The sequence below is a fragment of the Youngimonas ophiurae (nom. illeg.) genome (genome assembly GCF_049803795.1).
GTDB lineage: Bacteria > Pseudomonadota > Alphaproteobacteria > Rhodobacterales > Rhodobacteraceae > Thalassobius.
Window position 1 is genome coordinate 603,147 of the sequence record NZ_JBNAGJ010000001.1, and the last position, 57,188, is coordinate 660,334.

The following is a 57,188-nucleotide window of genomic DNA, read 5'->3' on the forward strand; positions in this document are numbered from 1 at the left end:
CCAGTAGGGCGCGTTCGGCGGCGACGGTGGACAGGCGTTCATCCCAGAACCCGATGGGCAGCTCTGTCAGCCCGGCCAGATTGCGGGCAAAGGCGCGGGTGGACTGGCAGCGCGGCCCCTCAGAGCCGTCCATGTTGCGCGGCAGGCCCAGCAGGATCCCCGTCACCTGACGCGCCTGTGCGATCTCCAGCAGGCGGGCGGCGTCCAGGCCGAATTTTTTGCGTTTGACGGTTTCCATCGGGGTGGCGACCCCGCGCAGCACGTCTGAAATCGCCACGCCGATGGTTTTCGTGCCCAGATCCAGCCCCATCAGCGCGCCATCGCGGGGCAGGGCGGCGGCATAGGCGTCAAACTCGTCCAGCACCATTACAGCAGCCCTGCGCGCTGTGCGCCGGCGCGGATCGTGGCCAGATCCTCGGGGCGATCGGCAAAGACCTCTTTGGCCTCGTTCCAGATGGCGCGGGCGCGGTCGGTTTCGCCCAGCACCCCATAGGCCGAGATCAGCCGGGACCATTCGGCGGGGGTGCCGCCCTCGGTGGCCAGCCGGTCCGAGAGTTGCGAGACCATGCCGCGGATCATGTCCTGCTGCTCTTCCGGGGTCATGTCCTGCGCGGCCTCAATGTCCTCTTTCGAAGGACCAGAGAGCCCACCGGCCATCGGGCCTGCGGGGGCCAGCGGCGGCAGGGTATATTCCACGCCCGCGCGCGCGGCGACCTCCATGATCTGGGCGCGGATCGGGGCGATCCAGGGCGCATCGGCGGGGCCCTCGCGCAGAAGGGCGCTCCAGGTGCGGAAGGCCTGATCGGGGCGGCCCGTCTGAATCAGCATCATCCCCATGTAATAGCGCGCCGGAGCGTTGCGTGGCTCTTGTTCCAGGGCGGACAGCAGGGCGTTTTCGGCCTGGGGCGAGACATAGCCATTGGTGGCCAGAATCAGCATGTCGGCGTAATCCAGATAGTCCTGCGCTTGCGCGTTTTCGCCCTTTAGTTCCAGCACTTTGGCCTTGGCTTCGTAGGCGGCCTTGAAATTGCCCAGGGCGGCCTCGTTGCGGGCCAGCAGCATGTAGCCTTGCAATTCCTCGGGGCGTTGGGCCACGGCCGCGCGCAGCTTTTCGACCAGCGCCACATATTCCGGGCTGGGATCGCCCATCAGATTACCCGGAGGCATCCGCGCCTCCATCTCGGCCTGGCTGGGGCGGTTGGCGTGGCGTTGCTTGGCGGCCTCGATGCGGGTTTTCAGGCCCAGATCGCCGTAACCCGGCACCCCAAGGTTCAGATACAGCCCGACCGAGCCAGCCACCAGCGCCATCCCCAGCACCACGGCCAGAAGCCGCCCGGCCCCCTGCGGCTGCCCGCCGGTATCGCCACCCGCCTGTACCTGCGCGTCGGCGGCCAGGATACGGCGGCTGATCTCGGCCTTGGTGCGCTCGGCATCCTCGGCGTTGATCACGCCGCGGGCCAGATCCTTCTCGACCTCTTTGAGCTGATCGCGGTAGACGCGCAAATCATAGGCGGCGGGCGGTTCGTCCCCCGCGCGGCTCATGACAAGAGCGCGCGCCAGCAAAACGGCCACGATGAATGCGATAACGCCGGTGATGATCCAAAACAGCATGAGGCCTCCAATCGGTTCGGCCAAACATGTATATCCCATGCCCGATTGGAAAAAGGGCAAACTGACGCAATGCCCCACCATGTCGCAATTGTGACCTATTGCGACGTTTCAAAACGGGGATGCATCGGCCGATGGGTCCAGTTAGGATTCTGTAGACTGCAATTCGGATTCGAGGCCCAAATCCCACGATGAGACGCTATTCCGCCTTTGCCATCGCCCGCGAAGCTGCCCGTTACCACACCGGATGGGGCCGCGCCTGGGCCGCGCCCGAACCAAAACAGAAATACGACGCGATCATCGTTGGCGCCGGGGGGCATGGGCTGGCAACGGCCTATTACCTGGGCAAAAACTTCGGCATCACCAATGTGGCCGTTCTGGAAAAGGGCTGGCTGGGGGGGGGCAACACCGGGCGCAATACCACGATCATCCGCTCGAACTATCTGCAAGATCCCTCGGCCGCGATCTATGAAAAGGCCCGGTCGCTCTATGAAACCATGAGCCAGGATCTGAACTATAACGTCATGTTCAGCCCGCGCGGGGTGATCATGCTGGCCCAGACCCATCACGAGGTCCGCGGCTACCAACGCACCGCCCATGCCAATGCCTTGCAGGGGGTCGAGACGCAATTCATCGGCCCGCAAGAGGTCAAGGACCTGGTGCCGATCATCAATATCGACGGGCCGCGTTACCCGGTGCTGGGCGGGTTGTGGCAGCCTCGGGGCGGGACTGCGCGCCATGATGCGGTGGCCTGGGGCTATGCGCGGGCGTGCTCGGATATGGGGATGGACATCATCCAGCAATGCGAGGTCACCGGCGTGCGCCGCGATGGGGCCCGCGTTGTCGGGGTGGACACCACCAAGGGCGCGATTGACTGCGATAAGCTGGGCATCGTCGTGGCCGGGCATTCGGGCGTGATGGCCGATCTGGCGGGTTTCCGTCTGCCGATTGAATCGCTGGCCTTGCAGGCGCTGGTCTCCGAACCGATCAAGCCGTGCATGGATGTGGTGGTGATGGCCAACACGGTACATGGCTATATGTCGCAATCGGACAAGGGTGAGATGGTCATCGGCGGCGGCACCGACGGGTATAACAACTACACTCAGCGCGGCAGTTTCCACCATATCGAGGAAACGGTCCGGGCGCTGGTGGAAACCTTCCCGATGATCAGCCGTCTGAAGATGCTGCGCCAGTGGGGCGGGATCGTGGATATGACGGGGGATCGCTCGCCGATTATTTCAAAAACGCCGGTGGACGGGATTTTCGTCAATTGCGGCTGGGGCACGGGCGGGTTCAAGGCCATTCCGGGCTCGGGCTGGGCGATGGCCGAGCTGATGGCCAAGGGGCATTCGCCGCTGGCCGGCGAGTTCGGGCTGGACCGTTTCGCCGAGGGCCGTTTCATCGACGAATCCGTCGCAGCAGGGGTGGCGCATTGATGAAGAGCTTGATGACAGTATTGATGCTGCTGGCCGCGCCCGCCGCCGCGCAGCAGGTTGCGCGTATCGTGCCGGCCGATTTCAAGATCCACGCTGAACCGGCCTTGGGCGTTTGCGTGGCCAGCGATCATGTGATCTCGGCGCGCAAGGCGGGGATGGATGTGGCTTTGGTGCTGGGGCGCGATGGCGCGGCCGAGATGATCATTCAGCCCGACCGTTTCGACCGCAAGGCGCTGTTGCCGCAGATCCTGGAGTTCACCTTCGAAGACAGCATGACCCTGCGCGCCGCTGCCCGGCTGAAAAACGGCCGTTTCCTGTTAGAACTGCACGATGGCCAGAAGGCCGAGCCGCTGTTCGTGGCGCTGCGCCAGCACAGCCATTCGGTGATCACCCTGCCGCTGCGCCCCGAAGACCGGATCGGGCTGGATCTGACCACCATGCCCGCCGTATTCGCCCAGCTGGAAACCTGCCTGGCGGAGCAGACACAATGACATTTTCCCCCATTCGGACCGCACGGAGGCACCTATGCTGACCCTGAAATGTCCCTATTGCGGCGTCCAGGCCGAAGAGACCGAACTGCATGCCGGCGGCGAGGCGCATCTGACGCGTTTCGGGCCTGGCTCGACGGATGCCGAGTTTGAAACCTATATGTTCCAGCGCGAAAATCCCAAGGGCGTGCATTTCGAACGCTGGCGGCATGTCTATGGCTGCGGCAAGTGGTTCCACGCCGCGCGCTGCACCACCACGCTGGAAGTGTTCGGAACCTACAGCGCGCAGGTCAGCGCGCCTCCGCAGGACATCAAGGACGCCATCACCGCCAAACGGCCCGGCTGGCGCTGGAGGGAACACGCATGAGCACTCGTCTGGCCCGGGGCGGCCGTCTGCTGAACAAGGGCAAACCGCTGCGCTTTACCTTTAATGGCAAGCATTTCAAAGGCTACGAGGGCGACACGCTGGCCTCGGCCCTGCTGGCGAATGATCAGATGCTGGTGGGGCGTTCGTTCAAATACCACCGTCCGCGCGGCATTGTGGCCTCGGGCGCCGAAGAGCCAAACGCCCTGGTGGGCCTGGGCCGGGGCGCGCGGTTCGAACCCAACCAGCGCGTCACCACCACCGAGCTGTTCGACGGGCTGGAGAGCGAAAGCCAGAACCACTGGCCCTCATTGGAATTCGATGTGGGGGTGGTCAACAATTACGCTGCGCGGTTCCTGCCGGCGGGGTTCTATTACAAGACGTTCATGGCGCCTCGGGCTGCGTGGAAACATCTGTTCGAACCCATCGTGCGCCAATCGGCCGGTCTGGGCAAAGTCCCCAAGGACCGCGACGCCGACACGTATGAGCATTTCTACGCGCATGTGGATGTGCTGATCCTGGGCGGCGGGGTGGCCGGGTTGCAGGCGGCTTTGGCTGCGGGGCAGGCCGGGGCCAAGGTGCTACTGCTGGAGCAAACCGCCCATCTGGGCGGACGCGCGCTGGTGGATGGCGGGCTGATCGACGGGATCGCTTCCGCCGATTGGGTGGCGCAGACCGGCGCGGCCCTGCACGCGATGCCGAACGTGGAAATCCGCCTGCGGGCGATGGGCGCAGGGGTTTACGATCACGGCTATGCGCTGGGCTATGAGCGGCTGACAGATCACGCCCCGCTGGCGCAGGGGCCGCGTCACCGGATGTGGCGCATCCGCGCGCAGCAGATCGTCACGGCCACCGGCGCGATCGAGCGCCCGCTCAGCTTTGCCGGGAATGATATTCCGGGGGTGATGCTGGCCTCGGCTGTGCGCGATTATCTGGTCAATTACGGTGTCTCCATCGGGGATCGCACCGTTGTGGTCACCAATAACGACGATGCCTATCGCACGGCGATTGCGCTGCACCGGGCCGGGCTGATCGTGCCCGCCATTCTGGATGCGCGCCCCACGGGCGGCGGCGCGCTGGCCGCAGAGGCTCGCGCCCTGGGGATCCGTGTGGAAACCGGCAAGGGGATCGCCAGGGTGCATGGGGGCAAGCGGGTGAAATCGGTCTCGGTCTGCCTGCAAGCGGGCGAGGGCGCCGCGCTGGAAGAGATCAAATGCGACGCGGTGGCCATGTCGGGCGGCTGGTCGCCCGTGGTGCACCTGTGGTCGCATTGCGGGGGCAAGCTGATCTGGGACGCGGCGCAGGCGCATTTCCGGCCCGATGCCGCGCGGCCTCCGACCGGGGCGGACGGGGCAGGGTTCGTTCTTGCGGCGGGCAGCGCGGATGGGCAGATGGACCTGTGCGATGCGCTGGCGAATGCCCATCGGGCCGGCCAAGAAGCGGCTGAGCGCTGCGGGTTCCAGGCAGGGCCAGCAGGCGCAGCTCAGGCCCCAGCACAGCCACAGGCCCCGCTAGAGCCGGTGTGGATCATGCCGCAGGGCGCGAATGCCAAGCTGCGGATGAAATCCTGGCTGGATTATCAGAATGACGTAAAGGTCAGCGATGTGCAGCTGGCCGCGCGTGAAGGCTATGAAAGCGTCGAACACACCAAGCGCTACACCACTTTGGGCATGGCGACGGATCAGGGTAAGTTGAGCAATATCAACGGACTGGCGGTCCTTTCTGATGCATTGGATCAACAGATTCCGCGCACCGGCACCACCACGTTCCGCCCGCCCTATACCCCCATCAGCATGGGCGCGATTGCCGGCGAGGCACGGGGTGAGATTTTCCAGCCGCTGCGCCGCACGCCGATGCATGGCTGGCACGAACAGAACGGTGCCCATTGGGAACCCGTCGGCCATTGGCGTCGGCCCTATTGCTACTTGCGGCCGGGCGAAACCGTGGAAACCGCAGTGAACCGCGAGATCCTGCAAACGCGCAATTCGGTGGGGATGCTGGATGCCTCGACCCTGGGGAAAATCATCGTCAAGGGCTCGGATGCGGGCAAGTTCCTGAACCTGATGTATACCAACGCGATGGCCGGGCTGGCGCCTGGCAAATGCCGCTATGGGCTGATGTGCAGCGAAAACGGGTTCCTGATGGATGACGGCGTGGTGGCGCGCATCGACGCGGATACGTTCCTGTGCCACACCACCACCGGCGGCGCGGATCGCATCCACGCCCATATGGAGGAATGGCTGCAAACCGAATGGTGGGACATGCAGGTCTACACCGCCAACGTGACCGAGCAATACGCCCAGATCGCCGTGGTGGGCCCCAACGCCCGTAAGGTGCTGGAGTCCTTGGGCGGCATGGATGTCTCGCGCGATGCGCTTGGGTTCATGGAATGGGCCGATGGCGAACTGTCTGGCATTCCGGTGCGGGTCTATCGCATCTCGTTCTCGGGCGAGCTGAGCTATGAGATCGCCGTGGATGCAGGCCGCGGGCAGGAACTGTGGGACAAGATCGCCGCAGCTGGCGCGGCCTTCGACATCATGCCCTACGGGACCGAGGCCCTGCACGTTCTGCGCGCCGAGAAGGGCTTTATCATGATCGGGGATGAAACCGACGGCACGGTCATTCCGCAGGATCTGGGGCTGAACTGGGCGATTTCGAAGAAGAAGGACGATTTCATCGGAAAACGCGCGCAGCAGCGCCGTCACATGACCGATCCGAACCGCTGGAAACTGGTGGGGCTGGAGACGCTGGATGGCTCGGTTCTGCCCGATGGGGCCTATGCGGTGGCCGAGGGCGTGAATGCCAACGGGCAGCGGAACATGCAGGGGCGCGTGACCTCGACCTACCATTCGCCGACGCTGGGCAAGGGCATCGCCATGGGGCTGGTGCTGCACGGGCCGGACCGGATGGGCGAGGTGATCGACTTCCCCAAGGTGGACGGGCATATCGTCAAGGCGCGGATTTGCGATCCGGTTTTCTATGACAAGGACGGGGAGAAGCAAAATGTCTGAGGCACTCAGCGCATTGCAGGGGGCCCGCGCAAAGGGCGATGTCAGCGTCGAGGAAACCGGCCCGCAGGGGATGATCACTCTGCGCGCGGATCTGGCGGGGCTGGAGGGGGCCTTGGGGCAGCTGGGGCTGACACTGCCCGGCCCGCGTCAGATTGTGCAGACCGGAGAGCGCTCGGCCGCGTGGATGTCCCCCGATGAGCTGCTGATCGTGCTGCCCTATGCACAGGTGCCTCAGGCGCTTGCGGCGCTGCACAGCGCGCTGGAGGGGCGGCATTTTCTGGCGGTGAACGTGTCGGATGCGCGGGCGCTGTTCACGCTGACCGGCGTCCCCGGCGCGGTGCGCGAGACGCTGGCGAAGCTGGCCCCCGTCGATCTGGCCCCCGGCCGGTTCGAGCCCGGCGAGCTGCGCCGCACCCGTCTGGCGCAAATCCCGGCGGCGCTGTGGCTGATGCCGGATGGCAGCGCGCGGGTGATCTGTTTCCGCTCGGTTGCGCAATATGCGTTTGACCTGTTGAAAACCGCCGCCGCAGCGGGGCCTGTCAAATACTTTTAAGGGTTGTATGTGCTGCTTTTGATAGCTACCCATGAATGAATTCTTGGGAGTATGTTATGAAAACAGGTCTTTTGGCATGTCTTGCGGCATTGGGTATGGCCGGGGCTGCAACCGCAGAGATATATGAATGTAAAATGAAATCCCGCGGTAACTACGGCGGTATTTCTGACGTCCTTTTCTATAGTTACGACAGCACCAAACCGAAGGAAATTTGGGTGCATGACGGCCTGACCGAGACCCTGGCGGGCGGTGCCGTCTGGGCAAAGCTGGTGCGTGACGATGAAAAATTCCTGAAACTCAAATGGAGCATCCCCCCGACCCGAACCAAGGAATATGGCTCTACCCCTCGCTACGATTACACCCTGAGCATTCATAAAAAGAAGGGTTTGACCGCCAAAAAGGGGTTGGCTGTCGTCTATGGACGTCCGATTGGTTATGACAACCACTTTGAAGGGCACGGGGCGTGCAAACCTTACAAAAAGAAATAGGTTTTCCTGGAAATCTCTGCTTAGGGCTTGACCTCATGCGTCGAAGTCTACCATCTACGGCAGGACAGTAACGCACGAACCGAAAAGGGTTTTGACCATGGCTTTTGAACTTCCCGATCTTCCTTACGCACACGACGCCCTGGCTGGCCTGGGCATGTCGGCGGAAACGATGGAATACCACCACGACCTGCACCACAACGCCTATGTGACCAACGGTAACGCCGCCATCGCGGGCACCGAGTGGGAAAACAAGTCGCTGGAAGAGATCATCGTGGGCACCTACGACAAGACCGCCGTGGCGCAAAACGGGATCTTCAACAACATCAGCCAGCTGTGGAACCACAATCAGTTCTGGGAAATGATGGGCCCGAACCAGACCGCCATGCCGGGCGAGCTGGAAAAAGCCATCGTTGAAAGCTTTGGCTCGGTGGATGAGTTCAAATCGCAATTCGCGGCTGCGGGCGCGGGGCAGTTCGGCTCGGGCTGGTGCTGGCTGGTCAAAGACACCGATGGCGGCCTGAAAGTCACCAAGACCGAAAACGGCGTGAACCCGCTGTGCTTTGGTCAGACGGCCCTGCTGGGCTGCGACGTGTGGGAGCACTCCTACTACATTGATTTCCGCAACAAGCGTCCGGTCTACCTGTCCAACTTCCTGGACAAGCTGGTGAACTGGGAAAACGTCGCCTCGCGCCTGTAATCTGCGTGACGCGTCGGGCCGAGCCGGCCCAGACAGAATACAGACCCCGCCGGTTTCGGCGGGGTTTTTCTTTTTGATCAAAAATCGCTTGTCGGGGCCGGATTTCCGCGCCACTGTTCCGCGAGCGAGGGAAAATCATGACCGAGTCCAAACGCGGCGTTCTGGCGTTGCTGGTGGCCTGCACCGTTTGGGGGCTGTCGCCGCTTTACTATAAATTGCTGGCCCATATCCCGCCGCTGGAGGTGCTGGCTCATCGCACCTTGTGGTCATGCGCGTTCTTTGCGCTGGTGCTGGCCGGGCAGGGGCGGCTGGGGCAGTTGCGCGGGGTGTTCAGATCCTGGCGCGTGGTGGGGGTGATCGTCTTTGCGGCGGTGATGATCTCGGTCAATTGGTTTGTCTTCATCCTGTCCATCCAGGTCGGCCACGCGGTCGAGGCCTCTCTGGGCTATTACATCTTTCCGCTGGTGGCGGTTCTGATCGGCGTGGTGGTGTTCAAGGAAAGCCTGTCGCCCCTGCAAATCCTGGCCGTCGCGCTGGCGCTGGGGGCGGTGTTGGTGCTGACTTTGGGGCTAGGGGTGGCGCCCTGGATTGCGTTAATCCTTTCAGTGACCTTTGGGCTCTATGGGCTTGTTAAAAAACGCCTTTCCGTGGGGCCCGTCGTGTCTGTCACCGCCGAGGTGCTGCTGCTGAGCCCCATTGCCCTGCTGGTTCTGCTGTGGGAATGGCAGCAGGGCGTGCCGGTCCTTGGCTATAGCCTGTCCGACAGTCTGCTGCTGATGTTTTCGGGGGTGCTGACGGGGGCGCCTCTGATCTTGTTTTCGGCGGCCACAAAGCGGGTCAGCATGGCCACCGTGGGCCTGATCCAATACTTGAATCCGACGCTGCAATTCCTGTGCGCGGTGCTGGTTTTCGCTGAACCCTTCGGGCAATGGCACGCCATCGCCTTTGCCATGATCTGGACGGCGCTGGCGATTTATTCCTTTGCCGCGCTGGTTCAGGACAGGGCGTCGCGCAGGGTCTCGATCACGGCCGAGGGCGTGTCCACCACGGTCAGGAATGCCAGCAGGGACGGTTCGGCAAAGCCCTGATCCACCACATGCTGCACCATATCCAGCAGAGGCTGCCAGTATCCGTCGGAATTGAGCAGCACGATGGGTTTGTCATGCAGTTTCAGCTGGCGCCAGGTCAGCACTTCGAACAGCTCGTCCAGCGATCCCGCACCGCCGGGCAGCACCACGATCGCGTCCGAGTTCATATACATGACCTTTTTGCGCTCGTGCATGTTTTCGGTGACAATGTATCGGGTCAGATCGGTCTTACCGACCTCCCATTTGACCAGGTGCATGGGGATCACGCCAAAGGTCTCGGCCCCTGCGGTCTGGGCCGCGCGCGCCACGGCCCCCATCAGCCCCACATCGCCCGCCCCATAGACCAGCCGCCAGCCCATGCCGGCCAATGCGGCGCCCAGCTCTTCGGCATGGGCTTGATAAATGGGCTTTTTCCCCGAACGTGAACCACAATAGACACAGACTGACACGGTTTTCATGGCAAATAACCCATAGGCAAAAGGTGGTTTTGACCCGTGATAGCGCTGTTGGTATGTTCGCTCAACCGCTGGGGATGAATAAGGCGGGGCTGGAAGGATAACGATGACGAAACAAGCTGGAGTTCTGGGCGGACAGGCCCTGACGATTGCCGGTGCCGTGGTGGTGGCCGCCGGTGTGGCCGGAGCCTATGTACTGGGTGTTTTTGACGGGGACACGCCGCAGCCGGTCGAGGTGGCGCAGCCTGCCGCCCCTGCTGTAACGCCCGAGGTAAAGCCCGAAGCAAGGCCCAAGGCCACCCCCGCGCCCTCAGAGCCCAGGGAACAGCCTGCGCCGGTGGTCTATGCCGCGCCCAGCTTTGATGTGGTGCGGGTCGAGCCGGACGGGTCTACCCTGATCGCGGGCAGCGCCGCCGCCGGGGCCGAGCTGGACGTTCTGCTGGACGGTGCCGTTCTGATCCGGCCCAAGCCCGGCGCGGACGGTAAATTCGCCGGTTTCGCGCAGATCGCGCCTTCGGATCAGCCGCGTGTGCTGAGCCTGCTGATGCGGATTGACGGGCAGGAACTGGCCTCGGATCAGACGGTGATCATCGCGCCGGTGGTGCCGGTTCCTGAGCAAAAGGTGGCCGAGGCTCCGGTGTCCGAAGCGCCCGCCGCAGACCCCGAACAAGAGCCGGCAGCAGAAACGCCCGCGCCCGCAGAGTCCACAGAGCCCAGGGATACGCCGCCCAGTTCGGTGGCTGTCAGCGAGGAAACGCCCGCTCAGCCTGAACCTGCCCAGCCCGACTCCGTTCAGCCCGAAGCGCCGGTTCAGGTGGCCGAAGCGCCCAAAGCCGCGTCCGAAGAGCCGGCCCAAGATCGGGCCCAAGAGGCGCCAGAGGATACCGCCCCCAAGGCAGAGTCCGAGCCTGAGCCCGCGGCCGCCCCTGACCCCACGCCCAAACCCAAAGCGCCAGCCGTCATTCTGGCCGATAAGGACGGGGTGAAGGTGGTACAGCCCGCGCAGACCGAGGCGGACCCCGAAGTGCGGGCCTCTGTGGCGATTGACGCGATCAGCTATACCGATACCGGCGAGGTGACGGTTGCGGGCCGCGGCAAGCCGGGCAAATTCGTGCAGATCTATCTGAATAATGCCGCCGCCGGGGGCACGGTGATTGGCCTTAAAGGCCAGTGGAGCACCGTTCTGGCCGCCGTTCAGCCCGGTCTCTATACCCTGCGCGCCGATGAGCTGGACGCAGGCGGCAAGGTGCTGTCGCGGATCGAGACGCCCTTTAAACGCGAGGCGCCCGAAAAGCTGGCCACCGCCCAGCCCGAAGCCCCCGAACAGCCCAAAGATCCCAACGCGCCGCCGGTAAAGGTGGTGACGGTGCAGCCTGGCTCGACCCTGTGGGCCATCGCGCGGGAAAAATACGGCGAAGGAACGCTGTATGTGCGCGTCTACGAGGCCAACAAAGACCGGATCCGCGATCCCGATCTGATCTATCCCGGCCAGGTTTTCGTGGTGCCTCAGTAGCGCGGCATCGCGACGTCATGCAGAAAAAACGGGGCGCAGGGGCGTCCCGTTTTTGCTTTGGGTGGTCTTTCGGGGCGGGGGGGCCTATGTCAGGACCATTGCAAAGGAAAGCCCCATGCGAAGCCGCCGATCCATACCCCTTTCACCTGATGATCCCACCCAGACCAGCGCCAGCGGCTGGTCCACGCTGCGCCGGGTCGCGCCCTATCTGTGGCCCGAAGGCCGGTTGGACATCAAACTGCGTGTGGTGGCGGCGATGGTGCTGCTGCTGATGGCCAAGCTGGTGACGGTGCTGACGCCGATGTTCTATAAGGGGGCGGTGGATGCTCTGGCGGGCGAGGGCGTGCCGATGCTGGCCCTGGGGGCCGTCGGGCTGACCGTGGCCTACGGGATGGCGCGTCTGATGGCGAACGGGTTCCAGCAGGCGCGCGACGCGGTGTTTGCGCTGGTCGGGCAGCGGGCCTTGCGGGCCCTGGCACTTGAGACCTTCACCCATATTCACCGCCTGTCCATGCGCTATCACATCACGCGGAAAACCGGCGGGTTGTCCCGCATCATCGAACGCGGCGTGAAGGGCGTGGAATTCCTGCTGCGTTTCATGCTGTTTTCCATCGGGCCGCTGATCCTGGAATTGCTGATGATCGCGGTGATTTTTTTCTGGCTGTTCGATGTGTGGTATCTGGTGGTCGTGGCGGTGACGATTGCGGCCTATGTGAAATTCACCTTTGCCGTCACCGAATGGCGGGTGAAACTGCGCCGCAAGATGAACGAGCAGGACACCGACGCCAACCAAAAGGCGATCGACAGCCTGCTGAACTTTGAAACCGTGAAATATTTCGGCGCCGAGGCGCGCGAGGCTGCCCGCTATGACAGCGCGATGGAGGGCTATCAGAAGGCCGCTCTGTCCACGGCCTATTCTCTGTCCCTGCTGAATTTCGGGCAGTCGCTGCTGATCACCTCGGGGTTGATTGCGGTGATGGTGATGGCCGCGATGGGCGTGCAGAATGGCAGCCTGACGGTGGGCGATTTCGTCATGGTGAACGCCTATATGATCCAGATCACCATGCCTCTGAACTTTCTGGGCACGGTCTATCGCGAGATCCGCCAATCCCTGGTGGACATGAGCGAGATGTTCGGCCTGCTGGAACAACCGGCCGAGGTGACAGACAAACCCGGTGCAGGTGATATTGCGGTCTCGGGCGGGCATGTGCGGCTGGAGGATGTGCGCTTCGGCTATGAGGACGCGCGTCCCATCCTGAAGGGGATCAGCCTGGATGTTCCGGCGGGGCAGACGGTGGCCATTGTCGGCTCGTCCGGGTCTGGCAAATCCACCATCGGGCGACTGCTGTTCCGGTTCTACGATGTGCAGGGCGGGGCGCTGACAATCGACGGGCAGGACGTGCGCGATGTGACCCAAGACAGCCTCCATGCCGCGATTGGGGTGGTGCCGCAGGACACGGTGCTGTTTAACGATTCCATCCGCTATAACATCGCCTATGGGCGCGATAATGCCTCGGATTCCGAGGTGATCGCCGCTGCCAAATCCGCGCAGATTCACGATTTCATCATGTCCCTGCCTCAGGGCTATGACACGCAGGTGGGCGAGCGCGGGCTGAAACTGTCAGGCGGGGAAAAACAGCGCGTGGGGATCGCGCGGACGCTGCTGAAGAACCCGCCGATCCTGCTGCTGGACGAGGCAACATCCGCGCTGGACACCGACACCGAGCGCGAGATTCAGGGCGCTCTGGCCCAGGCCGGGCGGGGCCGCACGGTGATCACCATCGCGCACCGTCTGTCCACGATCGCGGATGCGGACCGGATTGTCGTGCTGGAGCAGGGCACCGTGGTCGAGCAAGGCACCCACGCGCAGCTGCTGGCGTCTCAGGGGCGCTATTACAGCCTGTGGACGCGCCAGCAGAACGAAGAGGCCGCCTGACCGCAAGGGCCACACTTGGGTAACCGGCAGAACCGTACGATTCGAGGCGTTTAGCGTGCGGGGCATACGGGGCCTTTGGGCAGGAGCCTTCCCCGTTCTTCAAAGTGATATCGAACTGGCACATTGTCGTAGAGTGGGGCTTGCGAATTTCTAGGTACCTTGACATGATCAGAGAAACACATCTGTGCCTGATGCACAGTCAGTGTCCGAATTGCGCTTGCACCAGCCCGGCGGCGGTCAGGTGGCGTACCCGGCGGGATAACCGGGAGCAGGCGGAGATCAAGGCTTCTGTTGTGGCGCCTCTTTTTGTGTCAGGCCCGACGCAATGATGTGGCCAGATAGGTCAAACTTCTGACATTTAGATACCCCGCTTTCTGCCTGGTGCAGGAGGCGGGGTTTTTCGTGGCCCTGTGAGCTTTCTCGCAGGGCTTTTGGCGTTCGCGGTTGCGAACTAATAACCAAGGAGTCCGATAGTGGACGCATTGATTGCGCTTCTGCTGAAGGTTTTTTGGGATGTGGTCTGGTACTTCATCCGCAGAAAGCTGGAACGGAAGTCTGACAAACAGTCCTGATCCTTTCGGCCTAGCCCAATAGATCTGTGATACATTGGCTACGGATTTCGGAGCACGGGCGAGGTGTGCCTGCCGCTTGGAGGAGCTATGAAAAAGGCCGGGCGCTTGGCCCGGCCTTTGGGTTATTCAGCGGCTTTCAGCCCCGGTTTGCCTGGCGGCGCGGGCACGGTGGCCTCGGCCAGATCGGGGACATCGTCGTCCCAGATGATCTCGGGGGCTTTCAGCTTGCGGGCGGCGCGTTGCAGGGCGAAATCCTGCGCGGTGCGGCTGGCGCTGCCCAGGGCCATCGCGGCCAAGGCGCGCGCGACCCAGCGGATATAGGTGTTCACCCAGACCCGGATTGCCAGCATCGAAGGCGTAAAGATCAGCGTCAGAACCGTCGCGATCCCCAGCCCGAACACCACCGCCGTGGCCAGCTGTTTCCACCAAAGCGCGGTGGGGCTGTCGACGGAATAGCCGCCCTGGATAAAGTCCAGCGACAGGCCGAACATCATCGGTGCCAGACCGGCCATCGTGGTGATGGTGGTCAGCAGCACCGGGCGGATGCGTTCCTCGGCGGTGCGGACGATGGCCTCGATCCGGGGCATATAGGCGGAATATTCCTGATAGGTGTCGATCAGAACGATGTTGTTATTCACCACGATCCCGGCCAGCGCGACGATGCCCGTGCCGGTCATGATCACGGAAAACGCCTGATCCATCACCAACATCCCGATCAGCACGCCAGTGGTGGACAGAACCACCGCCAGCAGCACCAGAACCGAGTTGTAGACGCTGTTGAACTGCGCCAGCAGGATGATGAACATCAGCGCCAAAGCCGCCCCAAAGGCGCTGGACAGGAAGGCCTGGGATTCGGCCTGATCCTCTTGGTCGCCAGTCCATTCCCATTCGATTCCGTGGGGCAGGGGCTTGGTGTTCAGCCAGTCGGTCAGCGCGGCGATCCGCTCGTTGGCGGTGATCGGCACGTCATGCGTTGTGCCATCCGCATCGGTGACGGTTTTCGTCAGCCCTGCGGTGACGCCGGCCTTGATGTCGAAATAGCGTTCCTGATCGACGCGGTTGATCTCGGCCAGTTTGGGGACGGGTTCGCGGGTGATGAAATTGGCCAGGGGGACCAGCCCGTCAGCGGTGCGCACCTTCAGCGTGTCCAGGGTCGAGAGCACCCGGTATTCCTGCGGCAGGCGCACGCGGATCTCGATTTCCTCGTCCGAGCTGTCCACGCGCATCGTGTCCAGCAAGATGCCGCGCGTGACCAGCTGCACCATCGCGCCCACCGTGGCCACATTCGCGCCGTAGCGCCCGGCCTTTTCCACGTCCACGTTGATCTGCTGGTCGATGCCGGGCAGGGGCAGGGTGTCCTCGATCAGCTCCAGCCCTTCGGTGGTGTCAAACCGTTCGCGCGCCAGACGGGTGGCGGCCAGCAGATCTTCCCAGTTGTCGCCCTTGATGCGCAGATGTACGGGCTTGGCCGAGGCCGGCCCGCGCGCCTGGGCCAGAATCTCGATCATGATGCCGGGGATCTGTTCCAGTTGCTGGGTCAGTTCGGCGATCACCACATCGCCATCCAGATCGGGGCGGTCGGCGCGTTCTTCCCAGGGGATGGTTTCCAGCTGAACCTGGCCGATGGTATCCAAAGGCGGCTGCGCGCCGCCGGTGTTGTTGTTCAGCCCGCCCTCGCCCGAGAAGGCAAAGGCGTTCAGAACGCCGGGGTGGGCCAGCACGATTTCCTCGGCCTGGCGAACCAGCGCGTCCTTTTCCTGAACCGACAGGTTGCCGCGCGCGCGGACATAGACGATGGCCTGCTCGGGTTCGGATTCGACGAAGAATTCGACGCCGTTATTATTCTGGCCAAAGAACTGGAAGGTCGCGCCGACAAAGGCCACCACGGCCACAACCGTGACCAGAGGCATAACGGGATTGCCCGCGATGAACTTGATGAACAGGCCAAAGGGCGTGCGTTTGTGCCCGGCCTTGATTGGTTTGCGCCGCCGCCAGGTGATTTTCGAGGCCCCCAGCGCAACAGAAGCGCCAAAGGCGGACACAAAGAACAGCCCCGAGCCCACGGCCAGCGCCATCCCCGGCGATTGTGCCAGACCGGCCGACAGATAGGCCGGGTTCAGCACCTGCATCGCGCCGATGAACATGCCCATCCAGGTGACCGGCACCAGCGCCGCGCGCACCCACCAGGGGAAATGACGGATCAGGAAATCCGAGGCGAACTCGAACCGGCGGCTCAGCCGTCCGGACACGCCGCCCATCACCGGCAGGTAGATCAGCGCCACCACCAGGCTGGCGGACAGCACGAAAATCAGTGTGATCGGCAGCATCCCCATGAACTCGCCCGGCACCCCCGGCCAAAACAGCATCGGCAAAAACGCGCATAGCGTTGTCGCCGTCGAGGACACGATGGGCCAGAACATGCGCTTGGCCGCCTCAACATAGGCGTGCATGGGGCCGACGCCCTCTTTGATGCGTTTGTCAGCGTATTCCACCACCACGATCGCGCCATCCACCAGCATCCCCACGGCCAGGATCAGGCCGAACATGACGATGTTGGAAATGGTCACGCCCATCGCGGCCAGCAGCAGGAAACACAGCAGGAACGAGGTCGGAATGGCAAAGCCCACCAGCAGCGCGGCACGGCTGCCCAGGCTGGCCAGCACCACGATCATCACCAGCGCCACGGCGGTCAGCACCGAGCCCTCCAGCTGGCTGACCATCGAGGCCACCTGCCGGCTTTGATCGTTCGAGGCACCGACGCTGACGGCGGCCCGCAGGTCTTCGGGCCATTCGGCCTGGGCCTCTTGGATCAGCGCGCGTACCTCTTCGGAAGTGTCCAGCAGGTTGAACCCCTTGCGCTTGACCACCTGAAGCGCAACCGTCGGCGCGCCATTGAAACGCGCGATGCCTTCGCGGTCTTCAAAGGTCAGGCGAATCTCGGCCAGGTCGCCCAGGGTCACGACGCGCTGGCCGTTGATCTTCACCGGCAGAGAGTAGATGTCCTGCGGTTCGTTAAAGGACGACGGGATCTTGACCGAGAAATTCCCCTGCTCGGTCTGCACCTCGCCCGCGGCAACCAGCATGTTGTTATTCTGAACGACATTGATCAGCTCAGAGGCGGTGACATTGTAGGATTCCAGCCGCAGCGGATCAATCACCACCTCGACCATTTCATCGCGCGAACCGGCAATCCCGGCCTCCAGCACCGCGTCCAGGTTTTCCACCTTTTCCTGTAGATCCTTGGCCACGCGGTACATGGTGCGTTCGGGAACATCGCCGGTCAGGTTGACGATGACGATCGGAAATTCCGAGAAGTTGATCTCGTTCACCGAATATTTATCCGCGCCATCGGGGAAATTGCCCTCGGCGGTGGACATCGCATCGCGCACCTCGGCCAGCACCTTGGCCTTGTCCCAGCCGAATTCGAATTCCAGCGCGATCCCGGCATAGCCCTCGGCGGCGGTGGCGGACATGGATTTCAGACCGTCCAGATCGGCCAGCTCGGTTTCCATCGGCTTGACCAGCAGGGTTTCGGAATCCTCGGCGGAAATGCCGGGGAAGGGCACGGATACGAACAGCGCCGGGATGTCGATGTCTGGCTCGCCCTCTTTGGGCAGGCCGAAATAGGCATATCCCCCCGCCGCAAGCGACAGAAGGATAAAGGCCATCACCATTCGGGCGCGCGCGGCGGCCCAATCGACCATACCTGTCATTGGCTGGCCTCCTGATAGGTGGGCTCCACCCGGACGCCATCGGTCACGTATTCCTGGCCGACAACGATCACATCCGCGTTTTCATCCAGGCCGGACACCCACACGCCCTGCACCGTATCGCGCAGCAGTTTGACCGGGGCAAAGGTGACGATGTTTTCAGCGCCCACCAGACGCACGCCCAGAATGCCCGCATCGTTCAACGTCAGCGAGGATTGCGGCAACAGATGCGCCTTTGCCCCGTCCGAGGCGATCAGGATTTCCGCCGTCTGCCCGTCGCGGATCGTCAGATCGGGGTTGGGCACGTCAATGTCCACACGGAAGGTGCGGGTCTGCGGATCGGCCGAGCGCGACAGGAACGTCACCCGCCCTTGCAGCATCTCGCCCGTGGTCAGGCGCGCCCCGGCCAGCGCGCCGACGGCGACGCGGTTGACCTCGGTTTCGGGGACATAGCCGACCAGCTTGATCGGGTTCAGCTGGATCACCGTGGCGCACAGACCGCCCGCCTGCAACAGGCTGCCCAGCTCGGCGCTGTCGGATTCCAGCAGGCCGGTGAAGGGCGCGGTGATGGTCAGGCGCTGGATTTCCTTTTCCGCGGCGGCCACGGCGGCCTGCGCGCTTTCGATGCTGGCCTGGGTGGTTTCCAGCCCCGAGCGCGCCGATTCCACGCCCGCCTCGGCGCTGCTGCGCGCGGCCTCGGCCGAGGCCAGCCGGGTTTCAGCCGCATAGCCCGAAGTGTTCAGCTTCTTGGCGACGTTATAATTGATCTCGGCCTCTTTCAGGGCGGCCTCGGCTTTTTTCAGGTTGGCCTGGGCCTCGGGGACATGGGCCCTGGCGCTGGCCAGCGCGGCTTTGGCCTCGGCCAGACCGGCGGGGCGGGTGCCCGGATCCAGAATGCACAGTTCCTGGCCGGCCTCAACATAGGCGCCGCGCCGCAGCGGTTCGGAAACCACCTGCGAGGTGGTCTCGGCGCGGACCTCGACCTGGCGCAGGGCCTGGGTTTCGCCGCGCAGCACCACGGCGCTGTCGATCACCTGAGCGGCCGAGTGCCGGGCCACGACCTTGATCAGCTTGGCTGCGGGGGCCGGGGCGGGCGTTTCGGCCTGAACGGCCGCGGGATCGCTCTGGGGGTCGCCGGACAGCGCAAAGGCCGTCAGCGTGTCGCGTTCCATCACCAACACATATAGAAATGCCATAACAAGAATGGCCGTGAGTACCGGAATGGGTCTCATCTTATCAGGATCCTTTTCGCGCGCTTCAGGCAGGGGGTGCTGCATATGTAAAAAGCCAGCCCCCCAAAACAATAGGGCGGTTCACAAAAGGGTGAACCGTTTAGTTCAGTTTACGCGGCAACCCAGCTTCGCGCAAGCGTGCATTCGCGTGCGCGCCCCTGCGGGTCTTGCGGGGCCTTGGCAGGGGGCGGGGGCTGCGGTAATAGAGGGCAAATTTACCGAAAAAAGGGCCCGCCCGTGAGCGATACCGACAGTTTCATTGAAGAAGTCACCGAAGAAGTGCGCCGCGACCGTCTGTTCGCGCTGATGAAAAAATACGGCTGGATCGCGGCGGTGGCCGTGGTGGGCATCGTTGGCGGGGCGGCGTTCAATGAATGGCAGAAGGCACAAGATACGGCCGCCGCACAGCAACTGGGCGATGACATGATCGCCGCGCTGGAACCCGAGGGCGCGGCGGCGCGGGCTCAGGCTCTGGCCGGGGTGCAGGCAGACGGTGCCGCCGCAGCAGCGCTGGTGGATCTGATCCGCGCCGCCGAACTGGCCGAGGCAGGCGATGCCGCCGGGGCCGTGTCTGTTCTGGATGCCGTGGCCGCAAACGGAGAGATCCCGACGATCTATCGCCAGGTGGCCGCGTTCAAATCGCTGCTGGTGCAGGGCGACAGCCTGGATGAGGCCGAGCGCCGCGTCCGCCTTGAGGGGCTGACCCAGACCGCGCCCTCGTTGCGTCTGGCGGCCGAGGAACAGCTGGCGCTGCTGGACATCCAGCAGGCCAAGCCCGAGGCCGCGCTGGAGCGGCTTGAGCGGATCGTCGCGGATGCCGAGGTGACGCAGGACTTGCGTCGCCGGGCGTCTCAGTTGATTGTGGCGCTGGGTGGCGAGCTGGAACCGGCGAACCCGACGGGGCAATAAGTCTGAATACGTTAAAAACGCGCACAGAAGTGAGGGCAGGGGCCGTGAAATCAACAGCGATGATTCTGGGACTGGCTGGTTTGGCCATGTTGTCCGCCTGTTCGGAAAAAGAAGAAATTCTGGTTGGCGAGCGCGAGGATATTTACGCGGTGCTGGAAGGCGGCGGCGCGCAGGCCGATACGGTGCCGGAAAACCGGGCGCTGGCGATCCGCCTGCCGCGAATGCGCACGAATGCCGAATGGACGCACAGTATCTCGACCCCGGCCTACCGGACGGATCACCCCGCGCTGAATGTGGCGCCGCAGCCGATCTGGTCGGCCCCCATCGGGGCGGGCGATGGCAAGCGGAACCGGATCGTGGCCGATCCCGTCGTGGCCGCCGGTAAGGTGTTCACGCTGGATGCCAATGCCACCGTTGCCGCGACCTCGGTCAGCGGTGAAACGGTCTGGACACGCGATCTGACCCCGCCCAATGACAACCCGGACGAGGCCACGGGCGGCGGGCTGGCCTATGGCAAGGGCGTTCTGTACGTGACCTCGGGCTTTGGGACGCTGACGGCGATTGACCCGACCAGCGGCGCTATCAAATGGCAGCAGATGCTGAACGCCAGCGGCTCGGGTGCGCCGACTTATTACAAGGGGCTGGTCTATGTGACCTCGGGCGACGACACCGCCTGGGCGATCGAGGCCGATACCGGACGCATTCGCTGGCAGCTGACCTCGACCCCCGATAACGGCAATGTGCTGGGCGCGCCGGCCCCCGCGCTGACCGATAAATACGCGGTCTTCGGCTATGGCGACGGCGAGGTGCAGGCCGCGTTCCGTCAGGGCGGTATGCGGATGTGGATCTCGCAACTGGCCGGTCAGCAGCGCAGCCGCGCCCTGTCCAAGCTGAACGACATTACCGGCGATCCGGTGATTGACGGCAATACGGTTTATGTTGGCTCGAACGCGGGCCGGATGGCGGCGCTGGATCTGAACACGGGCGAGCGCAAATGGACCGCGCGCGAGGGCGCGCTGGGGCCGATGTGGCCTGCGGGGGGCTCGGTTTTTGCGGTCACCGTCCAGAACGAGCTGGTCCGGCTAGACGCCAGGGACGGCACCCGCATTTGGGGCGTGAAGCTGCCTCATTACGTGAAACACACCCAGAAAAAGGCCACCGAGACCTTCGCCAATATGGGCCCCGTGCTGGCGGGCGGTCAGATCATCGTGGCCTCGAATGACGGGAAAATCCGTTTCTTTAACCCGCAAAGCGGCGCGCTGGTGCGCAGCATCGACATCCCCGGCGGCGCCACCACCGCGCCGGTGATCGCGGGGGGCGTGATGTATGTGGTGTCAACGCAGGGGCAATTGTACGCTTTCCGTTGACGCGCGATTGCTGTAACAGGGCGGCTTGATCCGTTTTGGAGCCAGAGACATGAGTTTCACCCTTGCCATTGTGGGCCGCCCGAATGTGGGCAAGTCCACGCTGTTCAATCGCCTTGTCGGCAAACGGCTGGCGCTGGTCGATGATCAGCCCGGTGTCACGCGCGATCTGCGCGAAGGCGAGGCGCGCCTGGGCGATCTGCGCTTTACCGTGATTGATACGGCCGGCCTGGAAGAGGCCACCGACGACAGCCTGCAAGGCAGGATGCGCCGCCTGACGGAACGCGCCGTGGACATGGCCGACATCTGCCTGTTCATGGTGGATGCACGCGTGGGCGTGACCCCCGCAGACGAGGTTTTCGCCGACATCCTGCGCCGCCGCGCCAAACATGTGATCCTGGCCGCCAATAAGGCCGAGGGCCGCGCGGGCGAGGCCGGCGCGCTTGAGGCCTATGCGCTGGGTCTGGGCGATCCGCTAAGCATTTCCTCGGAACATGGCGAAGGGATGGGCGATCTGCTGGCCGCCTTGATGCCTCTGGCCAAGCAATTTGAGGACCGCGCCGCGCAGAACACGCCCGAAACCGATGTCACCCTGTCCGAGGACGACGCGCTTGAGGACGAAGACGGCCTGCCGCCCCACCGTATCCCGACCATCGAAAAACCCATGCAGATCGCCGTTGTGGGCCGCCCGAATGCGGGCAAATCCACCCTGATCAATAAAATCCTGGGCGAGGACCGCCTGCTGACCGGCCCCGAGGCCGGGATCACGCGCGATGCGATTTCCCTGACCATCGACTGGCAGGGCCTGCCGGTGCGGATCTGGGATACGGCCGGGATGCGCAAACGCGCTAAGGTTCAGGAAAAGCTGGAAAAACTCTCGGTTTCGGACGGGCTGCGCGCGGTGAAATTCGCCGAGGTCGTCGTGGTTTTGCTGGATGCCGCTATCCCCTTTGAACAGCAGGATCTGCGCATCGCGGACCTGGCCGAACGCGAGGGGCGCTGCGTGGTCGTCGCGGTGAACAAATGGGATGTTGAGGATCACAAGCAGGAAAAACTGCGCGATCTGAAGGAAAGCTTTGAGCGGCTGCTGCCGCAGCTGCGCGGGGCGCCTCTGGTCACGGTGTCGGCGAAAACCGGCAAGGGGCTGGAACGCCTGCGCGCCGCGATCGAGCGGGCCTATGACACCTGGAACCGCCGCGTGCCGACGGCGCAGCTGAACCGCTGGCTGACCGGGATGGTGGAACAGCACCCGCCGCCCGCGCCGGGCGGGCGCCGCATCAAACTGCGCTACATGACCCAGGCGAAAACCCGCCCGCCGGGCTTCGTGGTGATGTGCTCGTTGCCCGATAAGATGCCGGAAAGCTACACACGCTATCTGATCAATGGGCTGCGGCAGGATTTCGACATGCCGGGCACTCCGATCCGTCTGACGATGCGAGGGCAGGGGAATAAGAACCCCTATAAAGGACGGCGCGAAAAGAATGCGGGGGCCCTGAGCAAGCATTTGGGCAAAAATCCCAAGGGCCGCTAACCGCTGGTGCCTGGATTTTAGGTGGGAAAAGGGGGCCAGCCCCCTTTTGGCCTGCGGCCAATTCACCCCCGGAGTATTTGAGCGAGCAAAGAAAGGAGGCGCTGCGGTGTGGGTTTGCGCCCGCCCGAGGCCGGAGCCGCAGGCGGAGGACGAGATATCGTGGGCGCCGAAGGCGCTCCTTTAAGTTATGTCAGGCTGCCGTCGGCCGAGAGGGTGGTTTTGCCGCCCAGATAGGGGTGAAGCGCTTCGGGCAGGATGACAGAGCCATCCGCGTTCTGGCCATTTTCCAGCACGGCGATCAGCGCGCGGCCCACGGCCAGGCCCGATCCGTTCAGCGTGTGCACGAATTGCGGCTTGCCGCCTTCGGTCGGTTTGAAGCGGGCGTTCATCCGGCGCGCCTGGAAGTCGCCGCAAACCGAGACCGAGCTGATTTCGCGATAGGTGTTTTGCCCCGGCAGCCAGACCTCGATATCGTGGGTTTTCGTCGCGCCGAAGCCCATGTCGCCGGTGCACAGCACAACAGTGCGGTAGGGCAGGCCCAGTTTTTCCAGGATACCTTCGGCGCATTTGGTCATGCGGTCATGTTCGTCCAGCGATGTGTCCGGATGGGTGACCGAGACCATTTCCACCTTTTCGAACTGATGCTGGCGCAGCATCCCGGCGGTGTCGCGGCCGGCCGAGCCTGCCTCGGAGCGGAAGCATTGGGTGTGGGCCACGTAGCGGCGGGGCAGGTAGTTTTCCTCGACCGTGACGCCATTGACGATGTTGGTCAGGGTCACCTCGGCCGTGGGCACCAGCCACCAGCCTTCGCGGGTCTGGTAGCTGTCCTCGCCGAATTTCGGCAACTGCCCGGTGCCCAGCATCATTTCCTCGCGTACCAGAACGGGGGTCCAGGTTTCGGTCAGCCCGTTTTCCTCGACATGGGTGTTCAGCATGAACTGCGCCAGCGCGCGGTGCACGCGCGCCACGCCCGAGGACAGCACCACAAAGCGCGAGCCGCTGAGTTTGGCCGCCGTTTCAAAGTCCATCCCCGGTTTCACGCCGTCCAGTTCGAAATGTTCCTTGGGCTGGAAATCGAAGGTCTTGGGCGTGCCCCAGCGGCGAATCTCGACGTTATCTTCTTCGTCCGCGCCTTGGGGGACATCATCCATGGGCGTGTTGGGCAGGGTCATCAGCAGGTCGGTCAGTTGCTGGTCCAGGTCCTTGGCCTCGGTCTGCATGGCGGCGGTTTCGGCCTTTTTGTCAGCGACCAGCGCGCGCAGGCGTTCGAACTCGGTCTCATCGCCGCGGGCTTTGGCGGCGCCCACCTCTTTGGCGGCCTTTTTCTGATCGGCCTGCGCGGTTTCGGCGGCCAGGATCTTGGCGCGGCGGGCCTCATCCAGTTTCAGCACCTCGGACGACACCGCCGAGGCCCCGCGGCGGGCCAGCGCCGCGTCCAAAGCGGCAGGGTTTTCGCGGATGGCACGGATGTCATGCATGGGTCTGCTCCGGTGTTGAGTCGTGTCTTTGCGCGTTATTACGGATTTTTGGGCGGTTGGAAACCAATCTCGGCCTGCCATTTACGCCATCTGCGCACGAATTCGATTGCAACTAGCTTTTCTTGGGGCCAGTGGGTTGGGCGTGGTATTTCTGTTGGCAACTTTGAACTCCTATCGGCGAACATTTGATCGATATGGTCTGCTGTTATTTTTCTGGGCTCCCCCAATTCTCGCCAGTCTGTATTGAGACAGGCTGCCCACCGGGTATTGCTATGGCATAGGAAAGGACGTTGGATTTTCTCGAAAGAGAAGACAGCGGCTCTTAGATCGGCGTCTTGAAGACTAGAGGCGAAGAACTTCGTTGTTCTCAAATCGGCACCGATCAGGCTGGCGTTTGACATCCAGCTTCCTTGAAATTCACAAGCCCAGAGTTTTGTCCCGTTGAGCTTGGTGCCGACCATCTTGGCGCCATTGAGTTTCGAGCCGTTTAGCAACGCGCCATTTAGGTTTAACTCAGAGAGATCCGCGCGTTGAAGATCAGTGTCCCGCAGATCCAAACGATAGCCTCTATAGTCATCGCAAGCCATTGACCAGGCGCGGAACTCAACAGAAGTTCTGCATTTGGTTGCTTCGTCAAAGACAAATGATAGTACAGGGGTCTGTTCGTGGCCCCTGGCTTCCAGCAATCTCCTTTCTTGTGATCGCCGCCCCAAAATTTTCAAAGCTATTTGTATGTCGAGCCGTGGATGTTCTGCTTTGGACCAACTCCATAGGGCTTCTTTGCTTTCTTTCAGTTGTGCGCGCCAGTCGTCTGATGCTGGCCGTTCCTGGGACGCAGGAGGCTGGGGGCAGATTTCAGCGTTTTTTGCCGGCGCGTTTGAGCGGATATAGGCGCAGAGGATTTCCATGATCTGGATGTGGTCCCTTGCGCTGTCCTGGCTGATGCGTTCCAGCGCAAACAGTGCGCCGATGCGGACCTCGAGGTTGGGGACTGTTTCGTTAAAGGCCTCCCAGCCACCCACCTCAATGCTTTCGGCGTTACGCAGGTCCAGCGGGCCTTGGTCCTGCCATTCGATGATCGTCTCTTCGGCAGTCAGAAGCTTGATGATATGGGTTTCACCTTCTAGATAATCACCCTCGGTTTCATCAAACCATAGATCTGGCTTAGTTTCGAGGGTCTGATACCCAAGCGGCGCGTTGATCTGAAGCGTTTCCCCGTCTGGCACAAAGAGGTGCCGCTTCTGGGGGCGCTGCACTCGAAGGACACGACCGATCCTTGTGGTGGTTTTCTCGGTGCCCAGCCCCTCGACCGCTTTGTTGATACGGTCGGTGATGTGGCCTTGTTCCGCGGCATTGGTTTGGCGCTCGGTCATCATCACGCGGATCATCGCCAGCGGGGTGCCCAGAAGCCCACCCAAGGCGGTCAGCAATCCGACCAACGCCAAGACATGCCAGCGCAGGTTGTCGCCCTCGTGTGCCGCAGGAAAGCTCCATGCGACTTGCCACAGCCCATAGAGCACAAAGAGGATCAGACCGACCCAGATCGGGGCGAGGATACTGGCAAAGCCGATGAGCGTGTCGGCCAGCCAGTGCTTGGGCAGTCCGTTTTCGCGTATCCGGTCGCGTCCGAGATAGAAGGTCAGCGCCGAAAGGCCAATCACGCTTGCGGCCAATATGAATATCCAAAATTCCTGCGGGGTGAAGGGAAGGGTGATATTGGCATCTGAAGCGGTCATATCCGGGTACTCTTGAAAAGCGCTACTCTGCAACCATGCCGGGATTTCCAGGGTGGGTAAACCCGCGTTTGGGCCTTGCGGCGGGCTGTGGGCTGTGTGGGAGTTTTGACGCCTTGCAAAACCCCGTCCCCGCACATAGGTTCCTGCAAAATCTCTGGGGTCCGTACTTGGAAGACCGATCCGGCCCCTGCTAACCAACAAGGACACCGACGATGGAAGCCATTGGCCAGTTTCTCCCGCTTATTCTGATCTTTGCGATCATGTATTTCCTGCTGATCCGCCCGCAGCAGAAGAAGATGAAAGAGCACCAGGGCATGGTCAGCGCGCTGCGTCGCGGCGATCAGGTGGTCACCCAGGGCGGGCTGATCGGCAAGGTGGCCAAGGTCAAAGACGACAATGAGATCGAGGTCGAACTGGCCGAGGGTGTCAAAGTCCGCGTTGTCAAATCCACCATCGCTCAGGTCCTGAACAAGACCGAACCGGCAGCGGACGCGTAAGCGCCCGCTTTTTTCGTTCTGGAAAGATAACCGAAGGCAGACACCATGCTTCAGATTGATCTGTGGAAGCGCGTGCTGATCTGGGGCCTCTGCGTCCTGGGGTTGGCGCTGGCGCTTCCGAATGCGTTCTACACACGGGTGGAAACGCATAATGACGCCGTGGCCGCGATCGAAGCGGGCGCCACGGCCGAGGGGCTTGAGGCGCAGGTGGGGCAGTGGCCCTCGTTCCTGCCTTCGGGGCTTGTCAATCTGGGGCTGGATCTGCGCGGGGGCGCGCATCTGCTGGCCGAGGTCCAGGTGCAGGATGTCTATGAAAGCCGCCTTCAGGCCATGTGGCCCGAGGTGCGCGACCTGCTGCGCGAGGAACGCGATCAGATCGGCACGATCCGGCTGCAACGCACCCAGGGCGCGGAACTGCGGGTCCGTCTGAACCAAAAGCCCGAGATGGTCGAACGCGCCGCCGAACTGGTGCGCGGCCTGGCCCGTCCGGTGGTGACGCTGACGGGGGCAGGCTCCAGCGATATTGATGTGACAGTGGAGGGCCCCGATTTCGTCATCACCCTGTCCGAGGCCGAACGTCTGGCCACCGATGACCGCACCGTCAAACAGGCGCTGGAAATCATCCGCCGCCGGATTGACGAGGTCGGCACCCGCGAACCCACCATCCAGCGCCAGGGCGAGGATCGCATCCTGATCCAGGTGCCCGGTGTCGGCAGCGCCAAAGAGCTGAAGGACATCATCGGCACCACGGCTCAGCTGACCTTTCAGCCGGTTGTGACGCGCACCGGCAATGCCGATATGCCCCCCGGTGCCGGCAACGAATTGCTGCCCGCCGTGGACGAAGAGGGGCTGTATTACGTTCTGGAACAGGCCCCCGTTGTCACCGGCGAGGAACTGGTCGATGCGCAGCCTGCCTTCGATCAGAATGGCCGTCCGGCCGTGTCCTTCCGGTTCAACACCACGGGCGCGCGTAAATTCGGGGACTATACGGCGGAAAACATCGGCAATCCCTTTGCCATCGTGCTGGACGGCGAGGTGATCAGCGCCCCGGTCATTCAGGCCCATATCGGTGGCGGCTCGGGGATCATCACCGGCAATTTCAGCGTCGAGGAATCCACCAACCTGGCCGTGCTGCTGCGCGCCGGTGCCCTGCCTGCGGGGCTGGAATTCCTGGAAGAGCGCACCATCGGCCCCGAACTGGGCGCCGACAGTATCGAAGCGGGCAAAATTGCCTGTCTGGTGGCCTTTGTGGCCGTGCTGGTCTTTATGTTCCTCAGCTACGGGCTGTTCGGGATTTTCGCCAATATCGCCCTGATGATCAACGTGGGGCTGATTTTCGGCGCGCTTAGCCTGATTGGCGGGACGCTGACCCTGCCGGGGATCGCCGGGATCGTGCTGACCATCGGCATGGCGGTGGATGCCAATGTGCTGGTGTTCGAACGCATCCGCGAGGAACTGCGCACCGCCAAAGGCCCCGCCCGCGCGATCGAGCTGGGCTATGACCGGGCGTTGTCGGCGATTATTGACGCCAATATCACCACGTTCATCATCTCGGCTATTCTGTTCATGCTGGGCTCGGGTCCGGTGCGCGGCTTTGCGATCACGCTGGGGCTGGGCATTGTGACCTCGGTCTTTACGGCGATCTTCGTGACCCGCCTGCTGATTATCATGTGGTTTGAACGCCGCCGTCCGAAAACGATTGAGGTCTGACATGCGACTGAGACTGTTCCGCGAAATTCCGAATTTCGATTTCTTTCGCGTCCAGAAGCTGACGCTGGGCCTGTCGGCGGTGCTGATTGTGGCCTCTTTGGCCAGCTGGCTGGTGATCGGGCTGAATTTCGGCATTGATTTCAAGGGCGGCACCACAATCCGCACCGAATCCACCTCGTCCGTGGATGTGGGGGCCTATCGCGATGCAATGACCCCGCTGGGGCTGGGCGATGTCACCATCACCGAGGTGTTCGACCCAACCTTTGCCGCCGATAAACACGTGGCGATGATCCGCATTCAGGCCCAGGATGACCAAGAGGCGGTGACGCCCGAAACCATCCAACTGGTCGAAGAGGCGCTGCGCGCCGTGGATCCCTCGATCACCTTCCCGTCTGTGGAATCGGTGGGGCCCAAGGTCTCGGGTGAGCTGATCATGACGGCGGTGATCGCCGTGGCGGCCTCGCTGGCGGCGATCCTGTTCTATATCTGGCTGCGGTTCGAATGGCAGTTTTCCGTGGGCGCGGTCGCGGCCCTGGCGCATGACGTGATCCTGACGATCGGGGTGTTTTCCATCCTGCAAATCCGGTTCGATCTGGCCACCATCGCCGCGTTGCTGACGATCATCGGCTATTCGATCAACGACACGGTGGTGATCTTCGACCGCCTGCGCGAGAACCTGATCAAGTTCAAATCCACCCCGCTGCGCGATCTGATGAACCGCACGGTGAACGAAACGCTAAGCCGGACAATCATGACCTCGGGCACGACGCTGATCGCGCTGATCGCGCTGCTGATCCTGGGCGGGGACGTCATTCGCGGCTTTGTTTTCGCCATCACCTGGGGGGTGATCGTGGGGACGTATTCCTCGGTCTATGTGGCCAAGAACATGGTGCTGCTGCTGGGCGTGAAACGCGACTGGTCCAAGCCGGATAACAATGGCGGCACGCAATACGCCAATATTGACGCCTGACCTGCTGGGCGCCACAAACCGGAGACCCCAGGATGCAACTGACCGAGGTGATCTATAATGACGCGGTGCCGATCGACGGCTATGGCCCCGGTTTTTTCCGCGTGGCCGGTCAGGTGATCGAGGGTCCGGCGCTGGTGACGCTGACTCGCGCCAGCAGCTGGGGCGGGCTGGACGATCTGCCCGCGCTTGAGGCGCTGTCCGGCCAGGTGGACGTGCTGTTTCTGGGCATGGGGGCCGAGATTGCCCATGCCCCCGCGCCGCTGCGCCAGCGGCTGGAGCAGCTGAATATCGGGGTCGAGGTCATGAGCTCGCCTGCGGCTTGTCGCACCTATAATGTGCTGGCCTCGGAAGGGCGGCGGATCGCGGCGGCGGTGTTGCCGGTTTGACCTTGGTCAAGGCTGTGGCGGGCGGCCCTGTTGCCTGAGTATTTTTGGCAAGATGAATGTGGGTTTTCGGCTGCGGGCCAATCGGGTAGGACGGCTGCATGGAATTGAATGTTTCAGATCTGGCAGTGGCGCGGGGCGGGGTTCCCGTGTTGGAGGGGGTCTCGTTCCGGGTGGGAGCAGGCGAGGCGCTGGTGCTGCGCGGGCCCAATGGCTGCGGCAAGACCACTTTGTTGCGCACAGTGGCGGGGTTGCAGCCTGCGCTGTCCGGTGACATCGGGCTGGAGCGCGAGGCGATGGCCTATGCGGGGCATTCGGATGGGATCAAGGCGGTGCTGAGCGTGCGTGAGAACCTGGAGTTCTGGGCGGATGTGTTTGCCACGGGCGATATTGCCCCGGCCTTGCAGGCCTTTGAGCTGGAGGCGCTGAAAGACCGCCCTGCGGGGGCTTTGTCTGCCGGGCAGAAACGGCGTCTGGGGCTGGCGCGGATGGTGGTGACGGGGCGCCCGGTCTGGGTGCTGGACGAGCCGACTGTGTCTTTGGATGCGGGGGCTGTGGCGCTGTTTGCGGGGGCTGTGCGGGCGCATTTGCTGGGCGGGGGGCTGGCCTTGATGGCCACGCATATTGATCTGGGGCTGGATGAGGCGCGGGTGCTGGATGTCGCCCCCTATAAGGCCAAGGCACCGGCGCTGGACGATTTTGACGGAGCCTTCTTGTGATTGCGCTATTGATCCGAGACATGCGGCTGGCGATCCGCGCGGGCGGGGGATTTGGCCTGGGGCTGGCGTTTTTCCTGATCGTGGTGGTGCTGGTGCCGTTTGGGGTGGGGCCGCAATCGGCGCTGCTGGCGAAAATTGCCTCGGGGATTTTGTGGCTGGGGGCTTTGCTGGCTTGTCTGTTGTCTTTGGACCGGATTTTCGCGCTGGATTGGGAGGACGGATCGCTGGATCTGCTGGCCACCGCCCCCGTCCCGATGGAGGCCGCCGTGACCGTCAAGGCGTTGGCGCATTGGCTGACCACCGGGCTGCCGCTGGTGCTGGCGGCGCCGGTCTTTGGCCTGCTGCTGAACCTGCCGGGGGCGGGATACGGCCCGCTTGTGATCTCGTTGGCCCTGGGCACCCCGGCGCTGAGCGTGATCGGCACCTTCGGCGCGGCCCTGACCGTGGGGATCAAGCGCGGCGGGCTGCTGCTGAGCCTGCTGGTGCTGCCACTTTATGTGCCCACGCTGATTTTTGGGGCCGAAGTGGCCCGGCGCGGGGCCGAGGGGATGGACTTTGCCACGCCCATGCTGATGCTGGCCGGGATCACCTGCGGCGCTATCGCGCTTTTGCCTTTTGCCTCGGCTGCGGTACTGAGGGTGAACCTACGCTAACGCGGATGTGAATTGCGTCCGAGCCAGGAAGAATTAGGAAAACGACATGGCCTCGATCTGGGAATATGCCAATCCGAAGAAATTCATCGCCACCACGGACAAGCTGTTGCCGTGGGTGTCGGTGCTGGCTCTGGTCACGCTGGTCAGCGGGCTGATCTGGGGCTTTTTCTTTACGCCGGATGATTACAAACAGGGCTCGACCGTCAAGATCATCTACCTGCATGTGCCCGCCGCGCTGATGGCGATCAATGCGTGGATCATGATGCTGGTGGCCAGTTTGGTGTGGATCGTGCGGCGGCACCATGTGTCGGCGCTGGCCGCGCGCGCCGCCGCGCCCGTGGGGGCGGTGATGACGCTGATCGCGCTGGCCACCGGGGCGATCTGGGGGCAGCCGATGTGGGGCACCTGGTGGGAATGGGATCCGCGCCTGACCTCGTTCCTGATCCTGTTCCTGTTCTACTTGGGCTATATGGCGCTGTGGGCGGCAATTGAAAATGACGACACGGCCGCCGATCTGACCTCGATCCTGTGTCTGGTAGGGTCTGTGTTCGCGCTACTTAGCCGTTATGCGGTGAATTTCTGGAATCAGGGCCTGCACCAGGGCGCGTCGCTGTCGCTGGACAAGGAAGAGCACGTCGCCGACGTGTTCTATCACCCGCTGTTGCTGTGTATCGCGGGGTTTGTTCTGTTGTTTATCGCGCTGGTGTTCCTGCGCACCCAAACAGAAATCCGGGCGCGCCGTATGCGGGCGCTGCTGGCACGCGAAAGGCTGAACCAATGATCCCTGATCTGGGCAAATATCAGACCGAGGTCTTGTCCTCTTATGTGGTGTCGATCCTGCTGATCGTGGCGCTGGTGCTGGTGAGCATCGCGCGCGCCCGCAGGACTCGTGCCGCGCTGGATGAGGTTGAACAACGAAAGGGTCGCAATGGCTAAATTCTCGCCTTTGATGGTGGCGCCGCCGCTGATTTTCGCCGGTCTGGCCGCCATGTTCGTGCTGGGGATGAACCGGGAAAACCCCGATGTTCTGCCCTCGCAGCTGATCGACAAACAGGCCCCGGCGCTGACGCTGACCGCCTTTGAGGGCACGCCGCTGCTGACGGACGAAGTGGTGCGCCAGCCGGGGCTGAAGCTGGTGAATTTCTGGGGCACCTGGTGCGTGGCCTGCCGGGCCGAGCACCCGATGCTGCTGCGGATCGAGGATCTGCTGCCCGTCACCCTGCATGGCGTGAATTTCGACGAAACCATCGAGGGCGCGCCGGAAAAATACCTGGCCGAAGAGGGCAATCCCTTTACCACGCTGGGCAAGGATCTGAGCAAGGCCACCAAGATCGACTGGGGCGTTTACGGCGCGCCAGAGACCTTTTTGATCGACAAGGATGGCAACGTGCTGCTGCGCATCGCCGGGCCGCTGACGCAGCGGGTGATGGAATCGACGCTGGTGCCGGCGGTTCAGAAAGCCCTGGCCGCAGAGACAGAGCAGGGCGGCAGCTAAGCCGCCCGCCGGACCGCCGCGGATCAATCCGCCCAGAATTTCCGGGTGAACAGCAGGTAGACGGACAGGATTTCCAGCCGTCCCACCAGCATCCCGAAAATCATCAGCCATTTGGCGATCTCAGGGAAGCCATCCATGGACCCGGCCGCGGCGACCTCGGGGCCGAAGGCAGGGCCGACATTGGCGATGGCCGTCCAGGCGGCCGTGATCGCGGTTTTCGTATGCAGCCCGGCCAGATCCAGCGCCACGATCAGCAGACCGAAGGTCAGCACGAACAGCGCAAAGAACGCGATCACCGAATCGATCACGTCCTGCTCGATCACCTGCTGGCCCAGGCGTGGGCGCAGCATGGCGTTGGGGTGCTGAATGCGTCGGACCTGAGTCTTGATCGCCTCGATCACCACCAACCAGCGGAAGATCTTGATCGAGCACCCGGTCGAGGCGGTACACCCCCCGATCAGCCCGGTCAGGAAGATGATGGTAAAGGGGAAGGCCCCCCAGGCGGTGATGTCCTCGGACGCATAGCCGGTGCCGGAAAACAGCGTGATCGTGTTGAAGATGCTTTCGCGCAGGATATGCAGGAACCCGGTGTCCTCGTGCAGCACGCGCCAGATCACCACGGCGATGATGGCATAGGCCGTCCAGCGCAGATAGGCACGCACCTGCACGTCATTCAGCAGCGGCGCGGTCTGCCCGCGCGACAGCTGCACGAAACGGATAAAAGGCAGGGATGCCAGCAACATAAAGACCGAGGCCACATATTCCAGCGGCCCCTCATAGCGGGCAAAACTGGCATCCGAGGTGGAAAACCCGCCGGTCGAAATGGTGGTGAACGCGTGCACCGTGGCCTCGAACGCGTCCATGCCGAATAGCATGTAGGTCAGCGTGCATAGCACCGTCAGGCCGATGTAAATATCCAGCAGGCTGCGCGCGATGTCAGGGGCGCGGGGCATGACCTTGCCCAGCGTGTCAAACCCTTCGGAGCGGAAAAACTGCATCCCCCCGATCCGCATCACCGGCAGAAAGATCATCGCCACCACGACGATCCCCAGACCGCCCAGCCATTGCAGAATCCCCCGCCACAGCAAAATGCCCGCGGGCAGATCCTCGATATTGCGATAGATGGTCGAGCCGGTGGTCGTCATGCCCGAGACGGCCTCGAAATAGGCGTCGGTAAAGCTGGAGTCCGACGCCCCCAGCATCAGCGGCAGCGCGCCGATCATCGGCAGGATCACCCAGGTGCCCGTGGTCAGCAAAAAGGCCTCGCGGATGCCCAACTGCTGATTGCGGCGGTTCTGCGTGGACAGCACGATCATCACCCCCACCAGCAGCGTCAGCCCCGAGGACGTGGCGAACACGCTCAGGCTTTGATCGCCAGTGACGCCATCCATGATCAGGCACGGCAGCATGGCCACGCCCATCGCGATCGAGAGGAAGGCCAAAATCCGGGCAACAGGGGCGTATTGCATGGTTTCTTTCCGGTCAAAGGTGAAGGGAGTTAACGGAATGCGCGGGCCCAGGTCCAGCGCCAAATCCGCTTGACGCGCGGGCAGGTGGGGGATGCGTCAATTCAGCCATGGACGCGCCAAGATTTCACGCGCAGCATCCCCCAATGGAACAGATTCTGCAATCATCGCTCAGTTTCGCGCCCTGGGCCGATCCGCGCACCCGGCGTCTGCCGGGGATCGTGCCGGTTTCGGTGCAGGATTGGCTAGAGGTAGACAGCGCCTTTGCCGGGCAGATGGGGGTGCGCGGGCATCTGCTGGAGACGCAGCCCAGGGATGTTCTGGCGCTGCATGACAGCGCGCGCCCCGCCGCGGCCGAGCTGTATGACACGATCCTGCCGCTGTTGCCGGATCTGGGCTATCAGGTGGATGCGGCGCAGGTGACGCGCCCCGATGGCGTTACCGTGCCGCTGCGCCCCAAGGAACCGCTGGCCACGCTGGGCCGGTTGGTGCAATGCGATCTGTGCCTGATGCAGCCCGACCCCACCGGAAAATCAGAGGAAAGCGTGCTTACCGGGGCCGTGCTGTGTTTTCCGGCGGGCTGGTCGTTGCGGCAGAAATTCATGTCGCCCATGGTGCGCATCCACCGCCCGGTGCCGCATTACGGGCAGGATCTGGCCAAACGGGTGCAGCGTCTGCTGGACGGGGTGCAGGTGGGGCGCGGGCTGATGCGGGGGACGGCCTCTTATTCCGATCAGCCCCTGTTCGATGCCCGACCCGAGGGCCAGCCCAGCCCCGCGCCGCACAGCGCCGATTTCATCCGGGCCGAGCGCCAATGCCTGTTCCGCCTGCCGCAAACGCGGGCGGTTGTGTTCTCGATTCATACGCAGATCGTGCCGGTTCGGGCGCTTTGCCCGCAGCAGGCGGAAACCCTGCAAGAGTTCCCGCTGCGGCAGGGTAATTAGCCTTTCGCCAGATTGCGCAGCACGTAATGCAGCACCCCGCCGTTTTCGACATATTCGATCTCGGGGGCGGTATCGATCCGGCACTTCAGCTGGATGGTTTTCTGCGTCCCGTCGGCATAGGTGATCTGGCAGGGCAGAATCTGCTGCGGTTCAACAGTGTCCAGCCCGGTGATGGTAACGGTTTCATCCCCCGTCAGGCCCAGCGTCTTGCGCGTCTCGCCCCCGGTGAATTCAAACGGCACCACGCCCATCCCCACCAGGTTTGAGCGGTGGATACGTTCAAACGACTCAGCGATCACCGCCTTCACGCCCAGCAGATTGGTGCCCTTGGCGGCCCAATCGCGCGAGGAACCGGCCCCGTATTGAACACCGCCGAACACCACCAGCGGTGTGCCCTGCGCCTGATAGGCCATCGAGGCCTCATAGACGCTGGTTTGCTGGCCGTCGGGGCCCTTGGTATAGCCACCCTCGACGCCATCCAGCATCTCGTTCTTGATGCGGATATTGGCAAAGGTGCCGCGCATCATGACCTGGTGATTGCCGCGTCTGGACCCATAGGAATTGAACTCGCGCGGGGGGACGCCGCGTTCTGTCAGATACTGCCCCGCCGGGCTGGAGGCGGCAAAAGAGCCGGCCGGCGAGATATGATCGGTCGTGACCATATCGCCCAGCACCAGCAGCACCTTGGCGCGCTCGATATTCTGGATGGTGCCTTTGTCCGGGCCCATCCCCTGAAAATAAGGCGGGTTCTGGATATAGGTGGATGCAGGGGGCCAGTCATAGGTTTCCTGATCGGGCACCTGCACGCTGCGCCATTTCTCATCGCCCTTGAATACGTCGGCATATTTGCTGGCAAAGGCCTCTCGTGTGACGGTTTTTTCCACCAGTTCAGCGATTTCGGCGTTGCTGGGCCAGATGTCGCGCAAGAAAACGTCATTGCCGTTCTGATCCTGGCCCAAAGGCTGGCTGGTCAGATCAATATTCATGTCGCCCGCGATGGCATAGGCCACCACCAAGGGCGGCGAGGCCAGATAGTTGGCGCGCACATCGGGGCTGATCCGGCCCTCGAAATTGCGGTTGCCGGACAGAACGGATGTGGCCACCAGATCGCCCTCTGCGATGGCCTGGCTGATCTCGGGCTGTAAGGGGCCTGAATTGCCGATGCAGGTGGTGCAGCCATAGCCCACCAGATTGAACCCGATCGCGTCCAGATCGTCCTGTAGCCCGGCGGCCTTCAGATATTCCGTCACCACCTGGCTGCCTGGTGCCAGCGAGGTTTTCACCCAAGGCTTGCGATCCAGCCCCAGCGCGCGGGCCTTGCGCGCCACCAGCCCGGCACCGATCATCACATAAGGGTTCGAGGTGTTGGTGCAGGACGTGATCGAGGCAATCACCACCTTCCCAGACGATAGCGTATAGTCCTCGCCTTCTACCGGCACCTGTTTGTCCAGAGGGCGTTTGAACGTGTTGGCCATTTCATCGGCAAAGGCCGATTTCGCCTGAGTCAGCGCCACGAAATCCTGCGGGCGTTTGGGGCCGGAAATGGCCGGGACGATGGTGCCCATGTCCAGATGCAGCGTGTCGGTATAGATCGGGTCGTAATCCGCGCCGCGCCACAGCCCGTTGGCCTTGGCATAGGCCTCGACCAGGGCGATCCGGTCCTCATCGCGGCCCGTGTTGCGCATGTAGCGCAGGGTTTCGCCGTCAATCGGGAAAAATCCGCAGGTGGCACCATATTCGGGCGCCATATTGGCGATGGTGGCGCGATCGGCCAGCGGCAGGCGGTCCAGCCCCTCGCCGTAGAATTCGACGAATTTACCCACCACGCCCTTTTCACGCAGCATTTCCACGACCTTCAGCACCAGATCGGTGGCGGTGGTGCCCTCGATCATTTCGCCGGTCAGCTTGAAGCCCACAACCTCGGGGATCAGCATGGAAATCGGCTGGCCCAGCATCGCCGCCTCGGCCTCGATCCCGCCGACGCCCCAGCCCAGAACGGCCAGACCGTTGACCATGGTGGTGTGGCTGTCGGTGCCGACCAGAGTATCGGGATAAGCCACCGTATCGCCATTCTGATCGGTGTCGGACCAGACGGCCTTGGACAGGTATTCCAGGTTCACCTGATGGCAGATCCCGGTGCCGGGGGGGACGACGCGGAAATTGTCAAAGGCGCTTTGACCCCATTTAAGGAACTGATAACGCTCCATATTCCGTTCGTATTCACGGTCCACGTTCATCTGAAAGGCGCGGGGATTGCCGAATTCGTCAATCATGACCGAGTGGTCGATGACCAGATCCACCGGCGCCAGCGGGTTGATTTTTTGCGCGTCGCCCCCCAGCGCCTTGATCCCATCGCGCATCGCGGCCAGGTCCACCACGGCGGGCACCCCGGTGAAATCCTGCATCAAAACGCGGGCCGGGCGATAGGCGATTTCGCGCGGGTTGCGCCCGCCATTTTCGGCCCATGTACCGAAGGCCTTGATGTCGTCCACGGACACGGAAAACCCGTCATCCTCGAAGCGCAGCAGGTTTTCCAGCACCACATTCAGCGCGGCGGGCAGGCGGCTGAAATCGCCCAGGCCGGCCTCTTGAGCGGCGGGGATCGCGTAATAGGCAAGGGTCTGATCCCCCACAGTCAGGCTGCGGCGGGTCTGGGCGGTGTCTTGGCCGACGGTGATGGGCATCGCGGGCTCCTTTGGCTGGCAAACAGGGCTATGGATCAAATCTGTGCCACGCAGGCGGCGTGATCAAGGGGAACCCGCGCATCTGCCGCATCTATACTGAAATTTCGGGGGTTCACCCTTGGCTGACAAAACCTTGATTGGTTATTTCAGGGGAATCTGAATATCACTGCACAGGCAGCAAGAAATGGGGAAATCTGTGACCATGCGCAAGCTACTCGCTCTCGGAGCAGCCGTCTGGATGGCGGTGGCCGGGCCGGTTCTGGCCCAGGATAATCCTGTTGTGGTCGAGCTTTACACCTCGCAGGGCTGTTCGTCCTGCCCGCCTGCGGATGCGTTTTTGACAAAGCTGGCCGCGCGCGAGGATGTGATCGCGCTGGCGCTGCATGTGGATTACTGGGATTATATCGGCTGGAAGGACGCATTCGCCGATCCGCGCTATACCGCCCGGCAGAAGGCCTATGCGATCTCGGCCGGGCGCCGGTCGGTCTATACGCCGCAGATGATTGTCGGCGGCCAGGAACATGTGGTGGGCAATCACCCCAAGGATGTCGGTGCGCTGATTCGCAAACATGCGGCCGCCCCTGCCGCCGTCCGGATCGAGATCGCACGCCAGGGTGACCGGCTGGAGATCGAGGCCAGCACTGAGCGCCCCCTGAACCGGCCTGTGATGGTGCAAATCGTGCGCTACCTGCCCTCGGCGCGGGTGAAAATCAAACGCGGAGAGAACGCAGGCCGCACGCTAAGCTATTCGAACATCGTGACGGAATGGCATCAGATCGGGGAATGGGATACGCGCCAACCTCTTGAAACCGAAGGCAAAGTCACGGGGGATGCGCCGGTTGTGGTGATCTTGCAGGAACAGCATCCCAAAGGGCTCGGCGCGATTTTGGCCGCAGCACAGCTGCGTTAGAGCGTCTTGCTCCAGCGGCGGTGAATCCAAAACCATTGTTCGGGATGTGCGTGCACGCGTGCCTCCAGCCTGCGGGTCATTTCGCGGGTCATGGTCAGCGGGTCGGTATGGGCGATGGGCTCTTCGATCTCGACATCAAAATGAATGCCATCGGCATGACGCGTGGCAAAAAAGGGCACCAGCAGCGCTTTGGTGCGCATGGCGATCTCAGCGGCCGAAGTCAGTGTGGGCGCGGGTTTTCCCATAAAATCAATCGGTTGCCCGGATTTGTCATGCAAGTCAAACAGCAGAACGCCAATCCCGCCCTTCGCAATGTGACGGATCAGCCCCAAGGTACCGCGCTTCCCCTTTTCGAACACGGGGCCGGAAAGGCGCTTCATGTTTTCGGCGTAATGGGCGTTGAAAAACGGGTTCGACATGGGCCGGTAAAGCCCGCCGATCTGGAACCCGCGATTCACCAGGGCGGCGCGCGGGATCTCGAAATTCGCGTAATGGGCCGTGACCATCAGCACCGGAGTGCCATTGGTGCGCGCCGTTTCCAACGCGGTCAGCCCGGCCCCGCCGATGGTCTGGGTTTTGGTGCGTTCCAGCAGCCCGGCGGTGTCGTAATTCTCGATCATCGTGCGCCCGGCATTGTCGGCAACGGCATCTGCGATACGGCGTTTTTCTGCCTCGGGCATGTCGGGGAAAATATAGGTCAGATTTGCCAGGGCGCGTTTGCGGTAGCCGGCGATCGGTGCCAGAACGCGGCGTGTGAACAGCCCCATCAGCCGAATCCGGAGCGTCCACGGCAGGGCCAGCGCCGTGCCGATCAGCCCGCGCAGGATCCGGTCTACGATCCAATCCTGCCAGCCGCCGTGTTTCTTGGCTTTCTTCGTCACGTTCCACCCCGTGTTTCGCGATGCCAGACATAAATGCCGGAAAGCGCGATCACAAGGGCGCCGATGATTGTCCACAGGTCAGGGTATTCGTCGAATAATGTGATTCCCCAGACTGTCGCGAAAATCAGGCCGCTATAGGCAAAAGGGGCCAGCATCGCGGCCTCGCCGATGCTGAGCGCGCGGATCAGAAACAATTGCGAGGCCGTGCCGCCAATGGCCAACAGCCCCATCAGCCCCCAGGCAGTCACAGAGGGCGTCACCCAGAAAAAGGGAACGATGCAGGACAGGATGATCGCGCCGAAAATGGCCGAGTAGAGCAGCGAGGTCCAGGGATCCTCGTTCATGCCCACGAAGCGCGTTACCAGGCTGTAGGCGGTATAGGCCATCGCCGCGCCCAGCGGAAACAGCGCATAGGCGGAAAAAACGCCCGAGCCGGGGCGGATCACGATTAACGCGCCGATTAATGCGGCCAGAACGCCCAGCAGCCGCCGCGGCCCCAGCTTTTCTCCCAGAAAAATAGCCGCGCCCAGGGTGATCAGCACAGGGTTGATGTCCATGATGGCGGTCGCCTCGGCCAGGCCGATATGGGCCAGACCGAAAAAGAAGCACCCGGTGCCACACATCAGCAAAAGCGCACGCGCCAGTTGCAGGCCCGGATAGCGGGTTTTGACCACGCTGCGCAGGCGCGGGGATACCATCAACAGCACCAGGACGCTTTGACCTGCGTAGCGTGCCCAGATGGTGGGAACGGTGCCGATGTGTTTTGTCAGCTCTTTGGCCGTGGCGTCCATCGTCGAGAAAAAGAAGATCGCCCCGATCATCATCAGGATGGCCTTGGATTGCGTCGAAAGGCTGTGCATGAAAATCCCCGGATATATGGGTGTGCGGGGACGTTATGGATCATAATTGTTCGTGTCTAGGGTTATTCCTCCTCATCCTGTAGCACCAGGGTGATTTCGCCTGCGGCCTCTAGCTCTCGAATCGCGGTGACGACGGCGGACATGGCCTCTTCTCCGGGTTTTGTCTTGACTGTGCCGGCTTCGGCCATTTCCTCGCGCAGGGCATCGGCCATGCGGCCCGACAGATTGGACAGGATATGCTCGGCCGCGGCATCGCTGTCGCTGGCCTTGGCGTAGGCCAGGGCGATGACAAGGGCGCTTTGGTCCACCGCGCGGGTGATTTTGGATATGTCCAGCGGGGTGATGCGGGCGGGGATGTCGTTGAAGGTGAAAATCGCCTTGCGGACGCGGGCCGCGAAATCGGCATCCTCGCCCTCAAGGCCGGCCAGCAGGTCATCGCGCGTGGCCGAGGGCGAGAAATTCAGGATCGCGCCGACGCGTTTGTCGGGGTCATCCTCGAACGCGCGTTCGGGGCGCGAATCCAGCTGCGCGGCAAGGGACAGGCCAATCCGGTCCACCGCATCGGGGGTCACGGCCCCGGTCAGCGACACGGCAAAGGTGATCCGGCGGGCGCGGTCGCCTGGCAGTTGTGCCAGCACTTCGGCGGCGCGGGCGACATCCAGTTTGGACAGGACGACGGCAGCAATCTCGGTCGATTCCTCTTCGAAAATGGGGACCAGGGCGTCCGCGTCCAGCGCGCGAATGCGATCCCAGGGATCGGCATATTGGCGCACACCGGCCTGGCTGCGCAGACGGGCGGCGGTGCGCGGGTGGATACGCCCATCCAGAATGGTCAGCGCGCCGGCCAGGTCATGCGGAAAGGTCACGCCCACCTGCTCTAGCTGGCCGGCGAATTCGGCCACCACATCGGCCAGCGTCTGACGATCCACCAGCCGCATATCACCCAGTTGCCGGGTCAGTTCAGCCTGGAGCGTTTCGGGCAGGGTGCTGAAATCCAGATCGGCACCTTCTGACAGCAGAAAACGCACCATGATCGCGGCCTTCTGCTTGCGCGTCAGGCCCGGTTTTTTACCGGATTTTCCCGCCGATTTCGCATTGCGGGGCACCGCCACCTCTTTCTGAACAGGGGTGATGCGGGCCAGTTGGGTAGAGTTGCTCATCCGTCCCTCGTGACTGTCGTTCGTGGACAGATAAGCAGGGAAGGGTGAACAATTGCTTTAGCTGGTCGTGGCGGTGCAGGTTTTGGCGTCTTTATCCCAGACCATGCCATCGGCGCAGGTCATGGCTTGCTGGTGGCCGCGGCTGCATTCGGCGCTGGCGACAGCGGGCGCGGCGGCCAGAATCAAGGCGGTCAGAACGGTGCGGATCATATGAAAACTCCCTGCCAATGGGTGACATGGCAGGGAGCATAGCACAATCGGGCGATTTTCGAAATCAGCTCTCGCCAAAGACGCGGGCAAAAATCGTGTCCACGTGTTTGGTGTGATAGCCCATGTCGAATTTTTCATTGATGCCATCGACGCCCAGAGCCTTCACAACCTCTTCGTCGGCCAGCAGCAGTTCGCGGAAATCCAGGCGCTCTTCCCAGACTTTCAGGGCGTTGCGCTGCACCATGGAATAGGCATCCTCGCGCGAGACGCCCGCTTGCGTCAGGGCCAGCAACACACGCTGAGACATCACCAGACCGGGGAATTTGTTCATGTTGTCCAGCATGTTCTGCGGGAAGATCAGCATTTTGTCGATCACGCCGGCCAGACGGTTCAGAGCGAAATCCAGCGTCACGGTGGCGTCGGGGCCGATGCCGCGTTCTACGGACGAATGCGAGATGTCGCGTTCATGCCACAGCGCCACGTTTTCCATGGCGGGGATCACGGTCATGCGCACCAGACGGGCCAGGCCTGTCAGGTTTTCGGTCAGCACCGGGTTTTTCTTGTGCGGCATCGCCGAGCTGCCTTTCTGACCCATCGAGAAGAACTCGGCGCCTTCCAGCACCTCGGTCCGCTGCATGTGGCGAATCTCGATCGCGACATTTTCGATGCTGCTGGCGATCACGCCCAGAACGGCAAAGAACATGGCGTGGCGGTCGCGCGGGATGACCTGCGTGCTGATCGGTTCGGGCTTCAGGCCCAGCTTGGCGCAGACATGTTCCTCGACCGCCGGGTCGATGTTGGCAAAGGTGCCCACCGCGCCGGAAATCGCGCCGGTGGCCACCTCTTCGCGGGCGGCTGCCAGGCGGGCCTTGTTGCGGTCCATTTCGGCGTAGAAACGGGCGAAGGTCAGGCCCATGGTGGTGGGCTCGGCGTGGATGCCGTGGCTGCGGCCGACGCGCACGGTGTTTTTATGCTCTAGCGCGCGTTTTTTCAGCGCGGCCAGCACCTTATCCATGTCTTCCAGAAGGATGTCGGCGGCGCGGACCAGCTGCACGTTCAGGCAGGTGTCCAGCACATCCGAAGAGGTCATGCCCTGGTGGACGAAGCGGGCCTCTTCGCTGCCCACATGTTCGGCCAGGTGGGTCAGGAAGGCGATGACGTCATGCTTGGTGACGGCCTCGATTTCGTCAATGCGGGCGACGTCGAATTCCACGTCTTTGGCTTTCCACACGGCCTCGGCGTTTTCGCGCGGGATCACGCCCAGATCGGCCTGCGCGTCACAGGCGTGGGCCTCGATCTCGTACCAGATCTTGAACTTGGTGGCGGGTTCCCAGATTTCGGTCATCTGCGGGCGGGCATAGCGAGGGATCATCGGCTGTTCCTATGGGATTGCAGGTTTTGCCGTGTCTTTACCCGCAGGTGTGCCGCGCGGCAAGGGTGGGGGGCCTATCTGCGGCAACACGAGCGTGAGCGGCAGACCGCGGGCTGGCGACCAATGTCGCCGTCTGGTCCTTTATGGTTTTGCAAACTGTGCCCTTATTGCATGGGCGCGCGTTTGAAATCGGCAGACCGGGGGGCGGTCTGGCGATCGCGCGGCGGCCTACGGCCTTGTTCCGCGCGCTACTGCGCCAGGTGCGTCACCACCTGGCTAGAGCGCGTCAGCGTGTGGTGCACCGGGCATTTATCCGCGATTTGCAGCAGCTTCTCGCGCTGCTCGGGGCTGAGCGGCCCCTCAAGATAGATCGTGCGGGTGAACTGGTCGATTTTCTCGGCGCTGCCGGCATCCTGCGCGTGAACCTTGTTCTGGGTCACATCCGCGCGCACATGGGTCAGCGGCCAGCCCTTGCGGCGGGCATACATGCGGATGGTCATGGTGGTGCAGGCCCCCAGACCGGCAGACAGAAACCCATAGGGCGTCATGCCGCGATTGGTGCCGCCATAGGCCAGGGGCTCGTCCGCCAGCGCATGATGATGCGGCCCGGATTGCACGTCTTGCAGGAACCCGGCGGGGTCGGCCTCGGAGACACGCACCACGCCTTCGGGGGCACCGGGGGGCGGGGCAGGGTGGCGCAGGTCCAGATAGCGGCTGGCCCAGGTGGCGATCACCTCGGCGGCGTAATCGGCATCCTTTGCGTCCGAGATCAGGTGATCCGCTCCATCCAGGGTTACGAAGCTTTTGGGGTGTCTGGCCGCTACGAAAATCTGTGTGGCGTTTTCAATCCCCACGGTCTGATCCAGCGGGGCGTGCAGCACCAAAAGCGCCGCGTTCAGCCCCGAGATTGCCTCTTGCAGGTTGCTGGCCGAGACATCCTGAATGAAATCCCTGGTGATGGGAAACGCGCCATGGCCCAGCTGCACCTGCGCGCGCCCTTCGGCTTCGATCTGCGCCAGATCCCCCTGAAACGCGTGCAGCACATGGGCCGGATCGGCAGGGGCGTTCAGCGTGGCGACGGCTTTGATCCCGTCGATCTGGCCCGCGGCGCGCAGCACGGCCGCTCCGCCCAGCGAATGCCCGATCAGCAGGCTGGGGGCCATGCCGCGCGCCGCCAGATGATCCGCCGCCGCCCGAATGTCCGCAACATTCGAACTGAAAGTGGTGTTGGCGAACTCGCCCCCGGAATGGCCCAGCCCCGTGAAATCAAAGCGCAAAACAGCGATGCCCAGCCCGGCCAGGCGCTGGCTGATGCGACGGGCGGCAGCCAGATCCTTGGTGCAGGTAAAACAATGGGCCAGGATCGCGGTGGCCTGATGCGTGCCCTCGGGCAGATCCAGCCGCGCGGCCAGTATATCCCCGTCATGACCGGCAAAGCTAAGGCGTTCTGATGGCATATGGGTCTCCGGTCTGAATGATCTGGGCGGCATGATCTGGGCCGCGTGCGTTGGGCTTCAAGACTAGGCACGGCGCGTGCGCGTTGCCAGATATTGTATCATCCCGTCACGGGAAGTTGAGCCACGGTGTACAGCTGCCAGAACGCAAAAAGCCACCGCATAACGCGGTGGCTGACCCTTCGTATGCAAGTCTGCGCGGGGCTAGCCGGTAAACTTGCTCAGGATCTGGGCGACTTCGGCGGTTGCGCCATTCGCATTCAGCGCGGTGAACAGCCCGGTCAGAGACAGCGCCTGCGCGGAGAGGCGGAAATCCTCGCCGCGGAACAGGTTGCAGACCATCAGGAAAGCCGCCAGCGGCAGAGAGAAAATCCCCACGGTAATCGCGACAAACCAGGTGGCCATACGCGCAACGGTATTGCGCGCCGAGGCAATGCCGGCGGCCTCAAGCGCTGCATCCTCATCGTGGAAATTCGAGCGCAGGTCGGACAGCTCGTGCAGATCGGCCTGTCCCAGCGTGTCACGGTTGCGGGTGTCGTATTCCTGCTCCAGCCGGCGCGAGGTCAGATCGACATCCGGAAAACGCGCGGCCTTGGGGGCCGGGGCTGGGCGCGCGGTGTGGGCGCCTTCGGGGGGGATGGGGCGAACGGGTGCGGCAGCCGGACCGCTGGCCAGCGCCATCTGCGCTTGCGGCATGGGCATTGGCGGCATGGGGTGCGCAACCGGGCGGGGGGCGGATTTGTGATCCTTGCGGGTGACGCGGCGGGGCATGACCCGCGCGACGGCTTTGACGAAATCGGCGGTGTCCAGCAGCGTGTCCTCGTTCAGCCAGCGGATATAGTCGGGCTCCAGCCAGACAGCCATCTGGCAGGTCAGGCTGGCCAGCGTGGCCTGCGTGGCGCGTTTGGTGGGCGCGGCACCTTTTTCGGGGGGCTGGGTCAGGGCGATCTCGATCACCAGACCGGCCGATTGTATGATGTCCTGCGGCGTATCCAGATCGGTATCGAAGGTTTTGCCGGCCGGTTTGCCCTCACCCGCGGGAACCGTCAGCTCCAGCGTCAGAATATCCGAGATCACCTGCACCTGGGTTTCCGATTGCACCTGAACGCCGCAGATGCGGTGGCCGTTTGCCTCTAGCACGCGTTGCAGGCTGGCGCTCAGCTCCAGTGTGTCGCAATTGCGCGAGGCCAGAAAGACCAGGCCGGATGTGTATCGGTGTTCTTGGGTGTCCATCACGAGACTCCAGTGTGCGGTTCTTTTATCTGCTCTGACTGTCACCCGGAAAAAGGGAAAGAATATGACGGAATTTCGGTGTCCACGGGGTAATCGGGGCAAATAGGGCGGACTGTTCGCCCTGCATGAACAGTTAACCGCAAATTCACAAAGGTTTTGGCGTCCAAAGCTGGGGCGGGGGCGGGATTGCCGGCTGGGCCTGCGCACGGCAGAGTTGATTCGCCCTTGCGAAAACATCGGGTGGCTACCGCGCAGGTTGCAGGCGGCAGATGGCAAAAAGGGCGCCCAAAGGCGCCCTTTCCGAACTCTGTCTGCGGCTGCGATTAGCAGCTGTAGTACATCTGGTACTCAACCGGGTGCGGGGTGTGCTCGTAGTTGTGGATCTCTTCCATCTTCAGCTCGATGTAGCCGTCGATCTGATCCTTGGTGAACACGTCGCCGGCCAGCAGGAAGTCGTGATCGGCTTCCAGCGATTCGATGGCTTCGCGCAGCGAACCACAGACGGTCGGGATGTCGGCCAGCTCCTCGGGGGGCAGGTCATACAGGTTTTTGTCCATGGCTTCGCCGGGATCAATCTTGTTCTTGATACCGTCCAGGCCAGCCATCAGCAGGGCCGCAAAGCACAGGTAGGGGTTGGCCGCGGGATCGGGGAAACGAGCCTCGACGCGCTTGGCCTTGGGCGATTCGGTCCACGGAATACGCACACAGCCCGAACGGTTGCTGGCCGAGTAGGCGCGCAGAACGGGGGCTTCGAAACCCGGAACCAGACGCTTGTAGCTGTTGGTCGAGGGGTTGGTGAAGGCGTTCAGCGTTTTCGCGTGCTTCAGAACACCGCCGATGAAATACAGGGCTTCCTGGCTCAGATCGGCGTATTTGTCGCCTGCGAACAGGGGCTTGCCGTCTTTCCAGATCGACATGTTGCAGTGCATACCCGAACCGTTGTCGCCGGCCATGGGCTTCGGCATGAAGGTGGCCGATTTGCCATAGGCGTGGGCCACGTTGTGGATCACGTATTTGTATTTTTGCAGGTTATCGGCCTGAGCAGTCAGGGTGCCGAAGACCAGGCCCAGCTCGTGCTGACAGGTCGCCACTTCGTGGTGGTGCTTGTCGACGGTCATGCCCATGTTTTTCATGGTGGTCAGCATTTCGGCGCGGATGTCCTGTGCGTCGTCGATCGGGTTCACAGGGAAGTAGCCGCCCTTGTGGCCCGCGCGGTGCGCCAGGTTGCCGTGCTCGATGTCCGCATCGGTGTTCCAGGCGGCGCCTTCGGCGTCGATGGCATAGCCGACTTTGGACGGGGTGACCGAGTAGCGCACGTCGTCCAGCAGGAAGAATTCCGCTTCGGGGCCCCAGTAGGACACATCGCCGATACCCGAGGATTTCAGGTAGGCTTCGGCCTTCTGAGCGGTGCCGCGGGGGTCACGCTCGTAGGCTTCGCCGGTGTCGGGTTCGACAACCGAGCAGTGAATGCACAGGGTTTTCTCGGCGTAGAACGGATCAATGTAGACCGACTCGGTGTCGGGCATCAGTTTCATGTCCGAGGATTCAATCGATTTCCAGCCAGCGATCGACGAGCCGTCGAACATGAAGCCTTCGTCCAGGAAGTCTTCGTCAACCAGATCGGAGCACACGGTTACGTGTTGCAGTTTGCCGCGCGGATCGGTGAAGCGGATATCGACATATGCGATCTCCTCGTCCGCGATGAGTTTAAGAACTGCGTCCTTGCTCATTCCCTTAATCCCTTTCAGTTTATTTTTGGGGTATTACAGTGCGTCCGAGCCGGCCTCGCCGGTGCGGATGCGAATAGCTTGTTCGACGGGGCTGACGAAAATCTTGCCGTCGCCGATCTTGTCGGTTTTCGCTGCGTCGATGATGGCTTCGATGGCGCCGTCAACCAGATCGTCGTCCAGAACGACCTCGATCTTCACTTTGGGCAGGAAATCCACGACATATTCGGCGCCGCGGTAGAGTTCCGTGTGGCCTTTCTGACGACCAAAACCCTTCACTTCAATCACGCTCAGGCCCTGGATCCCGGCCTCTTGCAGCGCTTCTTTCACTTCATCAAGCTTGAAGGGCTTGATGATCGCCTCGATTTTTTTCATCGTCTTGGGTCTCCTCACCAGACTTGTCGACAAGCGACAGAACACTTTCCCCCGGTGGCCACAATTGAGTATGATCGCAGCGCCGGGCAGGGGCATGGCAAAGCCCATAGAATGACTAAACTTTATGCGCAATGCGCAAAAAGGCATCACTTTGCAAACAAAAGGTCCGAATTTATGACCGAAATTCTAACAGCTGCACAAATGCGCAGCATCGAGCAGGCTGCTATCGAGTCGGGAGAGGCCACCGGGCTGGCGTTGATGGAACGGGCCGGGCGCGGCGTGGTTGAGGCGATTTTCGAAGAGTGGCCGGAGCTGGCTGAAGGGGCTGTTGAGGAGGCGGATGAAGGGGGCGTTGCCCCCCGGCCTGCGGCCTCCCCCCAGAGTATTTCGGTCAAAAAGAAGCGCGCGGTGGTGTTGTGTGGACCCGGAAATAATGGCGGGGACGGGTTTGTGGTGGCGCGGGTGCTGCGTGAGCTTGGGTGGGGCGTTGAGGTGTTCCTGTATGGGGAGGCCGAGAGGCTGCCGCCCGATGCACGGGTGAATTATGAGCGGTGGTGTGCGTTGGGCGGTGTTGCGCCTTTTGAGGACGATCAGTTCGACGGCTGGCCCGGCGGGCGGGAGGGGGTCTGTTTGATTGTGGACGCTCTTTTGGGGACTGGTTTGGGACGGCCCTTTTTAGAGTGTCGGCATATGTCGATCGCCTTGAATACGGCCAGCTCTTTGGCCGCCACGCGCGGTGTGTTTCCCAAAGTGGTGGCGGTCGATGTTCCAAGCGGGATGTGTGCGGATTCAGGCGTTTGGCTGGGGGAGGAGCGGCCGCTCGATTTTGCCAATCTTGCAAATCTTACAGTGACCTTTCATGCGCGAAAGCTGGGGCATCTGCTGGCGGATGGCCCGGCGAGTTGTGGCACCGTTCGTGTGGTGGATATCGGGTTGTCGTCTGGCCAGCAGGCGGCGTCGCTTTCTCATACCGGGGGGAGGGCGGCATATGATGAGCGAGGCTTGGGGCGTGTTGCGTGCCGGGAAGCGACGGGGGCAGGTATCCGTTCGTTATGGACGTTCGGGGAGCATAAATATGCGCATGGTCATGCGCTGATCCTGTCCGGGGGGGCGGGCAGAACCGGGGCGGCGCGGCTGGCGGCGCGGGGGGCGCTGCGGATTGGGGCTGGTCTGGTGACGCTGGGGGTGCCCGGCGCGGCGCAGTTGGAGGTTGCCACGCAGGTGACGGCGATCATGTTGCAGCGGGCCGGCACCTCAGAGGAACTGGCGGCGGTTTTGGAGGATCCGCGACTGAATGCGCTGTGTCTGGGGCCGGGAATGGGCCTGAGGCGGGCGCGCGATCTGGTGCCGGTGGCCTTGGCCGGGGGGCGTGCGACGGTGTTGGATGCGGATGCTCTGACGGCTTTTGCCGGGGCGCCTGAGGCTTTGTTGGATCTGACGCGGGGCGGGCAGGTGGTGCTGACGCCGCATGGGGGGGAGTTTGCGCGGCTGTTTCCGGATATTGCGGCGAAGCTGGCGGACGGCTGCTCCGAAGGGCCGGCCTATTCCAAGGTCGATGCCACGCGTGAGGCCGCCGCGCGGGCGGGCTGTGTTGTGCTGTTCAAGGGGGCCGATACCGTGATTGCCGCGCCGGACGGGCGGTGCAGTCTGAATGCCGCCGTTTACGAGCGCGCGGCCCCCTGGCTGGCGACGGCCGGGTCCGGGGATGTGCTGGCCGGGTTCATCACGGGGCTGCTGGCGCGGGGATTTGAGCCGATGGCCGCGGCCGAGGCCGGCGCGTGGCTGCATGTCGAATGCGCGCGCGCCTTTGGGCCCGGTCTGATCGCCGAGGATCTGCCCGAGATCCTGCCCGAGATTTTATCCAGGGTTTTGCAGGCGCAGGCGCAGCAGCCCGAGCAAAGATGATTTTTGCTCTCGCCTTCGGAAAAACTCTTTGCTAATCATCGCCGGACCGGCCCTGGGGCTGGACAATGCGGGTGTGGCGAAATTGGTAGACGCACCAGATTTAGGTTCTGGCGCCGCGAGGCGTGGGGGTTCGAGTCCCTCCACCCGCACCACTTTGAAATCAAATGAGAATTGTGAATTTTGCAGTCGGGGTAGAGCCGCAAATTTCTGCTACTGCTACGATTTTGCTACGAATAGCGATTGGGGCGTAGCAGTCGAGTAGCAGGGCGGCGTGAGCCGCCCCGAACAATTAATCTTCGACTTTGAACCCACGCCGTGTTGCCGCTGGTGCATTCGCCCCGGCTGGGTGCGTGGATGCGAAGGGGTTAGGCCGGGGAAGCTGAGACGCATACAAAGGACCCATACTCGCAGTCAACAACTCTGCCGCCGCCGATTTTTGCTTGAGCCGTTCAGATAACCTTACCACGTCAGTTGAAGGTTGAATTCGCCGTGTGATTTCAGCGATTCGTGCGGATGCTTCCCGATGGGGCCGCAACAATTCCTCTATACGCGCCGCCATCTTGGCTTGCTTGTCATAGTGGGGCTTCATAGCTGCATGGATGCGCTCCCCCAGTTCGCGTTGTCGATCCAAAATCGGGCGCATTGTGTCAGCCATCCGGGCTGCGCTGTCTGCGAGGCTCTGGGCGGTCTGTTGAAAGGCTGCATTTGTCCTTTCACGCTGGCGCTCACGCGCCTCGGCCAATCGCTCTTCCTTTTGCGTGCTCCACTTGTCGTGAAGGCGACGACGGAAGGCTTCTTGCTGTCTGTAGTCTGTTATTCCCAGCGCACCGGCAATTTTCATGATTGCCGAGTTCGCAGATTTGGACGGTTCGCGCGTCAGCGCGTCTGCGATTTGATCCAGATACGGCCCATCTGGATAGGTGCTGCCCTTCGGGCGTCCACGTTTTGCCATGTCGTTTCCTTTGCTCGACTGTTTCGATGGGCCTAACTTCGGGACGGAGCGACCGCTTGTCAGCGAAGATAATAGTTTCAGACAAAGAAAACTGTGAGATTAATTCAGCAGTTTGTGAGAAAAAAGGAAAGTCTGGGCGTGGCTTTTGCGAGAATAATGGGCTGCGGGCGTGTTCCACGCGTCGATTAAGGCAAAATCAGTAGTATTGCAGCGTCTCGCGGTTCTCCCAAGCTGCGGCGAAGTTAGGGTAGCCGGTAGCGGCGTTTGTCTTGGCTTCCGTTAAGCGGTCTACCCGCCGAACCAACCAGCCACCGGCACGCGTGGAAATCCAACCATAGTAAATATAGTTGAGGTCTGAGTCGTCAGTTTCGTCCGGTGGCAGAGCCGATGGACCGGAATTCGCTCCCGGTGGACCTTGGATTCCTACAGTAGACGCGACCACCTCAAGCGGGCCGTCAACTTGCACGGATACATCCGGCACGCTGACAACGCTCTGCACGGTCGCGATGGTGGGGCTAACCGTGACTTCGATAATGTCAGATTCAGCGCTTACACTCGCGGGCGCGACGGACGCGCTAACTTCTACGCTGCCACCCGCGACAGTGACGGCGGGACCCTCTTCGATCCGGCGCGTTTCTACCTCAATCGGGCTGGTGCTGACGGCCACCTGCGTCATGAGTATTCCACAGTGAGTTGATTGGTGGTTTGGTTTTCTGCACCGTTGGTCGTCATAAGACGAAAGCTCAGCGGTGTATTCGACGGCAGCCCGTCTGCCCATTCGACGCGCACGCGGATTGCCCCGTTTACTGGGTCTGTGAGCGTCGCCGACACCAGCCCGTCAATGCGCGGGTCAGGTTCAAAGATGCTGACGGTGTGACCGGTCAAATCGGCGTTGGCAGACGGGCCGTCAGGCCAATTCATTTCAAATGTAAGATCGGAGCCGCGATTCACGGCGAAAGTTGACGTGGACATGCCTTTTCCAAATTTTGGGAATTTCCATAATTCTAGCATGACACGGCCTTTTTCTCAAAAAGGTAACGGGTCATGACGTAAATTATACGAATTGCTAACCGTTTGAACGCGGTTTTGCTAACCGCTGCCAAAGTAATTTTATCCAACCTTACATCTCATTTTTGGCCAGAGATTTACGCTAACAAAAATTGGTCGTTAATATGCTCGTGGCTGCTGGCCCGCTTCGAGGGGGCACCCCTAGGGGTGCCTGACGGGGCCACCGGGCCTTTCTTGGCAGCATTGCGCGCTACGCGCGCTCCCTACATGCCTCTAAACTTCAAGGCTTTGAGCGCGCATCTCTGCGCCTGTGACAGCCTGTCGGCATATGCCCGGCTGGGCCATTTTCCGTCAAAAATCCTGATAGCATTTTGAGCACGGCAAAGAAGATGAAAAGATTCACGATTCCGGTCGCAAATTGCATGTGTGTTCCTTTGATGTTGGCCGCGTTAGCGGCGTTCATGCCGACAGGCGATCAAGTGTGTATTTCACCGATGATGGACCCCACGCGCCCCCGCGTGCCGTTGCCACGTTGGCGGTGTTTAAGGCGTCTGCGATTGCCCGCATGGATGCGCCTTGTTCACGCAAGGGCATGACGATCTGGCGCACCTTTTCGGCTCTTTCACAGGCGCGCTGACGCGCGACCGCATTACGCTTCATAGTGGCATCGCGCATTCCGCCTAGCTTGGTTCCACGGGCCTTAGCCTGCGCCAATGCGGCTTTGGTTCTCTTGCTGATGAACTCGCGCTCTTGCTCTGCCAGAGCCGCATAGATGTGAAGTTGGAAGTTGTCGGCATGGGGCATGGTGGCCACGCGAAAGCGCAGCTTTTTGTCTTCCATGTATGTGGCGATGGTGCTGACCTTCCTCGATAGGCGGTCCAGCTTGGCGACAAGCAGTTCTGCGCCGTGCTTCTTTGCCAGCGCGATTGCCTTCGCCAGTTCCGGGCGATCATCGGCCTTGCCGCTCAAAACGTCTGTGAACGCCCCAAGCACCCTATATGGCGTGTCCGCATAGTTGGTCAGGTATAGGTCAATATCACGTTGCTGCGCCTCAAGGCCAAGGCCAGACCGGCCTTGCTCTTGGGTGCTGACACGGCGGTAGATCACATAAGTTTTCATTTCGGCCTTCCGTTCAAATCGTCAACGTACATTGTGGCTTGAACAGTACAGTGAAAATCAGTGATTCGCGAGTCTTTTCAATTATTTAAGTGTCTTTCAGTGTTCTTGCGCCAGTCATGGAATCGGAGGGATTGGCGAAAAGGAAGCTTGCATATTGAGTCGTATGGAACGCCTCTCTTTCGCGCTAGACAAAGAAATCTCGCGCTAGAAAAAATGAACGATCACCAAGAAAAATTTTCCGTGTATTGAAAGCCCGCGTTAGCGGGCACTCGGCCCAAAATGACCAATCATCAAAACTATCGGTCGCCGATACTGAATGATTTCAGTTTTCGAGAATAGATTTCAAGCGCTTACCAAGATCAACGCTTAGCTGATTCCGCCCTTCGGCATTGTTCAAATACAAAAGGTATCTGTGCGCTTGAAGATCGGACGGCACGTCTTCTTTGTTTTGCGTAATCGGTATGACCGGACGGCCCCAAGCATGGGCCAGCCCCATTTCATAGAAGACATTGGGATTACGTCCCGTCAAATCACAGATAACCACGGCGGAGTGGTTCACAAGTTCCATTATGTCCCGCATGAACATTGAATGTCCCCACATCTCATCCGCTCGTTTGGCTTGGAGTGTCGTGGTGGCGCACGCGGCCTTTATCGCGTCATAGACTTCTGAAAATCCACCGAAAGGCATCATCACACCGATTACATCGTTGCGTGGCTGTTCATAGGTATACCCAATGATCTGTTGCGTGTTGGAAAACGCCGCGACCTGAGCAGTCGCCGTGGCGACATTGCTGAATTTCTGCATTACGTATGTTTGCACCTTCGCCAGTGAACCGTCATCGCGGTTCTGCATTGCCACCAACATATCCAGTACGTTGCCCGGATAGTCAGGGTCACCCCAACTCAAACTACGCAAAAGGCGGTCGTGGTTTTGGATGTAACTAGTCCAGCCAGTGAGCAATCCAATTTCTAGAAAATGCTCTTTTTCAAAGCACTCAACAATGACTTCTTTTGTGGTGAGAATAGGCGGTAAGGTTTGGGGCGGGTTCATCGCGGCATCTAGCTCCGTGTCCATGTCTGCAAGAAATGCCAAGCGGCGAACCGCCACCATGAAATCGACGCCCTTCGTTTCTCGCAGAAAGCTTATGATGTCGCCTTTGGCGTGGCAGCCAAAGCAATAATAGAACCCTTTGCGGTCATCAACGTGAAAGCTGGCAGTTTCTTCTGCGTGAAAAGGACAGGGTGCCCACAAGTCACCTTTATCAAAGTTGCTCTTTCTCTGATCCCATTGGACGCTTGGGGCGACCACATCCGATAGCTGCAATTTCTGTCGAAGGCGGTCGAGGAAACCGGGTGGGATCATTGAGGTACCATTGTTGAAAGCTGTTTGTTCATGAGTAGCAAGGCGACGAATATTACGCCAGCGTGTGTCTACATGGCGGCGGGTCGTTGTTTTCATTTGTTGCGAGATGGGTGCTTCAAACGTAATTTTCGACTAACGTGGAACAATTTTTGCGCTTTCGGCGCGCGGCCACTGTAGTAGCCGTTTTTCCCGATAAAGCGTTGTGCGGCCTGCATCGGTCAACTATTTCTAACCAAAAGAAATTGGAGGCAAACTTGTTCAATCTCATTGTGGGCACAGGGACGCAGAACGCGCGGCAAAGCTCTATGACGGCGAGCCGCGTCTTCGAGCATACAGAAGAACATCTTGTAGAGCGGTTTAAGCCAAACGGTAGGTTGGACGTTCCGGCACTTATGGCTTTGCCAACGCTCTTTATGGAGGAAGGCACAACCGATGAACCGGCACGGGTCGGCTGGCTTTCACGGATCACATCAGTTGGGCGCGACTATCAATTTCAGTATACCTTTGATCCAGATATCCCCACACTGACAAATGCCGACATATACGCAATGTCGGCTGAGCTTCAAATGACCGATTGGGAATTCTCGCGAAACCATTGGGCGGTCAAAGAGGCGGATTTGAGCTATCAGCTATTAAAAGCTCAGTCTGCACAGGCACCGCGACCAACCGTTTTTCAGCTTAGCGACAAGCCGGTTCAACAGAACCTTGTGTCACTCATGATGCCTTTTTCTGGCGCGTTTGGTGCCGTGCATGCTGCGATCAAGGGTGTGGTTGAACCGATGGGATATGAATGTCGTCGCGCCGATGATTTTTGGCTACATGCTCACATCATGCAGGACATTGTAGAGCTTATTTCTACATCCGCCGTCATAATCTGCGATCTGTCAGGGAAGAACCCGAATGTTTTCTATGAGGCCGGGATTGCGCATACGCTTGGCAAAGAAGTCATACTGATAACGCAGCATATGGATGATGTGCCATTCGATCTGCGTGCACTGCGGTGCATCACCTACCACAACAACTCTGAGGGAGTGGCAAAACTTGCTCACGATGTCGCGGAGAGATTGCAGACAATTGCCAGCCGGTGACCCAGCAGGCCGCAGAAGACCCAGACGGAACCCAGTATTTCAAATACTTCTGGGTTCACGGATACCCCTTATTTATATGCTCCAAACCACACTTAGACCCAGTAGACCCAGATAAAAACAATATTGGTGGAAAGTAGTTGGAAGGAATGGGCAAGGAATGCGCCGTGCGCGTTCCTGTCAAGTTTGAGAAATCACTGGGCCTTTGGGTTTTCTGGGTCCATTCGGATTAAGTTCTTGTTTTAAATTGACAAAATTAGACCCACATCCGACATGGGATGTGGGTCTCGCTGCGGCACATGGGTCATCCGTAGGTCTGGGCAAGTTCGGCACGCAAGCCCGCTAACGCGGGCACCTCCACCCATCTACCCTTCTTGCTTGTCACCCCATCATCGCCTTGCGCCGCAAGGCGCGGGTTCACAAATTCAATATTCTTCTTGTTATCGCCTTGTTCCGCGTCTTTGCCCAACAAATCGCGGACGGCGTTCGCCGTCGCCTTTGCAGCGCCGCCATGAGTGCCCCGCCCCTGTATAGCCGCGACAAGATGTTCGCGAAGAACCGGTGTCGGTTCATCGTCTGACAGATCGTAAGTGAAGGCAGTCCCATCCTTGTCGATACCTGACAAAACCCCAGCTTCAATGATGGACATGAGCGCGCCCTTTGGCCCTGACAGGCCGTATGATGCCTGTTCCTGCAACGCTGCCGTCTTTGGTGGTGAGCGCAGCGCATCCCACGTCATGCCGTGCTCAACCGGGTCCCAGTTCATTAGCTCATAGGTCATGGCCTCAAGGCCACCATTCGCCATCTGCCGGTCAATGTCTTTGAAGAACTGTATGTTCTCCTTGTCTTTGACGCTGCAAACCTTCCGATTGTTGTTCACCCGGAACACGGCGAAACGGCGGGCATCGGCATTGTCATCGGTTGGTATGACCCATTCTTCGTTCGAAACGAAAGCAAATCGTATGTAATTCGACTTTTCCGCCCGATCCACGCCCTTCCGTTCAATCGTGATTGTTTCGCTGCTGATATGATCTTTGAGGGTGCCAGCGGCTTCCTTGTCGCCAGACCAGAAAGCTTCCTCTGCCACAACCAAAATCTTGGCGTCTAGGTGTGCGTTAAAGTTCCCTACAAGGGCCTTACGGCTAGTGATCTTGGTGGCGTGACAACCAATGGCGGCGCGGACGTGATCCCAAAGCTTGCTCTTGCCTGTGCCTTGGTCTCCTATCAACGCGATAGATGATCCCAACTTGCGTCCGGGGTTCTGGAAAAGGTCCGCAAGCCACGTCATGACCCAATTGAACAGCTTTTCGTCTTCATCATCGTCCGCTCCATTACCGGCGATGATCTGATTGCGGATGTGGTCACGCAACAACGACCAGTCACCGGCAACAGGTTCAGTCTTGATACCTGTCCATGTATTGTAAGGACCGCGCTGGACGCGCGCCGCATCGGGTTCAAACTGCGTTCCGATGTAGGTCTTGCGAGCCGGATCAGTCAGGAACAATTGGGCGGGGTCAATTTGCTTGACGTTTTTGCCGTCAGGATTCCATGAAACGCGGCGGTTTTTGAATGCCTTGTTGAACCCGGTGTCGCGCCAGAAATCCGTCTCACACCCCCGTGAGGGACGCAGGGCAACGCGGACTTCCCCGCCCTCTAAAATGACGAAACTGTACATCTCGGACATGCTCTGGCGCATCTGCGCTTCGATCTTGCGAACGTTGGCACGAAGTTTATCACCTTCACCGGCAACCCACCCACCTTCTGCCAGTTTGGCGTCAAATAGCGGGTCACTAAGCTTGCGCCGTTCCTCAAATTCTAAAGGCGGCGTATCTTCTTCGACTACTTCATCGTCGATGAGTAAGAACTCTTCATCAAAAAGCGCGT

The 57,188-nt window shown here is 61.5% G+C and carries 50 protein-coding genes, 1 tRNA gene and 1 pseudogene (2 of these 52 cut by a window edge); 27 read left to right on the plus strand and 25 right to left on the minus strand.

Features of this window, described 5'->3' with window-relative positions; all coding sequences use genetic code 11:
- Together ruvX and ccmI are read right to left on the minus strand one after the other, a co-directional pair.
- Positions 1-367: the 5' portion of a Holliday junction resolvase RuvX gene (gene ruvX / locus ACP15O_RS03200; protein ID WP_425094593.1), read on the minus strand. Its footprint begins 110 nt before the window's first position; the window shows 367 of its 477 coding nt (coding positions 1-367); it begins with the start codon at positions 365-367; the stop codon falls past the left edge of the window.
- Positions 367-1,611: a c-type cytochrome biogenesis protein CcmI gene (ccmI, locus tag ACP15O_RS03205; protein ID WP_425094594.1), complete on the minus strand. Its 1,245-nt coding sequence runs from the start codon at positions 1,609-1,611 to the stop codon at positions 367-369. Before ccmI ends, ruvX begins: the two co-directional genes overlap by 1 nt.
- Before the next feature lie 188 nt (positions 1,612-1,799).
- Between ccmI and ACP15O_RS03210 the strand changes: the two genes are divergently transcribed.
- The 8 genes from ACP15O_RS03210 (at position 1,800) to rarD (ending at position 9,733) form a co-directional block, all read left to right on the plus strand.
- Positions 1,800-3,044 carry a sarcosine oxidase subunit beta family protein gene (locus tag ACP15O_RS03210; protein ID WP_425094595.1) on the plus strand — a complete coding sequence of 415 codons (1,245 nt, stop codon included), beginning with the start codon at positions 1,800-1,802 and terminating at the stop codon, positions 3,042-3,044.
- 11 nt (positions 3,045-3,055) lie between these two features.
- The gene (locus tag ACP15O_RS03215) at positions 3,056-3,535 is read left to right on the plus strand and encodes a hypothetical protein (protein ID WP_425094596.1); all 480 of its coding nucleotides are present in this window, start codon (positions 3,056-3,058) and stop codon (positions 3,533-3,535) included.
- 34 nt (positions 3,536-3,569) lie between these two features.
- Complete coding sequence (locus ACP15O_RS03220) at positions 3,570-3,899, plus strand: sarcosine oxidase subunit delta (protein WP_425094597.1); 330 nt, start codon at positions 3,570-3,572, stop codon at positions 3,897-3,899.
- The gene (locus ACP15O_RS03225) at positions 3,896-6,907 is read left to right on the plus strand and encodes a sarcosine oxidase subunit alpha family protein (RefSeq protein WP_425094598.1); all 3,012 of its coding nucleotides are present in this window, start codon (positions 3,896-3,898) and stop codon (positions 6,905-6,907) included. Before ACP15O_RS03220 ends, ACP15O_RS03225 begins: the two co-directional genes overlap by 4 nt.
- On the plus strand, positions 6,900-7,460 hold the full coding sequence (locus tag ACP15O_RS03230) for a sarcosine oxidase subunit gamma (protein ID WP_425094599.1): 561 nt from the start codon (positions 6,900-6,902) through the stop codon (positions 7,458-7,460). The genes ACP15O_RS03225 and ACP15O_RS03230 overlap by 8 nt, the downstream gene beginning before the upstream one ends.
- A 56-nt stretch (positions 7,461-7,516) precedes the next feature.
- Positions 7,517-7,948: a hypothetical protein gene (locus tag ACP15O_RS03235; RefSeq protein ID WP_425094600.1), complete on the plus strand. Its 432-nt coding sequence runs from the start codon at positions 7,517-7,519 to the stop codon at positions 7,946-7,948.
- Between the two features lie 97 nt (positions 7,949-8,045).
- Positions 8,046-8,645, plus strand: coding sequence for a superoxide dismutase (locus tag ACP15O_RS03240; protein ID WP_425094601.1), 600 nt, complete (start codon positions 8,046-8,048; stop codon positions 8,643-8,645).
- Between the two features lie 137 nt (positions 8,646-8,782).
- Entirely contained in the window at positions 8,783-9,733 is a 951-nt protein-coding gene (gene rarD / locus ACP15O_RS03245) for an EamA family transporter RarD (RefSeq protein WP_425094602.1), read from the plus strand.
- Here rarD and ACP15O_RS03250 read toward each other — a convergent pair.
- Entirely contained in the window at positions 9,640-10,191 is a 552-nt protein-coding gene (locus ACP15O_RS03250) for an LOG family protein (RefSeq protein WP_425094603.1), read from the minus strand. The genes rarD and ACP15O_RS03250 overlap by 94 nt on opposite strands.
- 103 nt (positions 10,192-10,294) lie before the next feature.
- Between ACP15O_RS03250 and ACP15O_RS03255 the strand changes: the two genes are divergently transcribed.
- The gene (locus ACP15O_RS03255) at positions 10,295-11,701 is read left to right on the plus strand and encodes a LysM peptidoglycan-binding domain-containing protein (protein WP_425094604.1); all 1,407 of its coding nucleotides are present in this window, start codon (positions 10,295-10,297) and stop codon (positions 11,699-11,701) included.
- 115 nt (positions 11,702-11,816) lie between these two features.
- A complete protein-coding gene (locus ACP15O_RS03260) occupies positions 11,817-13,637 on the plus strand; it encodes an ABCB family ABC transporter ATP-binding protein/permease (RefSeq protein WP_425094606.1) in 1,821 nt (606 codons plus the stop codon).
- 694 nt (positions 13,638-14,331) lie between these two features.
- Here the strand turns inward: ACP15O_RS03260 and ACP15O_RS03265 are convergent.
- Complete coding sequence (locus ACP15O_RS03265) at positions 14,332-17,922, minus strand: efflux RND transporter permease subunit (RefSeq protein WP_425094607.1); 3,591 nt, start codon at positions 17,920-17,922, stop codon at positions 14,332-14,334.
- Positions 17,919-19,151 carry an efflux RND transporter periplasmic adaptor subunit gene (locus ACP15O_RS03270; protein ID WP_425094608.1) on the minus strand — a complete coding sequence of 411 codons (1,233 nt, stop codon included), beginning with the start codon at positions 19,149-19,151 and terminating at the stop codon, positions 17,919-17,921. Before ACP15O_RS03270 ends, ACP15O_RS03265 begins: the two co-directional genes overlap by 4 nt.
- 237 nt (positions 19,152-19,388) lie before the next feature.
- On the opposite strand from ACP15O_RS03270, the gene ACP15O_RS03275 reads away from it, so the two are divergent.
- From ACP15O_RS03275 to der, 3 genes are read left to right on the plus strand one after another with little or no spacing between them, the layout of a single operon-like run.
- The gene (locus ACP15O_RS03275) at positions 19,389-20,060 is read left to right on the plus strand and encodes a hypothetical protein (protein ID WP_425094609.1); all 672 of its coding nucleotides are present in this window, start codon (positions 19,389-19,391) and stop codon (positions 20,058-20,060) included.
- A gap of 44 nt (positions 20,061-20,104) precedes the next feature.
- Positions 20,105-21,427, plus strand: a complete 1,323-nt coding sequence (locus tag ACP15O_RS03280; RefSeq protein ID WP_425094610.1) for a PQQ-like beta-propeller repeat protein — start codon at positions 20,105-20,107, stop codon at positions 21,425-21,427.
- Positions 21,428-21,476: 49 nt separating this feature from the next.
- On the plus strand, positions 21,477-22,955 hold the full coding sequence (der, locus tag ACP15O_RS03285) for a ribosome biogenesis GTPase Der (RefSeq protein WP_425094611.1): 1,479 nt from the start codon (positions 21,477-21,479) through the stop codon (positions 22,953-22,955).
- A gap of 185 nt (positions 22,956-23,140) precedes the next feature.
- Here der and serS read toward each other — a convergent pair whose 3' ends face one another.
- On the minus strand, positions 23,141-24,433 hold the full coding sequence (gene serS, locus ACP15O_RS03290; protein ID WP_425094612.1) for a serine--tRNA ligase: 1,293 nt from the start codon (positions 24,431-24,433) through the stop codon (positions 23,141-23,143).
- Positions 24,434-24,471: 38 nt separating this feature from the next.
- On the minus strand, positions 24,472-26,169 hold the full coding sequence (locus tag ACP15O_RS03295; protein WP_425094613.1) for a pentapeptide repeat-containing protein: 1,698 nt from the start codon (positions 26,167-26,169) through the stop codon (positions 24,472-24,474).
- 212 nt (positions 26,170-26,381) lie between these two features.
- Between ACP15O_RS03295 and yajC the strand changes: the two genes are divergently transcribed.
- The 9 genes from yajC to ACP15O_RS03340 all read left to right on the plus strand — a co-directional run bounded on the left by yajC (position 26,382) and on the right by ACP15O_RS03340 (position 32,596).
- The gene (gene yajC / locus ACP15O_RS03300; protein WP_425094614.1) at positions 26,382-26,666 is read left to right on the plus strand and encodes a preprotein translocase subunit YajC; all 285 of its coding nucleotides are present in this window, start codon (positions 26,382-26,384) and stop codon (positions 26,664-26,666) included.
- 45 nt (positions 26,667-26,711) lie between these two features.
- Positions 26,712-28,376 carry a protein translocase subunit SecD gene (gene secD, locus ACP15O_RS03305; RefSeq protein ID WP_425094615.1) on the plus strand — a complete coding sequence of 555 codons (1,665 nt, stop codon included), beginning with the start codon at positions 26,712-26,714 and terminating at the stop codon, positions 28,374-28,376.
- A gap of 1 nt (position 28,377) precedes the next feature.
- Positions 28,378-29,346 (plus strand): protein translocase subunit SecF, encoded by a 969-nt coding sequence (secF, locus tag ACP15O_RS03310; RefSeq protein ID WP_425094616.1) that lies wholly within the window; start codon positions 28,378-28,380, stop codon positions 29,344-29,346.
- 32 nt (positions 29,347-29,378) lie between these two features.
- Entirely contained in the window at positions 29,379-29,732 is a 354-nt protein-coding gene (locus ACP15O_RS03315) for an Mth938-like domain-containing protein (protein ID WP_425094617.1), read from the plus strand.
- A 98-nt stretch (positions 29,733-29,830) separates the two neighbouring features.
- Positions 29,831-30,448 (plus strand): heme ABC exporter ATP-binding protein CcmA, encoded by a 618-nt coding sequence (gene ccmA, locus ACP15O_RS03320; RefSeq protein ID WP_425094618.1) that lies wholly within the window; start codon positions 29,831-29,833, stop codon positions 30,446-30,448.
- Complete coding sequence (gene ccmB / locus ACP15O_RS03325; RefSeq protein WP_425094619.1) at positions 30,445-31,101, plus strand: heme exporter protein CcmB; 657 nt, start codon at positions 30,445-30,447, stop codon at positions 31,099-31,101. The genes ccmA and ccmB overlap by 4 nt, the downstream gene beginning before the upstream one ends.
- 46 nt (positions 31,102-31,147) lie before the next feature.
- Positions 31,148-31,882: a heme ABC transporter permease gene (locus tag ACP15O_RS03330; protein ID WP_425094620.1), complete on the plus strand. Its 735-nt coding sequence runs from the start codon at positions 31,148-31,150 to the stop codon at positions 31,880-31,882.
- On the plus strand, positions 31,879-32,037 hold the full coding sequence (gene ccmD, locus ACP15O_RS03335; RefSeq protein ID WP_425094621.1) for a heme exporter protein CcmD: 159 nt from the start codon (positions 31,879-31,881) through the stop codon (positions 32,035-32,037). Before ACP15O_RS03330 ends, ccmD begins: the two co-directional genes overlap by 4 nt.
- Positions 32,030-32,596: a DsbE family thiol:disulfide interchange protein gene (locus ACP15O_RS03340; protein ID WP_425094622.1), complete on the plus strand. Its 567-nt coding sequence runs from the start codon at positions 32,030-32,032 to the stop codon at positions 32,594-32,596. Before ccmD ends, ACP15O_RS03340 begins: the two co-directional genes overlap by 8 nt.
- Before the next feature lie 23 nt (positions 32,597-32,619).
- Here ACP15O_RS03340 and ACP15O_RS03345 read toward each other — a convergent pair whose 3' ends face one another.
- Positions 32,620-34,065 carry a TrkH family potassium uptake protein gene (locus ACP15O_RS03345; RefSeq protein WP_425094623.1) on the minus strand — a complete coding sequence of 482 codons (1,446 nt, stop codon included), beginning with the start codon at positions 34,063-34,065 and terminating at the stop codon, positions 32,620-32,622.
- 143 nt (positions 34,066-34,208) lie between these two features.
- Here ACP15O_RS03345 and ACP15O_RS03350 point away from each other — a divergent pair, with 143 nt between their 5' ends.
- Positions 34,209-35,006: a heme-dependent oxidative N-demethylase family protein gene (locus ACP15O_RS03350; protein ID WP_425094624.1), complete on the plus strand. Its 798-nt coding sequence runs from the start codon at positions 34,209-34,211 to the stop codon at positions 35,004-35,006.
- On the opposite strand, the gene acnA is transcribed toward ACP15O_RS03350, so the two are convergent.
- Positions 35,003-37,690: an aconitate hydratase AcnA gene (acnA, locus tag ACP15O_RS03355; RefSeq protein WP_425094625.1), complete on the minus strand. Its 2,688-nt coding sequence runs from the start codon at positions 37,688-37,690 to the stop codon at positions 35,003-35,005. The genes ACP15O_RS03350 and acnA overlap by 4 nt on opposite strands.
- Before the next feature lie 202 nt (positions 37,691-37,892).
- Between acnA and ACP15O_RS03360 the strand changes: the two genes are divergently transcribed.
- A complete protein-coding gene (locus tag ACP15O_RS03360) occupies positions 37,893-38,600 on the plus strand; it encodes a DUF1223 domain-containing protein (RefSeq protein WP_425094626.1) in 708 nt (235 codons plus the stop codon).
- Here the strand turns inward: ACP15O_RS03360 and ACP15O_RS03365 are convergent.
- The 9 genes from ACP15O_RS03365 to ACP15O_RS03405 form a co-directional block, all read right to left on the minus strand.
- Positions 38,597-39,481: a lysophospholipid acyltransferase family protein gene (locus ACP15O_RS03365; protein ID WP_425094627.1), complete on the minus strand. Its 885-nt coding sequence runs from the start codon at positions 39,479-39,481 to the stop codon at positions 38,597-38,599. The two genes, ACP15O_RS03360 and ACP15O_RS03365, sit on opposite strands and share 4 nt — an antisense overlap.
- Positions 39,478-40,341 carry a DMT family transporter gene (locus tag ACP15O_RS03370; RefSeq protein WP_425094628.1) on the minus strand — a complete coding sequence of 288 codons (864 nt, stop codon included), beginning with the start codon at positions 40,339-40,341 and terminating at the stop codon, positions 39,478-39,480. Before ACP15O_RS03370 ends, ACP15O_RS03365 begins: the two co-directional genes overlap by 4 nt.
- Positions 40,342-40,403: 62 nt before the next feature.
- Positions 40,404-41,501 (minus strand): flagellar motor switch protein FliG, encoded by a 1,098-nt coding sequence (locus tag ACP15O_RS03375; RefSeq protein ID WP_425094629.1) that lies wholly within the window; start codon positions 41,499-41,501, stop codon positions 40,404-40,406.
- A gap of 57 nt (positions 41,502-41,558) precedes the next feature.
- Positions 41,559-41,711 carry a carbohydrate-binding module family 14 protein gene (locus tag ACP15O_RS03380; protein WP_425094630.1) on the minus strand — a complete coding sequence of 51 codons (153 nt, stop codon included), beginning with the start codon at positions 41,709-41,711 and terminating at the stop codon, positions 41,559-41,561.
- Between the two features lie 64 nt (positions 41,712-41,775).
- Positions 41,776-43,083 carry an adenylosuccinate lyase gene (gene purB / locus ACP15O_RS03385; protein WP_425094631.1) on the minus strand — a complete coding sequence of 436 codons (1,308 nt, stop codon included), beginning with the start codon at positions 43,081-43,083 and terminating at the stop codon, positions 41,776-41,778.
- Positions 43,084-43,331: 248 nt separating this feature from the next.
- Complete coding sequence (locus tag ACP15O_RS03390; RefSeq protein ID WP_425094632.1) at positions 43,332-44,540, minus strand: bifunctional alpha/beta hydrolase/OsmC family protein; 1,209 nt, start codon at positions 44,538-44,540, stop codon at positions 43,332-43,334.
- Between the two features lie 201 nt (positions 44,541-44,741).
- Positions 44,742-45,770, minus strand: a complete 1,029-nt coding sequence (locus ACP15O_RS03395; protein ID WP_425094633.1) for a hypothetical protein — start codon at positions 45,768-45,770, stop codon at positions 44,742-44,744.
- Positions 45,771-46,093: 323 nt separating this feature from the next.
- Positions 46,094-47,500, minus strand: coding sequence for a type I glutamate--ammonia ligase (gene glnA / locus ACP15O_RS03400; protein ID WP_425094634.1), 1,407 nt, complete (start codon positions 47,498-47,500; stop codon positions 46,094-46,096).
- Between the two features lie 33 nt (positions 47,501-47,533).
- Positions 47,534-47,872, minus strand: a complete 339-nt coding sequence (locus ACP15O_RS03405) for a P-II family nitrogen regulator (RefSeq protein WP_319827009.1) — start codon at positions 47,870-47,872, stop codon at positions 47,534-47,536.
- Between the two features lie 174 nt (positions 47,873-48,046).
- On the opposite strand from ACP15O_RS03405, the gene ACP15O_RS03410 reads away from it, so the two are divergent.
- Together ACP15O_RS03410 and ACP15O_RS03415 are read left to right on the plus strand one after the other, a co-directional pair.
- Entirely contained in the window at positions 48,047-49,777 is a 1,731-nt protein-coding gene (locus ACP15O_RS03410) for an NAD(P)H-hydrate dehydratase (protein ID WP_425094635.1), read from the plus strand.
- Positions 49,778-49,844: 67 nt separating this feature from the next.
- Positions 49,845-49,929 (plus strand) — tRNA-Leu (locus tag ACP15O_RS03415).
- A 137-nt stretch (positions 49,930-50,066) separates the two neighbouring features.
- Here the strand turns inward: ACP15O_RS03415 and ACP15O_RS03420 are convergent.
- The 6 genes and pseudogenes from ACP15O_RS03420 to ACP15O_RS03445 form a co-directional block, all read right to left on the minus strand.
- Entirely contained in the window at positions 50,067-50,729 is a 663-nt protein-coding gene (locus ACP15O_RS03420; RefSeq protein WP_425094636.1) for a hypothetical protein, read from the minus strand.
- 196 nt (positions 50,730-50,925) lie between these two features.
- Positions 50,926-51,405 carry a hypothetical protein gene (locus ACP15O_RS03425; protein ID WP_425094637.1) on the minus strand — a complete coding sequence of 160 codons (480 nt, stop codon included), beginning with the start codon at positions 51,403-51,405 and terminating at the stop codon, positions 50,926-50,928.
- Entirely contained in the window at positions 51,402-51,701 is a 300-nt protein-coding gene (locus ACP15O_RS03430) for a hypothetical protein (protein ID WP_425094638.1), read from the minus strand. The genes ACP15O_RS03425 and ACP15O_RS03430 overlap by 4 nt, the downstream gene beginning before the upstream one ends.
- A gap of 495 nt (positions 51,702-52,196) precedes the next feature.
- Positions 52,197-52,856, minus strand: a complete 660-nt coding sequence (locus tag ACP15O_RS03435; protein ID WP_425094640.1) for a recombinase family protein — start codon at positions 52,854-52,856, stop codon at positions 52,197-52,199.
- A 322-nt stretch (positions 52,857-53,178) separates the two neighbouring features.
- Complete coding sequence (locus ACP15O_RS03440; RefSeq protein WP_425094842.1) at positions 53,179-53,931, minus strand: hypothetical protein; 753 nt, start codon at positions 53,929-53,931, stop codon at positions 53,179-53,181.
- Positions 53,929-54,219: pseudogene (locus ACP15O_RS03445) on the minus strand (CHC2 zinc finger domain-containing protein); the annotation flags it as partial. The gene ACP15O_RS03440 and the pseudogene ACP15O_RS03445, both read right to left, overlap by 3 nt.
- Positions 54,220-54,473: 254 nt before the next feature.
- Between ACP15O_RS03445 and ACP15O_RS03450 the strand changes: the two are divergent.
- The gene (locus ACP15O_RS03450) at positions 54,474-55,307 is read left to right on the plus strand and encodes a hypothetical protein (RefSeq protein ID WP_425094641.1); all 834 of its coding nucleotides are present in this window, start codon (positions 54,474-54,476) and stop codon (positions 55,305-55,307) included.
- Between the two features lie 301 nt (positions 55,308-55,608).
- Here the strand turns inward: ACP15O_RS03450 and ACP15O_RS03455 are convergent, their stop codons facing one another.
- A protein-coding gene (locus ACP15O_RS03455; protein ID WP_425094642.1) for a primase-helicase family protein crosses the window boundary here: on the minus strand, positions 55,609-57,188 show its 3' portion. It continues 1,303 nt past the right edge of the window; 1,580 of the gene's 2,883 nt are visible here — the last part of the coding sequence; its start codon lies beyond the right edge, outside the window; the stop codon is at positions 55,609-55,611.

Excerpts from the sequence above, each read along its gene's own strand:
- ACP15O_RS03220 (WP_425094597.1), top strand. The coding sequence starts at position 3,570 with ATGCTGACCCTGAAATGTCCCTATTGCGGCGTCCAGGCCGAAGAGACC.
- ACP15O_RS03265 (WP_425094607.1), bottom strand. The coding sequence starts at position 17,922 with ATGACAGGTATGGTCGATTGGGCCGCCGCGCGCGCCCGAATGGTGATG.
- ACP15O_RS03215 (WP_425094596.1), top strand. The coding sequence starts at position 3,056 with ATGACAGTATTGATGCTGCTGGCCGCGCCCGCCGCCGCGCAGCAGGTT.
- secF (WP_425094616.1), top strand. The coding sequence starts at position 28,378 with ATGCGACTGAGACTGTTCCGCGAAATTCCGAATTTCGATTTCTTTCGC.
- ACP15O_RS03230 (WP_425094599.1), top strand. The coding sequence starts at position 6,900 with ATGTCTGAGGCACTCAGCGCATTGCAGGGGGCCCGCGCAAAGGGCGAT.
- ACP15O_RS03350 (WP_425094624.1), top strand. The coding sequence starts at position 34,209 with ATGGAACAGATTCTGCAATCATCGCTCAGTTTCGCGCCCTGGGCCGAT.
- ACP15O_RS03405 (WP_319827009.1), bottom strand. The coding sequence starts at position 47,872 with ATGAAAAAAATCGAGGCGATCATCAAGCCCTTCAAGCTTGATGAAGTG.
- ACP15O_RS03440 (WP_425094842.1), bottom strand. The coding sequence starts at position 53,931 with ATGGACACGGAGCTAGATGCCGCGATGAACCCGCCCCAAACCTTACCG.
- ACP15O_RS03360 (WP_425094626.1), top strand. The coding sequence starts at position 37,893 with ATGCGCAAGCTACTCGCTCTCGGAGCAGCCGTCTGGATGGCGGTGGCC.
- ACP15O_RS03370 (WP_425094628.1), bottom strand. The coding sequence starts at position 40,341 with ATGCACAGCCTTTCGACGCAATCCAAGGCCATCCTGATGATGATCGGG.
- secD (WP_425094615.1), top strand. The coding sequence starts at position 26,712 with ATGCTTCAGATTGATCTGTGGAAGCGCGTGCTGATCTGGGGCCTCTGC.
- ccmD (WP_425094621.1), top strand. The coding sequence starts at position 31,879 with ATGATCCCTGATCTGGGCAAATATCAGACCGAGGTCTTGTCCTCTTAT.
- purB (WP_425094631.1), bottom strand. The coding sequence starts at position 43,083 with ATGATCCCTCGCTATGCCCGCCCGCAGATGACCGAAATCTGGGAACCC.
- ACP15O_RS03330 (WP_425094620.1), top strand. The coding sequence starts at position 31,148 with ATGGCCTCGATCTGGGAATATGCCAATCCGAAGAAATTCATCGCCACC.
- rarD (WP_425094602.1), top strand. The coding sequence starts at position 8,783 with ATGACCGAGTCCAAACGCGGCGTTCTGGCGTTGCTGGTGGCCTGCACC.
- ACP15O_RS03270 (WP_425094608.1), bottom strand. The coding sequence starts at position 19,151 with ATGAGACCCATTCCGGTACTCACGGCCATTCTTGTTATGGCATTTCTA.
- ACP15O_RS03260 (WP_425094606.1), top strand. The coding sequence starts at position 11,817 with ATGCGAAGCCGCCGATCCATACCCCTTTCACCTGATGATCCCACCCAG.
- ACP15O_RS03295 (WP_425094613.1), bottom strand. The coding sequence starts at position 26,169 with ATGACCGCTTCAGATGCCAATATCACCCTTCCCTTCACCCCGCAGGAA.
- ACP15O_RS03425 (WP_425094637.1), bottom strand. The coding sequence starts at position 51,405 with ATGACGCAGGTGGCCGTCAGCACCAGCCCGATTGAGGTAGAAACGCGC.
- ccmA (WP_425094618.1), top strand. The coding sequence starts at position 29,831 with ATGGAATTGAATGTTTCAGATCTGGCAGTGGCGCGGGGCGGGGTTCCC.
- ACP15O_RS03315 (WP_425094617.1), top strand. The coding sequence starts at position 29,379 with ATGCAACTGACCGAGGTGATCTATAATGACGCGGTGCCGATCGACGGC.
- yajC (WP_425094614.1), top strand. The coding sequence starts at position 26,382 with ATGGAAGCCATTGGCCAGTTTCTCCCGCTTATTCTGATCTTTGCGATC.
- ACP15O_RS03255 (WP_425094604.1), top strand. The coding sequence starts at position 10,295 with ATGACGAAACAAGCTGGAGTTCTGGGCGGACAGGCCCTGACGATTGCC.
- glnA (WP_425094634.1), bottom strand. The coding sequence starts at position 47,500 with ATGAGCAAGGACGCAGTTCTTAAACTCATCGCGGACGAGGAGATCGCA.
- ACP15O_RS03340 (WP_425094622.1), top strand. The coding sequence starts at position 32,030 with ATGGCTAAATTCTCGCCTTTGATGGTGGCGCCGCCGCTGATTTTCGCC.
- ACP15O_RS03435 (WP_425094640.1), bottom strand. The coding sequence starts at position 52,856 with ATGAAAACTTATGTGATCTACCGCCGTGTCAGCACCCAAGAGCAAGGC.
- ACP15O_RS03380 (WP_425094630.1), bottom strand. The coding sequence starts at position 41,711 with ATGATCCGCACCGTTCTGACCGCCTTGATTCTGGCCGCCGCGCCCGCT.
- ACP15O_RS03390 (WP_425094632.1), bottom strand. The coding sequence starts at position 44,540 with ATGCCATCAGAACGCCTTAGCTTTGCCGGTCATGACGGGGATATACTG.
- ACP15O_RS03420 (WP_425094636.1), bottom strand. The coding sequence starts at position 50,729 with ATGGCAAAACGTGGACGCCCGAAGGGCAGCACCTATCCAGATGGGCCG.
- ACP15O_RS03235 (WP_425094600.1), top strand. The coding sequence starts at position 7,517 with ATGAAAACAGGTCTTTTGGCATGTCTTGCGGCATTGGGTATGGCCGGG.
- ACP15O_RS03210 (WP_425094595.1), top strand. The coding sequence starts at position 1,800 with ATGAGACGCTATTCCGCCTTTGCCATCGCCCGCGAAGCTGCCCGTTAC.
- serS (WP_425094612.1), bottom strand. The coding sequence starts at position 24,433 with ATGCATGACATCCGTGCCATCCGCGAAAACCCTGCCGCTTTGGACGCG.
- ACP15O_RS03375 (WP_425094629.1), bottom strand. The coding sequence starts at position 41,501 with ATGAGCAACTCTACCCAACTGGCCCGCATCACCCCTGTTCAGAAAGAG.
- acnA (WP_425094625.1), bottom strand. The coding sequence starts at position 37,690 with ATGCCCATCACCGTCGGCCAAGACACCGCCCAGACCCGCCGCAGCCTG.
- ACP15O_RS03410 (WP_425094635.1), top strand. The coding sequence starts at position 48,047 with ATGACCGAAATTCTAACAGCTGCACAAATGCGCAGCATCGAGCAGGCT.
- ACP15O_RS03225 (WP_425094598.1), top strand. The coding sequence starts at position 3,896 with ATGAGCACTCGTCTGGCCCGGGGCGGCCGTCTGCTGAACAAGGGCAAA.
- ACP15O_RS03240 (WP_425094601.1), top strand. The coding sequence starts at position 8,046 with ATGGCTTTTGAACTTCCCGATCTTCCTTACGCACACGACGCCCTGGCT.
- ccmI (WP_425094594.1), bottom strand. The coding sequence starts at position 1,611 with ATGCTGTTTTGGATCATCACCGGCGTTATCGCATTCATCGTGGCCGTT.
- ACP15O_RS03250 (WP_425094603.1), bottom strand. The coding sequence starts at position 10,191 with ATGAAAACCGTGTCAGTCTGTGTCTATTGTGGTTCACGTTCGGGGAAA.
- ACP15O_RS03395 (WP_425094633.1), bottom strand. The coding sequence starts at position 45,770 with ATGGACACCCAAGAACACCGATACACATCCGGCCTGGTCTTTCTGGCC.
- der (WP_425094611.1), top strand. The coding sequence starts at position 21,477 with ATGAGTTTCACCCTTGCCATTGTGGGCCGCCCGAATGTGGGCAAGTCC.
- ACP15O_RS03345 (WP_425094623.1), bottom strand. The coding sequence starts at position 34,065 with ATGCAATACGCCCCTGTTGCCCGGATTTTGGCCTTCCTCTCGATCGCG.
- ACP15O_RS03430 (WP_425094638.1), bottom strand. The coding sequence starts at position 51,701 with ATGTCCACGTCAACTTTCGCCGTGAATCGCGGCTCCGATCTTACATTT.